Here is a 57,671-nt window from a genome sequence, read left to right as displayed (position 1 = left end):
ATTACCGATCGTCCTGCTTGATAAAAATCAAAAGATAGTAGAAAAAAATTTAAAGTTTGAACAAGAAATAGGCAACGATACATTTTTGAAGTCTTCCATCGTCAGCCAAATTACCAATAAAGTTTTAAATAATGGAACCCATTGGACGAAAATAGAAGATGAAGAACATAGCTATGAAGTACAGGCGTTTATCGTGAATAAACGTGAGCACATGGTAGGTTTCATCATTCATTCATCCTTGATTCATTCACAAAACAAGTCCATGACAATGATTGATCATGTGAATCATGTACCTTTTATTGGCGACAGTAATTTTGCTCGTCGTTTACGAGAAAACATTAACCAATATGTCCAAGCGGATGAACCAATTTGTATTGTTGGTGAACCAGGAACAGGCAAACGAACGATTAGTAAGCTCATTCATTTTCAACGATATGGTCATGATGCCCCAATGATTGTGGTAGAAGGTAAACAGGTAACCAATGCAGACATTGAAAAAATAGGTCGGAAACTCCATCGAATGGATAAAGGAAGTTTGGTACTAAGAAATATGGAGACACTATCTGTTGCGATGCAATCATCTATTCATGAATTAATCCAAATGAACGATCATATAAAAGTCATTGTATTAGGTAATCGCACCCTAGAGGAATTGGTGAATCAAGCTAATTTTTCGGAGGAATTGTATCAAAAAATTAGCCAATATCCACTGCACATCCCGCCATTGAGAGAAAGAAAAGAAGATATCAAGCCGTTTGTTGATTATTTTATAGCAGAGTTTCATACCAATGAAGGAAATGAAACATTAGGTATTAAACAAGAGGCGGTAGAGTATATGTTTGATTATAAGTGGGAGTATAATCTAAGCCAGTTAAAGCAGGTGGTAAGAGAACTGACACTACTCTCCGATCGCAACTATATTGAATTATCACAAGTGAAAGAACTTCTAAGTCAATATATGCAGGAAGATAACGACAAACAAGATAGAAAGGCCCTTTCATTACAAGGGACATTGAAAGAAATCGAACAGCAAATTATTCATTTAGTTTTGCAAGAAGAAGATCATAACCAATCAAAAGCAGCAAGTAGATTAGGGATTAATCGTTCGACGCTATGGCGTAAGCTTAAGTCCTAATTGAAGCGAAAGAAGCAAACAGGGAGCTGAATGTATTTCGGCTCTTTTTTGTTGCAAAATACAACTACATCCATGCTGAAAGATAATTTTTTCAAAAAATTTAATGAAAACCGTTGCATTTTATATCAATTCGTTTTATAATTCTATTTGTAAGCGGTTTACAACTATTTATGTGTTTTAAAATTAAACAACACAAATACATCAAGGGGGATATAATAATGCAGATTAAAGCGACTTTAGACAGAATTCCAGGAGGTATGATGGTAGTTCCATTATTACTTGCTGCAATATTGAACACTTTTGTTCCTGATTTATTACGAATTGGTAACTTTACGCAAGCACTATTTGTTGATGGTGCAGGTACGTTAATCGCACTATTCTTACTATGTACTGGTGCTCAAATTAATGTGAAAAGTGTAGGGGTCAGTCTTGGAAAAGGGGCGACATTATTAGCGACAAAATGGGTTGTTGGTGCTGCTGTCGGACTAATTGCCTATATGTTTGCAGGAGACAATGGATTATGGTTAGGTCTTGCGCCAATTGCGATTATCGCTGCAATGACGAACAGTAACGGTGGTTTGTATGTAGCATTGGTTGGACAATATGGAGACAAAACAGATAGAGCGGCGTATTCATTACTCGCATTAAACGATGGACCGTTCTTTACAATGGTAGCGCTAGCTATTTTTGGCACAATGGGATTTGTTGATGGTATGTTTTCATTCGTATCGTTTATTTCTGTACTATTGCCAATTATTGTTGGTATGGTATTAGGTAACTTAGATGAAGAAATGAGAAAGTTTTTCGATAAAGGAAGCTCGATGTTAATTCCGTTCTTCGCTTTTGCTCTAGGTATGGGGATCGATTTCGCAAGTATCATAGCAGGTGGATTATCAGGTATTATTCTTGGACTATTAACTGTATTTGTTACTGGTACTGCAGGATACTTTGTCTTTAAAGCAATGAAATGGAACCCGATTACAGGTGCAGCGGAAGGTTCTACAGCTGGTAACGCGGTGGCAACACCTGCAGCAATTGCGGCTGCTAGTGCGAGTTTTGCTGCTCATGCGGATCTTGCAACAGTACAAGTTGCAGCATCAACGGTTACAACAGCTATTTTATTACCAATCTATATCGCCTTCTTAGTGAAACGTTTAGAGAAAAAAGGTGTGCGATTACCAGAAGATTATACAATTCAAGATGCAAAGTAAAATTCGATAAAATGAGGGATCAACATGAAAAAACTAATTGGAATCATTGCAGATGATTTAACTGGTGCTAATGATAGTGGTGTTCAGCTTACTGAAAAAGGGATGAATACGTCGGTCTTGTTTGATATTCCTGAACACACGACGAATCTGGATAGTGGACTAGTGATTGATACCAATTCCCGAGCTTTATCGAATCAACAAGCAAAACTGATAACTAAAAAGGCCTCTTTATTTCTTAAAGAGGCTGGTTATCGTTATGTTTATAAAAAAATGGATTCGACGCTAAGAGGTCATATTGGTACAGAACTACAAGCGCTTTATGAGGTATTTTCACCAGAATTTGTTATCATTGCACCTGCATTTCCTGCCTATGGAAGAACAACGATAAATGGTGTTCACTATGTCAATGGTGTGAAACTATCAGATACAGAAGTCTCTAAAGATCCAAAACACCCAGTTACAGAATCCTATATTCCAAGATTGATAGAAAATGAAATAGGTGAATCGGTAGGATTGCTAACAAAAGAAGATCTGACAGAATCTTCCATTCGTGAAAAACTAGAAGCATACAAACAAGAAAATATTCACTATATTGTGTGTGATGCCGAATCGCAAGCTGATTTACAAGAAATGGCACAACACGTGGCAAGGATTTCTGATCGAATTGCTTGGGCTGGTTCAGCTGGCTTAGCAGAAGTTCTTCCGGGGGTCTTAGGGATGGAACAAAAAATCGAAGAACGTTCCTATACGAATTCGGCAAAGGTTATGACGGTTTGTGGAAGTCTTTCACAAGTAACCCAAAGTCAAGTGAAATTTGCAGCAGAACAACAAGATGTCACGGCTGTACAATTGGATCCAACACAAATGTTTACGGAAAATTGGGAAACAATAAAAGCACAATCTATTGAGGGGTGTGTTGATGGCCTTGAAGCAGGCAATGATATTGTTATCTATGTTCCATCAAACGACCAAGTTCGTAAACAAGTGAAACAGCTTGGAACTGATTTGCGTTTGTCCAGCTATGAAATTGGAGAGCGAATTTCTCGCTGTATCGGTGAAATTGTAGCAGGAGTAACCGAAAAAAATGACGTTGTTACTGGCTTAGTTCTAACCGGTGGAGATACGGCTAAGGATACTGCTCGCCAGTTAGGTGGAATTGGTTTCCGGTTGATTAAACAAATCGAGGCAGGTATTCCACTAGGAACGCTAATCGGTACAGTCAAAGAATTTAAAGTAGTTACGAAGGCTGGTGCTTTTGGCAAACAGGAGTCGATTTATCATGCCATGCAAGTATTGAAGGGGGAACAAAAAAATGACTAAGAAACCAATTATTGGAATCACAATGGGAGACGCTGCTGGAGTCGGTCCAGAAGTTATTGTGAAAAGTCTCCAAAATAAAGAGATATATGATCAGGTGCATCCGATTGTAATTGGGGATGCTAAAATGCTAGAACGAGCTGCAGAGATTTTCAATGCTGATATTACGGTGAAAACAGTCGATCGTCATGCAGCATTCACAGCGGAGTTTGGCGAAATTGTTTGTGTTGATTTAGATTTACTTCCAGCAGATCTTCCGTTTGGTCAAGTATCTGGTGAAGCTGGAAATGCAGCATTTCAATATTTGAAAACAGCAATTGAACTTGCAAATGACGCTAAAATTGATGCAATTTGTACCGCTCCATTAAATAAAGAAGCGTTGCACAAAGGGGGACATATTTACCCTGGTCATACAGAAATTTTAGCTGACTTAACGAATACTAAAGACTTCTCGATGATGCTGTCTTCTCCAAAGCTAAAAGTGATTCATGTTACGACACATATAGGACTTATTGATGCTATTAATCAGATTGAGCCTGAACGTGTCTATAAGGTGATTCGCTTAGCACATGATACACTTTCCAAATCAGGAATTAAGCAGCCGAAAATCGGCGTATGTGGTATTAATCCGCATGCAGGAGAAAACGGCTTGTTCGGCAATGGGGAAGAAGAAGAGAAAATCGATCCTGCAATTAAACGCGCAACCGAAGAAGGGATTAATGTAGAAGGTGCCCTTCCAGCTGATACACTTTTCTTCCGTGCGCAACGCGGTGATTTCGATATCGTTGTCGCTATGTATCATGACCAAGGGCATGGTCCAATCAAAGTACTTGGTCTCGAAGCAGGTGTAAACATTACCGTCGGACTACCAATCATCCGAACAAGTGTCGACCACGGCACAGCATTCGATATAGCAGGAAAAGGCATTGTCGATGACGGAAGCATGCTAGAAGCACTTCGCCAAGCAATCGAGCTCGCCCCAAAGAAGTAAGCGTGAAAAGGGGTCTGACCCCCTCCGTGGACATTTGTCCTTGGTGGGAGGACACATTAACCTTGGTTTTTTTATTCTTAAGGGGAGTACTGTCGCCACCCGAAATTTTGTCGATGGGTATGGAGTAGAGGGAATTTTCCCTCTACCTTTCTTTCCCTATATACCTTTTCACATCGTTTGGTTTACAGATGATATTTTCTTAGTACGTAAATTCTTTCTTATATTGTCAAATCCAATGTATAACAGTGCTATGACAATTAAACTTTTTAATATGGTAACATGTGTGAGTATGGCGAAGAATCCACCGAGTAGTCCTCCGGCAAAGGAAGAGATGGTTAGCCAAGGTGCGACTGTTAAGGATAATTTTTTTTGCTTATAATGCATCCAAGTGCCGAGCAAGGTGGTTGGTATAATGACTAATAAGGAAATTCCTTGTGCCATATGTTCCCCTACCCCTAACAAAAGAACGATGCCTGGTACTAGAATGGTTCCTCCCCCGGCTCCAAACAATCCACTAGATAGGCCTGCGAATAGACCTAAAATCACAGAAATCGTTATCGTATATAAATCAGTGTGACTATCCATTGGAGAGATTGGACTAATCGGTAAAGCAAACACAACGGCAAGTGCTAAAAGAAAGAAACCGAACATTAGGCTCAATAGATTTCCTTTTACATAGTTCATTAATTTCGAACCAAACATTACACCTGTTAAACAACCAATCATCACGTAAACACTAAGACCAATGTCTACTTGTCCAGAAGTAAAATAAAAGCCTAAAGCGGAAATTCCCGATGCAAAGGCAACTGGTAATGCTGTTGCATGCGCTTTATGTGGGGAAATTTTGATGACCCCCTTTAGGAAAGGGATGACGAGAAAAGAGCCGCCAATCCCGAGAAGACCTCCAAAAAATCCACCGAATAGACCAATCATACTGATGATACCTCTGTTGTTTTTGTTTGATTTTTTATGATTCTCTGTATCCTGCAATGTTTTCTCCTTTCATTTCTTCCCTTTGATTGGCATTATTCTGGAAGAAATTCAGTAGTAAAGGCTTCTTCGACATCGATATCTTCTGTTAATATCCCAATATCTTTTAATTGACCAGCTAGCTTTTTCCATTTTTGATTACTCATATATCCTACGCCATGTTCAGCGGCATCACTTCCAAACACCAAGTCCATCAACTGTTCGGAGCTATATTTCATTGCATCTAAATTTAAATCGGGATTTTCTTCTAGGATAACTTTATTGATCTCCTCATAGTTTGTTTTATAGTAGTCCCAGCCTTTTAAACTAGCTTCTACATAGTTTTGTACGATTTCAGGGTGTTCTTCAATATAGTCTTCTGTCGTAAACAGTACGTCAGCATACGTTTCATAACCTGAATCATTAACTAGGAGATATTCTGTTTCCACTCCTTGTTTTGATAAATTATACGGCGCGGTAGTAAGATAGGCCTGACTTACAGCTGTTTCGTCTTCGATGAATTGATTAAACTGTCCAGAAAAAGCCATTTCATTAACATCGCCAAGCTCGTAAGCGTCTTTTAGGTATTCCCAATACATGACACCGGGTGCTACAAAAACAGTTCGCCCGTTTAAGTCATTAAAATCCTCGATGTCTTGACCTTCATGATATAAAAGGACTTGTGGATTGACTTGGAATAGCGCTGCAATTGCGACAACAGGAAGACCTTCTTGACGAGCAGCTAACAGTTCATCGCCTGTAGCCATACCGAAGTCTGCCTCGCCGGAAGCTACGATTTGAATTTCAGAGATTTGTGGTCCGCCTGATTCAATCGTCATATCTAACCCTACATCTTCATAATACCCTTCTTCCAATGCTGCATATTGACCTCCGAAATCAGGCTGAGCAAACCAATTGGTTAATTGTTTTACAGAGATTAATTCATCTTCCTGATTCGGGCTTTCTGCATTCGCTTGATTTGGTTCGTCCTGTGAGCAACCAATGATTCCTACCGACAGTAATACCGCACAACCTATAGTTTTAAGAAAATTTCTCATTTTAAAAAATCCTCCCCCTTGTTTGAAGATAAACTAAAGTTAGCATCATTAAATCTACGGGTCAATATAATTCACACATCATGTGAATGTGTGTGGATGAATGACGAACATTGATGAATACGACCAGTTATTACCAACTATTTTTGTCAGAAAAATTAACAAGTTAGAAGGATGGAAATGAATCTTATTTTATAATGAAAAATAGAATAGCTTTTTGCGTGGGAGAGTGGAACGAGCATATGTCTAATCATAGATTTAATCTATTGACGTTGCAGGAGTTAATTGATGTCCTTCATGTTAGTCGCTCAACGATTGATCGATGGCGTAAGCATAAGGGTTTACCTTTTATTAAAATTGGTAAAGAAATTTTCTTTGATAAAGAGAAGGTGGAGGATTGGATTCACAGTCAAGAAACCGTCATCGATACAGAAAAGAACAAAAGCGCTTCCCATGAAACCAAAACGATTAAGATTGGGTATCAAAGTAAAACAGCACATATGTGGAGCCCATTAATTATAAAAAAGCTTGGATTACTGGAAGAAGAATTACAGGATATTAATCCTTCGAGAAAAAATGATGTGGAATGGTGCAACGCTACGAATGGATTGGAATTAGTAGAAGGCATGATTGCAGGAAACATCCATATTGCTTCTTTAGGAGACTATCCAATTATATTGAGTAATCAATTAAGTAAAATCTTTCCGAATTATCATCCTGTTTTATTAGGGTTTGACGGCAAAACTGCTCAAAGCAAAGGGATATCGATTGTGTTACCAAAAGGAGTTGGTTATCAAGAAATTGGAGATTTAACAGGAGGAACGATTTCTACGGTCATGAATTCTAGTGCTGGCTACCGATTAAATCGATTATTAGCCGGTAGAGAACATGCAGATGTTGAGATTGTCCATCAAGACATGAATTTGAGTTTTCAAAGCATCATGGAAAAAGGTGTTGGAGCTAGTGTTATGTGGGAACCTTATGTAAGTCTCTTGCAAACACAAGGTGCAAATTGTATTACCTTTGAAGATGCTGATGATTACTTGACGGGCTTAGTAACTCAAGATCATTGGGCGCAGATGAACGAGGATGTCGTCATCGCTTATATGAAGGCTCATCTTCGTGCCCATCATATTGCACAAAAATATCCTTTGAGAGTAGCTAAAATTGTAAGTAAGTGCACGGATATAGATTTTCAAATTGCAGTAAAAATTATCTCGAATGTAAGGTGGGACGCAGCAGTATATCGTAAAGACTTACAAACATTACAAAATCTATCGCAATACAACTCACGAGGGATTAATTTGAATGGAGAAAACACATTCAAAGATAGGTTTAGAGGTTACTATTTAGGGGAGGCTTCTAAACGGATGAATTTATCTAGATGTGTAGAAAATCCACTAGAGGGTAGCTGGGATACAGAGATTTTGTATTAATTTACAGGTAAGTGCTGATACTTTAAGATTCTTTCAGGCATAGCTGAAAGAATGTCAAACAATGAGTCAAAAAAATTAATTCCGAATTCATTTTAAACAAAAAGCAGAACCTTTTCTCTTTAAGTTAAAGAGGTGGTTCTGCTTTGATTTGTTATAAAAAGTAAATATTTTTTAGAAAAAGTACAACGAAGGAGCTATCTGTGTAAGGCTTGAAATCACCAATTTTTACTTTTTCCTTTTATTATCAAGAAATGCTTGGTAAAGTCTATGGTGTTCTGTGGATGATGGATGAATTTTTTGAATAGGCGCCTGGTCGATTGCTTCATTTACCCGTTGTGAAACTTCACGCATTAATGCTTTTCCATCCCAATCGGTTGGCCACCCGTGCCACAATCGTAATTGACCAGCAACAAACACTGCTTCGATTTGATCTTTATTTCCGTATCGCGTTAGTTCCCAAATAATGTCTCTTGATGGATGGAATTCAGGTACATCGATATCGACAATTAAGAAATCCGCTGCTTTTCCTTTAGCAATTTCCCCTGTAATGTCAGAAAGTGAGATTGCTTCTGCTCCACCTGTCGTAGCATGGTCGAGCCAAGGCCAGCCTCCACCAGTAGAAAAATCCCCCGAACCTAGACCAAATGCGATCCGTTGTGTGGCTTCAGCAGCATCGACTAATCGGAACCCATCACTCCTTGTGCTGTCTGTACCAATTCCAAAGCGGATGCCCATCTCATGCATGAGCATAGCTGGCGCAGTTGCATTGCCTTTCCATTGGGTCGCAACAGGATTATACGCAACCGCAGTATCTGTGTCTTTTAATAAGGATAATTCATGTGAAGTCAACAAAGTGGCGTGAGCAATTAGTGTATGGGAATGTAGTGCATCAATGGAATATAAGTGTTCCAGTGGCCTTAAGCCGCGCTCAACTAAAGAGCGTTCGACAGCAGCTAGGTGTTCATTGACATGGGTTTGAAAGACGACACCTGCTTCCTTACATAAAGATGCTACCGCATATAACATGTCGTCTGAAGCTACTTCTGGAATCGAGATTGCCAGTGATGGATGAATAAGACCATCATCAGGCCAACGGTATAGATGCTTTTCCGCTTGTTTGAGGATGTCAGAGGGTTTTTGCTCTCCGACTTTGTCATTGCAAATCAACCCGAGCACACAACGGATTCCAGCTTCGGAAACAGCTTGTACTAGAGGATCTAACTTTACTTCTGCTCGTGTTCCTGCATCTACCACTGTCGTAAATCCACCGCGAAGTGACTCAAGAGCGGCTAACTTCCCTGCAAGATAGACAAGTTCTTGATCCAGATGACGCTCTAGTGGTACCCAGATGCGTCGAAAGATTTCAGAAGGCTCTCCAAATGCTAGTGCCTTTCCAAACGACTGGGTGAGGTGGTGGTGGGCATCAATGAAACCAGGCATGATGATTTTTCCGGGAAGTTGTATTTGTTTTTTGTCTGGATAGCGGTTGATTAATTCTCTTTCCGGGCCCACATCGGTGAACCGTCCATCTGAGACCAATATCGCATAGTTCTTTATGGCATCTTGTCTAAGTATGACGTATTCGGGAATAAGTAAGAGATTCTGAGTTTGAAAGTCTTCAGGTTTAAGGGTGGAATTGACACTCATAATTTTACCACGCTTCTATTAAATTGATCCGTTATGTAGCTGTTGCTGCTAGATTTCATTACCATTCGCTCCTTTCAGTGACGACCTAAAATGTGCTTTATTTATATTCTAAAAATAGCAATGGGAATGAATATCGTCAATAAAACTAACCCAAATACCACCCAGTGACGAACATTGATGAAAATAACCATTTTATGGAAAGTTGGGTGGGTGTCATCGCTCGTGAAAAAGGGGATTTTTGGGGGGGTTGAAGAATCGGGTTGTGGTACTCTCGTTCTTGAGGGGCCTCTTTGCCTGGAAGATAGAATAGGGGCCCATTTCCTTATGATTTGAAAATCTATAGCAGAAATCATAACCGGTTATCCTCCCTTTGAGTACATTTCCAAACTTTTCAAACATATAAAGTAGGATAGTTTGATATTCTGTTGAATAGTATTAATTAGTAACGAAAATAAAACAGCACTCGGTATAAACCAATGGGAGGAGAGATGGAGCATGCCTTATTTATCGTTGACCACCTGGAGTTTAAATGAAAATCTTGGTCCATTAAGGTGGACGCGTTGGGATTCAGAGCAAGAAAAACAAATGGTCGTAGTAGATGAAAAAGCTGAAAAAATCTCGTTGTTAGATTTACCGAAGCTAGCATATGTAAAGGGATTTAAAGCATTAGAAGTTTGCCATTTTCATTTTCCAAGAACAGATGAAGGCTATTTAACTGCTTTAAAACAGGCATTTGATCGCTCGGGGACTTTGTTTTATAATCTCTTGATCGATTATGGTGATATCAGCAGCAGCGATGAAAAACGTCGCCAGTCTGATGTTGAATTTATCAAAGATTGGATTGATATTGCGTCTCGTGTCGGTGCAGAAAGAGTTCGAGTAATTGCTGGGGAAGCTTCTCCAACTGACAGGGGTGCATTGGTGCGCTCATTAGAAAGTTTAAAAGAATTGATACAATATGGAAAAAAGAAGAAAGTAAGGATTGTAACAGAAAACTTCCAGCCGTTAGCTTCTACAGCAGAGAATTGTTTATTTTTAAAAGAAAATGTTGGAAGGGATTTAGGTTTAGTCACTGATTTTGGTAACTATCAATTAGACAACAAATATAGTCAGTTAGAAATGACAATCCCAGTTTCCGAATCCATTCATGCCAAACCGAGATACAATGAAAATGGTGAGTTGAATGAAGTTGAATTTTGTCGATCTTTAGATCTATTAAAAAAGCATAACTACGAAGGGCCGATCACCCTAGTTGCTGGTGGAACAAAGGACCAATGGGAAGAGATAGAACAGGTGAAGAAAATAGTAAAGAGATATTTGTAATTTGGCGGGGGGCGGGGAAAGATCCTATCCCAATGTGAGTTTTTTTCTTAAGATTTAATTGTAGGAAGGTTGTCCTTCCTGATGGTCAGGAGTATAGGGGGCGACCTTACATCGTCAGCAGAATTTATAAAATTTTTCTGGAAAAATGATGGAATTCAAGTAATTGAATTTTCAGAAATCAAATGATACCATTAAGATGGAAGCGTTTTCTGTTAATCAGGGGGCTGTCCAATGAGGGGCAGCTCTTTCGTGGTGATTCCACTAGTGAGTATGGAAATATGGATTTTAGAACGGTTACAAAAATAAAAAGGATGGTGGCTATTATGAAGATAGATCTTACGGGGAAAAATGCACTAGTTACAGGGGCTGGCAGTGGGATTGGCAGTCAAATAGCTATTGACTTAGCTAAAGCAGGTGCAAATGTTGTTGTGCATTACTATAGTAATGAAAAAGGAGCTCAACATACAGTACATACCATTCGACAACAAAATGTAGAGGCAACTGCCATTAAAGCTGACGTATTAATAAAGGATGAGATAACCGATTTAGTAAATAAGACATCAGACTTTTTTAATGGTCAAATTGATATTTTAATCAATAACGCTGGTGGTCTGGTAAAACGGACACCCATCAAAGAAACAAGTGAAGATTTATGGCATAAGATTATCGATCTGAATTTAACAAGTGCCTTTTTGGTTACACAAGCAGTACTTCCAACAATGAAGCGTGACGGTAACATTATAAATATTACTTCATTGGCAGCCCAAAATGGAGGTGGACAGGGAGCGGTCCCCTATGCAACTTCTAAGGGCGGGCTAATGGCCTTTACAAAAGGACTGGCAAAAGAAGTTGCTCCTATTCGGGTCAATAATATTTCACCGGGACTAATAGGAGAGACTAGTTTCCACGATACGTTCACTCCAGATGCGGACCGTAAAAAAACGGTAGATGCTACACCTCTGAAACGCGAGGGAATCCCCGGCGATGTCAGCGGTGCTGCACTGTATTTAGCATCAGACTTAAGCAGCTTTGTTACCGGCGAAACCATTGAAATCAACGGAGGAACACTAATGAGGTAATAGGGGTCTGACCCCCTAAAAAGACATTTGTCCTTCGTGGGAGGACACACAGCGGGAATTTAAACAGAGGGACGAGGTATTTATAAACTGTACCCTATCCTTTAATTTCGACCTTGGGAATCAGATAAAAAACCAAATCAGGTTTTGTTGGCTCCAGATGAGAAAGTGCTTTCTTTTGAATATCGAGAAGGCTATGTTCATACCAGTGTTACCGTCCTTGATGGTCATGCAATGCTTGTCTTGCAGTTTTAATTTAAGTTAATGGGAATGATATAGGTCATTACTTCGTTAGTAGTGGAGAAATGACCTTTTTTCTTTTTGCCAGATACTAGTCAATTAAAAGATAAAGGAGAGTTGCTTTGTGTTACACACATTGGTTATTGGAGCAGGGACAATGGGAAGTACGCATGCCAATGCTTATTCAAAAATGAAGGATGTTCATTTAGCTGGAATTGTTGGTGTTAACTATTCCAAAGCGAGTCAATTGGCTGAAACTTTGGGAACAAAGGCTTTTCATACATATGAAGAGGCTGTAAAAGAGTTAGATGCGATTGATGCTGTTTCCATTTGTTTACCTACCCCACTTCATAAAGAATACGTGAAGAAGGTAGCGGACAACGGTTCACATGTCATCTGTGAAAAACCACTAGCAAGATCTTTGTCTGATGCAAGAGACATGATTTCCTATTGCAAAGAGAAAGGCGTGAAGTTATTTGCTGGCCACGTGGTTCGATTTTTTCCGGAATATGTGCAAGCCAAGCAGTTAATTGCTGAAAATAAAATAGGGAATCCGGCAGTTGTACGCACGACAAGAGGCGGAGGTTTCCCGAATGCCTCTAATGATTGGTATGCTAACTTTAATAATAGCGGTGGTTTAATTTTAGATATGGTTATTCATGATTTTGATTACTTGAGATGGTGTTTTGGTGAAGTGGATCGTGTCTATGCCAAAAGCAGTAGAGGAAGAGTGTATGTAAAAGTAGAGTATGCTCTCGTGACACTTCGATTCAAGAGTGGCGTTATTGCCCATGTGGAGGGAACGTGGGCACATCAGAATTTTACAACTAAATTCGAGTTTGCTGGAAGAGACGGCATTATCGAATATGATAGTTCAAAAGTCGCCCCAGTGGTAGCCAATACAAACGTCAGCACTTCAGATGGCGGGGTTGCTGTTCCGGAAAGTCCACTAAAAGATAATCCATATTACAAAGAGTTAGAGCATTTTATTCATTGTATTCAAACCGACGAAGAGCCAATTGTAACAGCAGAGGATGCGTATAAAGCGATGGAAATCTCGTTGGCTGCTTTAGAATCGATTGAAAAAGGAAAGCCAGTCGTTATGGATAGCAAAGGAAAGGAGTCAATTCGATGAAAGTAGGAATTATTAGTTTTGCACACGGCCATGCTTACGGATACGCGCAAGCATTAACCCAAATAGAAGGGGTGGAAATCGCTGGGATCGCGGATGATGAAAAAGACCGTGGGCAAAAAGTCGCTGAACAATTCAACACCACTCATTATGTTGATTATCACGAGTTACTAGAACAACCGGTTGAGGCGGTAGTGATTACCTCTGAAAACAGTAACCACTATCAGCATGTCGTTGCAGCAGCCAACAAAGGCAAGCACATTTTATGTGAAAAGCCAATAGCATCTAACCTTGAAGATGCGAAATCGATGATTGCTGTTTGTAAAGAACACAACGTGATTCTTCAAACTGCATTTCCAGTCCGTTTCAATACACCAATAGCCAATGCGAAAAAAGTAATCGAGAGTGGAGAGCTAGGAAATATCATTGCCATGAAAGGCACCAATCGCGGGACAAATCCAGGCGGCTGGTTTGTAGATAAAGCGAAATCAGGTGGCGGTGCAGTGATTGACCATACTGTACACGTCGTTGATATTATGCGCTGGTATACAGGTGCTGAAGTAAAGGAAGTGTATGCAGAAGTCGACAATATGATCTCTGATTATGATATTGATGATTGCGGATTGCTAACGATGGAGTTTGATAATAACATGTTCGCTACCCTAGATTGTAGCTGGTCCCGAAATAAGAATTACCCAACATGGGGTGATGTGACATTGGAAATTATCGGCTCTAATGGGACGTTAGCTGTTGATGCTTTTGCCCAAAAAACAAATGTATACAGTAACGATGGTACACAATGGAATTTCTGGGGTGACAACATGGACCAAGCTTTAGTGGAGGATTTTATTACGACCGTTCGTGAAAAAAAATCTCCTTCCATTACTGGGGAAGATGGTTTGAGAGCTTTGGAAGTTGCGATGGCAGCATACGAGTCATCGGAAAAGAAACAGCCAGTTGCTATTCTAAACTAATGGTCGGGGAGTACGGGAAGGAAGGTGTGAAAAAATGAAGATAGGGATTAGCTCTTACAGTCTATTTTCTGCCTTAAAAACGGGAGAAATGACAATTTTAGATGCGATTCAATGGGTTGCAGACAATGGTGGTGAGCATATTGAGATTGTACCGAATCTTGGATTTCAATTGGAGGATTCTGCTTTAGTGGACGCGATTCGGGAAAGGGCGAAGTTGGCAGGGATTGAAATCTCTAATTATGCAATCGCTTCCAGTTTTATAACAGAAGATGAAGAAGCCTATCAAGAAGAAATTGATCGAGTAAAGCAAGAAGTTGACATAGCTAACCGTCTAGGGGTATATCTCATGCGTCATGATGTTGCGATGAGGCCGATGGAGGAGACATCTATCAAGCAATTCGAAGCAGATTTACCGAAGCTTGTCTATGCCTGTCAGCAAGTTGCTGACTATGCAGCCCAGTATAGTATCACGACAAGTGTAGAAAACCATGGCTACCATGTCCAGGCGAGTGATCGAGTTCAGACGCTCATTCATCAAGCCAATCGTCCTAATTTTAAAACGACATTAGATACAGGGAATTTTTTATGTGTAGATGAACAACCAGTTGCCGCGGTCAAGAAAAATATCGGATTTGCATCCATGGTTCATATCAAAGATTTTTATTATCGACCTGCCGATACAGATCCTGGAGAGGGATGGCTGAACACGACATCTGGTGCTTACTTACGCGGGGCGATTACTGGGCATGGAGATATCAATATAAGAGAAGTATTAAAAGTAATCAAAGACGCGGGCTATGACGGCTACATTTCGATTGAATTTGAAGGGATGGAGGAATGTAAACAAGCGTCCAAAATAAGTATGGATAATGTCCGGCGATATTGGAATGAACTATAAGGAGAGATGATGATGACAATAAAAGTTGGAGTAATCGGTGCTGGTTCGATTTCGTGTAAAAGGGGTCTGACCCCCTAAAAAGACATTTGTCCTTCGTGGGAGGACAGATGGCGTGTGTTAGTTATTTTTCTGTGGAATAAATCGAATGTTTATAATAAAAATACCAAACCGACAGTTATGTCGATTTGGTATTTTTACAAGAATGAAATCATTTAAATTACTTAATTGCTTTAAAGTTTTCTACTTGACTTGTAATTGCTTTCTCGGTAGGTAGGCGTTCGATGCTTGATGCTCCGAAGAATCCTGCGACTCCATTTGTATTCTTTAATACATATTCAGCATCTTCTGGCTCAGAGATAGGTCCTCCATGACAGAGAACAATAATATCAGGGTTAACTGTCTTAGCGGCATCATGAATTTTTTGGACCCGGTCAGTTGCCTCTTCTAATGATAAAGCTGTACTTGCTCCAATGCTTCCTTTCGTTGTTAATCCCATGTGTGCAACGAGTACATCTGCACCTGCTTCAGCCATTTTTACCGCGTCTTCTTCGTTAAATACATAAGGAGTTGTTAATAAATCCATTTCGTGAGCCTTGCGAATCATTTCTACTTCTAAATCATATCCCATACCTGTCTCTTCAAGGTTTTGGCGGAATGTACCATCACAAAGACCAACAGTAGGAAAGTTTTGCACCCCTGCAAATCCTTGTCGTTTTAAATCATCTAAAAATACGTCCATCGAACGAAACGGATCGGTACCACAAACACCAGCTAGAACAGGAGTATTTTTTACAATTGGCAGTACTTCACTTCCCATTTCTACTACAATTTGGTTAGCGTCACCATATGGCATGAGTCCTGCTAAAGATCCTCTTCCTGCCATTCTGTATCTTCCAGAGTTATAGATGATGATTAAATCAATGCCGCCGGCTTCTGCGCATTTTGCAGAAATACCGGTACCAGCCCCACCGCCAATAATTGCTTTGTTCTCTTTTATTTGATTATTTAAATTATTTAGTATTTGTTTTCGACTTAGAGCCAATGGTTAAACCTCCTTTACATTGGTTGTTTTCATTAATTCGTGGATTGTCTCTGCCATCTTGTTTGCAATAACGGAATCATTAATGTCTTCCTCTAATTCTATGAATGGAATATCTGTACGAATTGTTTCTTTCATTCCTAATAACAATGCCTCTCTCTGTTCAGGGCCATCAAAATCATTCCCATCTTTATCTAGCATAGAAACGCCGCCTTTAGGAAATACAACGACAACAGGAGAAGTGGACTTACTTAACTTTTCACCTATTTGTCTTCCTAGTTCTTTGTTTTCTTGGACTGTCGTTCGCATTAAAGTAGTAGTTGGATTATGTTGATAGAATTGACGGTCAGTGAATTGATCAGGAACTGTTTCTGGCGGTCCAAAGTTAACCATATCTAATGCTCCTACGGAAACTACTTGAGGAACGCCGCATTCACCAGCTGCTAAAAGTCGATTTGGTCCTGCGCTAAAAACGCCGCCTACTAATTCATCAGCTAATTCTGTAGTCGTAGCATCCACAACACCTTTGATGAAACCAGCCCGAATTAGTTCTTCCATTGCCATTCCGCCTGATCCGGTTGCGTGAAAAACTAACACATCGTAACCTAAATCCTCCAATTTATTTCTGACTTGCGTACAGCATGGAGTGGTCACACCAAACATCGTCATTCCAATCATCGGCTTATCACTATTGACAACGCTTCCATTTTTGTTCGCTTGAACCATTCCTACCAGGGAGTAAGCAGCATTACTTAATATTTTACTAGACAACGTATTGATTCCAGCAATGTCAATCACCGAATACATCATCATAATGTCTTTAACGCCTACATATGGTCTGGTGTTTCCAGAAGCGACGGTAGAAACTAGAATCTTAGGGATTCCGACGTTGATTGCTTGCATGGCAGAGGAAGCAACTGTAGTACCAGCTGTTCCACCCATACCAAATGCTCCAGCAACCTCTTCCTGATCAATTAGTTGTTCCATTATCACTTTTGCGCCTTTTGTCATTACTGCAACCGCTTTCCCTCGATCGTTTGCTTTAACTAGTGTATTTAAGTCACTTCCACCAGCACGAGCGACAGCGTCAGATGATATCTCAGGTGTATATAGTGGTTCATCCAATACGCCAGTGTTCACAGTAATTGTATCAATATTTTGGTTCTCTAGAATGTTTTTTACAAATAGATATTCTTCTCCCTTTGTATCTAACGCACCAACTAATACAACTTTTCCTGCCATCCTTTTTCTCCTCTCTCAACGGTATTGATATTATTCACCAACTGTTTGTCTGTCTGGAGATGAGTACATAATTAACATGCGACAAGGTTCCCAACTTGTAACTTTAGCATCGTGCCAAACATTTCGAGGGATTCGTAACATCATACCAGGTTTTAAATGATGAACTTCATCACCAAGTGAATGATCACATTCTCCTGATAATACGAAAATAATTTCTTCACAATTAGGGTGCATATGTTTTGGATTAGATTTGCCAGCGTCGATATAAACCATTCCGAATGTCATTTCGCAGTCAGGATCAATTTGCTGGCCACACAGCCATTGGATTTTCCCCCAATCCATATCAAGGATGTGTTTTTCTTTGTTCAAATCTGTAATAGTAGCCATAATAGCCTCCTCTTAAAGTTTATTATTAGGAACATGTGTTTATTATAATTCAACTTAGTTGAATAAACAAGAGGTAATTTTCAGATTAATCAGAACTAAAAATCGCCATATACTTTACTTCATCTGAAATGGGGGTTAACGTATGTTCTTCTAACGATGTAAAGTATATAGAATCCCCTGGTCCTAGCGTGTATTCCATTTCTCCTACTTTGTATTTCATTACACCCTCTAATACAAAAACGAATTCTTCACCTTTATGTGATAACGCATGGTTATACACCTCGTTTTTCTTTGCGACGAAATAATAGGGTTGCATTATTTTATCCTGTCTTGCTGCTGCAAAAGCATAAAAAGAATAACCTTTATCTGTTTTGATTAGTTTGTCACTATTTTTATAGGTGGATGCTTGTGTGTAGATGGTGCCTATTTCCTTATTTTCTTCTAAAAGATCCGATACGGTTACTCCTAGAGCTTCCGCTATCTTCATAAGGGTAGCGATTGGTGGTGTAGTTACTCCGTTTTCAATCTTTGATAAGAGGCTTTTGCTGAATCCGCATGTAGCAGCGACCTCGTCGAGTGTTCTGTTTTGTTGTTTTCGTATATATCTTATTTGCCTTCCTAATTTAGGTCCTAAATCCATTGTGTTTAATTCCCTTCTACTATTTTCGTTTCATGTTTAATGTGAAGATACATTGTTATGGATAAAATACCATATTACTAAAAATTCTAAAACTTAAACACTATTATACTATGTATTTTTAAGGTTAGAAATACAAAAAAAGTTTATTTAAATTAAAAAAATGGGTTGTTTATTCAACTTAGTTGAATTATAATTGACTCATCAATTGAAAGGAAAGGGCAAAAATTAATTAATCGTTTTGTATCCGCTTACAACTAGTGATTCTTACATAATGCCTTTTCTTTTCTCAAAAATACAAAGGGGGAATAATATGAAGTTTGCATTTTCACGACCAACGGCTTCTGAAAAGGAACGTGACGAACTTTTCGGTCATTATCAATCGATTGGGTATGATGGTCTGCAATTAAAACACACCCAATATGCACCTTTTATTAGTGAATCAGAGAAGTTTAATGAGTTGTGGGAAAATCACCAAGGTGTTGCGTCGGGACTAATTTTTGGTGGTAAGTTAGATGATCAAAATCAACAGGACTTAAGAGACCTATTAAAATTTGCTCAGCGGGTTGGGACAGAACGAATTGTGTTTTGTCATGGCATACCGAGAAATCAAGTCACACATGAAGATATAAAAAACTATGCAAAAGTTTTATCCGAGTTAGGGCAAGAGGCTAACGAGCAATATGGTGTAGTTTTATCCCTTCATCACCATTATAACCAACCAGTCATGCATCGAGATGATTTCGATATATTCTTTGAAAATGTAGATGAATCAGTGAAGTTAACGATCGATACAGCACATTTATATAAATCAGGTATCACCGACATTGCAGAGGTAATAAGTAGTTTTAAAGACAGGGTTGATAATTTCCATATGAAAGATTTTGCAGGAGGAGATTGGAAAGTACTCGGCCATGGTGAAATCAATTTCCGTCCAATATTTCAGGCGATTAATGAAATTGGATATGATGGATGGATTTCAGCAGATGAAGAAAGTGGCGGAACCATAATAGGTGGTATGGAAGAATGCTTGAATCACATGAAAAAGGGATTAAATAAGCTGCCATTATAAAAATTAGGAAAAATATATATTTAGTTTTCTTAATTTTCTTAAAATAAAAATGTAAAAGGTGGGGTATTTTTGTCAACAGAAAAAGTTTATCGAGTTGGTATTGTTGGAGCTGGTAATGTCACAAGAATGCATTTGGATGGGTTGAAAAAACACAAGGGTGAGGTAGAGGTAGTTGCAATTTGTGATCCAAACTTAGAAGTTCTCAATGAAAGAGCGAATGCTTATGAAATTGACCATCGATTTACTAGTTTAAATGATTTCATTGCGGATGCGAACGTAGATGTTGCGGTTGTATGTACACCTTCAACGATTAGAAAAGAAGTTTTATTCCCTTTGATTGAAGCAGGTATTCCGATCTTTTGTGAAAAGCCTTTTTGTGAAACGCTTCAAGAGGCACAGGAGATTACAGATTATGCCAAAAAGCACGGGGTTCCGGTTAGCATCGATCAAAATTTTAGAACCCATTATTGCTTTGATTTTGTGAAAAACCTCATTTTAGACAACAAGATTGGTGCTGTTTCATCCGTTAGATTTCATGACTATTTTTTTCGTCAAGACCAAGGTTGGCGAACAGAGCGCGCAAGAAATTCTATGTCGGTAATGGGTATTCACTGGTTTGATGGCTTTAGATGGATTTTAGGAAGTGAAGCAAAGAGTTTAGTGTGTCAAACCTATTCTTCTCCAGCTGTAAATTGTGTTGGTGATACAGACTCTACTGTACAAATATTGTTCCAGAATGATGTAGCGGTCACTTATACTCAAAGCTTATCTTCTGCATACAAAACTAATGAGCTAGTAGTTGTCGGTGAAAACGGTACATTAGTTGGGGGTTATAACGATGTGTCACTCTATCAAAAAGATTCAAAAGACCCCGTGGAAACATGGGAATTCCCAACAGGAGGACAAAAGCTTAAACCGGAATCAGCTTTTGAAGGATTGAGACAATTGCTTGATTCATTAGAAACAAATGTAAGCGCTCCAAATAGTTCAGAAGATAACCTGAAAACTATCTCGTTGCTAGAAGCTGCTTATCTATCAGACAAAGAACAACGGATTGTTTACTTCAATGAAGATGGAACATTAAAAAGTAGTGAATACCTAGAAGTTAATTAATAGCCTGATCGTTGGAGTGTGTTTATGTGAAGCATAGCTATGCTTCCTCACTCATTGTAAAGAAATCCCGCTAAGAAAGTGAATGAGGAAGCAGTAGCTAATTATATTATACAAATTTTGGGAGTATTTAGAAAGGGAGAAGTTTTATTTGGGGATCCAGTCTAGCTTGATGCTTTAACTACTAATTACGAGGGGTGTATGTATGAAAAAATTAGTGTCATTGTTAATGCTTGTCATGTTCCTGTTATTAGCAGCTTGTTCAGATGGTGATTCAACAACTTCATCTTCAGACGATAGTGGTTCAAATGATAGTGGGGGAAGTACGAGTGAGTCAACGGATAGTGGCGGATCAGAGCCAACAAAGCTAACAGTTTGGTCTTTCGTACAGTCCTATTCCGATTACTATAAGTATTCAGCAGAGCAATGGAACAAAGAACATCCAGATAGACAAATAGAATTACAGGCAGAATTACTTCCTTTTAGTGATATGTGGAAGAAATTAACGTTATCTATACAATCTGGTAAAGGAGCTCCTGATATTGTTGATATTGAAATTAATAAGTTTCCCAATTATTTACAAGGCGATATTCCATTAGTCCCACTAAATGACATCATCAACCCAGAAGATTACATTGAAGCTAGATTAAACATCTATGCAAAAGATGGTAACTATTATGGAGCTCCTAATAACTTGGCTTCTACGGTAATGTTCTACAATATGGATATTATGAATGCTGCTGGAGTAGATCCAAAAGATATTGTTACTTGGGATGATTTTTTAGAAGCCGGTTTAAAAGTTAAAGAGACAACAGGAAAACCAATGTTTACAGTTCCAACTTCTGATTCTAAACTTTTCCAGGCGATTGCATTACAACGAGGCGCAGATTTTTTTGACAAAGATGGTAATATCACGATAGCGAATCAAACAAATATTGATGCACTTCAATTTTTACATGACGCGGTGTATAAGCATGAAATAGCTATCCCAGCGCCAGGAGGTAGCCCTACAGAAGAATCTTATTTTGGTTTTAATAACAACGATGGTGTCGCTGCCAATTTAATGCCTATTTGGTATATGGATAGATATATTAACTACATGCCTGATCAAAAAGATAAGGTTCTAATTGCTCCAATGCCAGTATGTTCGGATGCAGAATGCTATGATTCTGTAGGTCTTGGTGGAACTGGTTCAGCAATTATCAAACAAAGTGAGCATGTCGAACTAGCGAAAGAGTTTCTTCAATATACGAAAACGACGAAGGAAAGTATTTTAGGACTTTATACACACATGGGTAAAGTACCGCCAATGCACGTGTACGATAATGAGATATTTACAAAGCCAACAGAAACTACAGAATTCTTTCTAAATGAAAATGTGTTTGATGTAGTAGATCAAGTTACAAAAGAGGTAATAGCACCTAATGTTAATCAAGATTTTCCTAAAGCTGTAACGGCAATAACGGATGCGTTATTTAGTGTTATACAAAATAATAACATGACCCCTGAAGAGGCGCTAAAAAGAGCTGAAGAAGATGTAAGAAATCAATCATCAAATAATTAATAAAAGGAGAGAATAGGGTGGTTCTCTCTCCTATTCTCTTCATTAAACTTTGTAAAGGGGGTAACACTATGGAACCACAAGAAACATCAACAATTAAGGTCTCGGCAAAAAAAAGAAAATCTACTGAAAATCCAATCAAAAAACTTATATTTTCCCAGAAATTAGCACCATATTTCTTTTTAACACCTTTCTTTCTCGTTTTATTGATTTTCTTTTTATATCCAATTATTGAACTCTTCAGAATGAGTTTTCAACATATTTTAATTGGTCAGACAGAATGGGTCGGTTTTGCCAATTACAAGCAAATGATGAATCATCACTTTTTTACTGCTGTAAAGAATACGTTTATTTACACATTTTGGATCATAGCAATACTGATTCCTGTACCTATGGCATTAGCAACATTATTAAATTCAAAGTACCTGCCATTTAAGAACTTTTTTAGAAGTGCCTTATTCATGCCTGCTCTTGTTTCGGTAATTGTTGGAGGTATTTTTTTCAGTTTGATGTTTGGGGACACTGAAAAGGATTTTATTAACAGTTTATTAGTACAAATAGGTATGGAGCCTCAGCAATGGAAGTTAGGAGCAGCAACTGGAATGTTTCTCATGGTATCATTGAATTGTTGGCGGATGATGGGTATTAATGTTATTTACTTCTTGGCAGGCTTGCAAAGTATACCTAACTCTCTATATGAGGCTGCTGAGATTGATGGAGCGAATACGATACAAAAGTTTTTTAGGATAACGGTTCCAATGCTAAAACCGGTAACTTTGTTTGTACTTATTATCAGTATCTTCGGAGGGCTCAGAATGTTTGAGGAATCCTATGTTTTTTGGAAAAATGGTTCTCCAAATGATATCGGACTTACCATTGTTGGTTACGTGTATCAACAGTCCTTTGACTATAACGCTATGGGATTAGGGGCAGCGGTTAGTGTGATTTTACTTTTATTAGCACTAGTCATAGGATTGTTCCAACTCAAGCATTTCGGCGCTTTTAAGGAGGATTAAAAATGGGACAAAAATTAACGTCTATAATCAATAAAACATTATTAATTCTATTTTTTACTTTTGCAAGTTTTATTGTGCTTTTCCCTTTTTATGTTATGCTTATTTCTGGATTTAAGCCTGCAACAGAAATATTTAGTAATGGTTTAAATGTAAGTATGGCCCTAGACACATTAACGCTTGAAAATTATATACACTTATTTACTGACGGGAAAGAATATTTCCGTTGGTATTCAAATAGCATCCTTATTACAGTTATCACTACGATAGGTTCCGTTATTCTATCATCCTTTGCTGGGTATGCATTAGCTATTTATAGATTTAAAGGTAGAAATTTAATTTTTGGATTGGTCATATTCTTGCTGTTAGTTCCTGTTGACATTTTAATGCTTCCCCTATATAGGGTTATGATTTTTCTTGGTTTAGTAGATACGTATGCGGGGGTCATTTTGCCTTTTATCGTGACACCATTTGTCATATTCTTTTTTAGGCAGTATGCAATAGGATTACCAAAGGAAATTATCGAATCAGCTCGAATCGACGGTTGTACAGAATTTGGTTGTTATGTGAGAATAATGGCTCCTATGATGTTACCAGCTTTTGGTGCAATGAGTATTATTCAAGCAATGAATAGTTGGAATAACTTTTTATGGCCGCTAATTGTGCTTAGAAGTAACGAAAGCATGACATTACCAATTGGACTCGCATCATTAATTTCTCCGTATGGTAATAACTATGGAATGCTATTAACAGGCTCTACTTTGACTGTTGTTCCGATTCTTATTGTATTCCTTTTCTTCCAACGTTACTTTGTAGCTGGGATAACAATGGGAGGAGTAAAAGGTTAATTTCTTATAAACGACTGCTGCATTTTAATATGGTGTTCATCTTATCCCCTTAATTTAAAATAGATGAATAGGAGCCCGAATCACTTTGATTTGGGCATTTCTATTGCTCGGGGTTTTATTTTTATTAATATAAAAACACCAATCAACAAACAATAATATTTGAAAAAATCACGCATCCCCCCCCACATGTCCACCCCAGAAAGACAAAACACCCCATTTGTCCACAAGCGGGGTCAGACCCCTTTAAGGTAAATTCACTGTCAGAAATTCTTACGTAATAGTTGGATTGAACGGTTTTAAATATGAGAATTATAGATGTTAATTGAAACATGTATTTTCGTTCGAATATATTGTAGTTAGTAAAATTTTGGTAGTTAGTAGGGAGCGTATTCATTGATCTGGATCATACTTATATTTGTAGGTTTTTTGGGAGGGACAGTAGGGAGCCTTGCCGGATTAGGTGGGGGCATCATTATTGTTCCATCCCTTATTTTTTTAGGGGGCACTAGCCTATTACCTGAATTAGCCCCGCAAATAGTTGTTGGGATTTCTATTGTCCTGTTAACTGTTACGGGTCTCTCCTCCACGATAGCTTATATCAAGCAAAAGAAAGTAGATTATCGTAGTGGTTTTATTTTCTTTATTGGTAGTGGTCCTGGAGCGGTCTTGGGAGCCATCTTAAATAAAAATATTGAAATGGAACTATTTTCCATATTTTTTGGTGTTTTGATGATTGTTATTTCACTGACGATGTTTGTCACAAAATATTTGAAACCACTTGAACCCAAAAAGGGGGTTAAGCGGTCCTATCTAGATGAGGCAGGAAGAGAATATGTTTATCAATTTAATCCGATTTTGGCAGTTGTGATTTGTTTCTTTATTGGGATGCTGTCTGGGTTATTTGGGATTGGCGGTGGTTCCTTAATGGTGCCAGCCATGCTATTACTATTTCGCTTTCCAGTTCCTGTTGCTGTTGCAACGTCAATGTTTATGATTTTTCTTTCATCGATTACAGGGGCATTAAGTCATATTCAACTAGGAAATGTTGATTGGCTATATACATTGGCTCTTGTACCAGGTGCGTGGTTCGGAGGGAAATTTGGCTCGTATTTAAATAGTAAATTAAATGATAACGTAATTGTTTTGATTTTTAGGTTTTTCTTAATCATTGTTGGTATTCGACTAATTCTATCATCGATGTAAGAATTCGATATACAAGGCAAGAAAATTAATAAATCGAAAACACCGACACTAGGGGGTAAAAGGATGCATATTAATGAAGAACGTTTATGGAATCGTATTAATGAACTAGGCGAAATAGGGAGGAGTGAAAACGGAGGACTGAATAGATTTTCATTCACTGATGAAGAACGGCAAGCAAAGGAATTAATAAAGAAATATATGGCTGAAGCTGGTTTGTCTGTTAGGGAGGATGAAATAGGGAATGTCTTCGGTAAAATGGATGGCAAAAATCCTAATGGAAAGACTGTCTTAATCGGCTCGCATATTGACACGGTGTTAAACGGTGGGAAGTTTGATGGAGCAGTTGGGGTTCTTTCCGGAATAGAAGTACTGCAGACATTGAATGAAAAAGGAATAACTACGGAAAATCCACTTGAGGTAGTTGCCTTTACCGATGAAGAGGGTGCGCGTTTTTCTACAGGATTGCTAGGTAGTGAAGCATATATAGGAGATTTAACGTACAATGACCTGGCTGATAATACTGATAATAACGGGATTTCTATTGCAGAAGCAATGATCAATCAAGGATACGACCCTACTAATTTAGCTAGCGTCAAAGCAGATGCAAATTCGATAAAATGCTATCTAGAAGTACATATTGAACAAGGAAAGGTATTAGAATCTAAAAATGTACCAGTTGGTCTAGTTACAGGAATTGCTGGTTTACGATGGCTAAAAATTAAAATAAATGGGGAAGCAGGACATGCTGGAACAACGCCTATGGCTTTAAGAAAAGATCCTCTAGCTGCTGCAGTGGAAATCATTCACAGAGTAGAACAATTAGCAAAGGAACAAGAACAAACGGTTATGACAGTTGGGCAATTCATTGTAAATCCAGGAGGAATAAACGTTATTCCTAGTAATGTTGAATTTACAATCGATATTCGTGATCTTTCTGAAGCGCTACTTGATCAGTTAGTTACCCAAATTAATAATATGACCCATAATATTTGTGCAAAAAGAGAAGTTACGTTAGAAGTAGAGAATCTACATAGCGTATCTGGTGTGGACTGCTCTGCTGAGGTTTATCAATCTATTCAAACTACGATTGAAGATAAAGGGATAGAAGTGGTTAAGCTGCCAAGTGGTGCTATTCATGATGCAATGGTAATAGGGAAAATAACAGATATCGGGATGATATTTTTGCGTACAAAGGATGGGATTAGTCATACGTCTGAAGAATGGTGTGAGAAAGAAGATGTATCAATGGGAGCGCAGGTACTTTTGGGATCAGTGATAAAATTAGCAGCCAATTCGTTTGTACAGCATGGATAATGTTTGGGGTGCTTATACGATTACACACATCAGTTTAGGAAAAATATGCAGAACAATTGTTAAAAAATATAACAATGATTGCGGTTGTATAGGTTATTGTTAGGATTTTTGAAAAAGTTTTTCGAATTAAATATGGGCATATCGAACGAAATAAGCTTTTGTTTGTTAGGTTGTTTCACACTTTTCTTGATGGGAAATGTAAGGACAAGTATTATTTTTATTAACCACTTATTGTTATTCATTTTTTCCGCAAAATGGAAATTATCATTCGAGAGGAGCAAGTGCATGAACGAATTCGATACTTTTGTCACGGCGCGAGATTTAGCTAGGATGATTCAACATCGTGAAATTTCCGTTCGGGAAAGCATGGAGAGGTACCTAGAGCAAATCAATCAGATCAACCCTGAAGTGAACGCGATTGTGTCCTTAGATAGTGATCGAGCATTAAAGGAAGCTGATAAGGCTGATGCGAAAATTGCTTCTGGAAAACCACTAGGACCATTGCATGGATTACCGATTGCTATTAAGGACATGCATAACGTGGAAGGATTTCCGACGACAAATGGTTCACTAGCTTTACAAGATAACATGGCAACAGAAGATGACCTAATTGTACAACGACTAAAAAATGCCGGTGCAATTGTGATTGGAAAGACAAATGTTCCGGAATTTGGGGCTGGATCTCATACTTTTAACGAAGTATTTGGTGTAACGAAGAATCCTTATAACGTGAACCATACGGCGGGTGGAAGTAGCGGTGGTGCAGCGGTTGCTGTGGCATGTGGAATGCTTCCATTTGCAGATGGTAGTGATATGGGAGGCTCCTTGCGATTTCCAGCTGCTTTCAATAATGTGGTAGGAATGCGAACGTCTCCTGGGCGAGTTCCTACATACCCTAAAACTGCACCTTTTTCAACTTTAGCTGTTCAAGGCCCGATTGCAAAAAATGTGGAAGATGCAGCTTTCATGATGTCAGTGATAGCTGGGCCTGATGACAGATCACCAATCTCCCTTCAAGAACCAGGAAAAATATTTCTCCAAGACCTCGAAAAAGACCTTACAGGACTACGCATAGCATGGACAGCAGACTTCGGTGGAGCTATTCCAGTTGAAGCTGCGATACAAGCTAATATCGAAGAACAAGTTCAAATTTTCACTGACTTAGGATGTCATGTAGAAGAGGATTATCCAGATTTAACAGAAGCAAATGAAGTTTTCCATATTTTACGTGCTTGGGAAATGGAAATGTCATATAGCCACTTATTTGATCAATATAAAGATGTTATGAAACCTAGTTTTGTTTGGAACTTCCAAAAGGGCCGCGATCTTCGTGGTATGGATGTTGGTAAAGCGGAAAAGCTCCGAAATCAGCTCTATCATCGAATGCGCCGATTTTTTGACAAGTATGATGCATTTGTGTTGCCGGTTAGTCAATTGCCACCGTTTGATGTTCGCTTGGAATATCCGAAAGAGGTTAACGGTGTTGCAATGGAAACCTATATCGACTGGATGCGTTCCTGCTACTATATTTCCGTTCTTGGTAATCCAGCTATTTCGATGCCAAGCGGATTTACATCAGACGGGCTTCCGATTGGTTTGCAAATCGTTGGTGCGCATCGAGCCGATCTGAAAGTGCTGCAAATTGCTTACCAATATGAAAAGGCGACAGGTTATGGAAAAAGACGTCCAAACTTAAAGGGATGGAAGGATGTCAGTATCGCCGATTAAATGAGTGATCAAAAAAATTCATGATATATGAAAGGATGGGGCAATATGCAAGAACAGTTATTTGCTAGATTAAAAGAATTGTATCCAGAGTTAGTATCCTTTAGAAGAGATCTACATAGGAACCCAGAGCTTTCCCACACAGAAGTAGTTACCCCGAAAAAAATAGCAGACTTTCTTGAAAATCTAGGATTAGACGTAAAAACAGGTGTAGGTGGCCGTGGTGTCGTTGGTACATTGAAGGGGGCAAAACCAGGCAAAACGATTGCGCTGCGAGCAGATTTCGATGCCCTTCCTATTCAAGATGAAAAAGATGTGGAATATAAATCACGCGTACCTGGTGTGATGCATGCATGTGGCCATGATATACACACAGCTGGGCTTTTGGGAGTAGCAAAAGTTTTAAGCGAAATACAAGATGAATTAGAAGGGACTATCGTCTTTATTCATCAATTTGCCGAAGAGGTTATACCTGGTGGGGCTAAGTTTATGATTGAAGATGGATGTCTTGATGGGGTGGATGTCGTCTATGGGGCGCATGTGAATTCCACCGATCCACTAGGGTTAGTCGGGCTAAAAGAAGGTATTGCGATGGCCAATGGAGATACATTTGAAATTGATATTTCTGGGAAGGGCGGACATGCTGCGAATCCACATTTAGCGATTGATCCACTCGTTATTGCAAGTCAATTGATTTTAAACCTGCAACAAATTGTAAGTCGACAAGTTGATCCGGTGAAACCTGCCGTTGTCACCGTGGCTTCGTTGGATAGTGGGAAAAGTTTTAATGTTATACCAGATAAAGTAACCATTCGTGGCACGGTCCGAACGATGGATGACGAGGTGCGAGATTGGGTTGAAAAATCCATTATGCAAATGGCTACCTCTACATGTAGCGGTTTAGGAGCAACGGCAAATGTTCGTTATGTCCGTGGATATCCAGCTGTTGTGAATCATCCGGAAGAGACGAAACGCGTGGAAAAAGTTGCCACTGACCTATTTGGAGAGGAGAAGGTCCACCATATGGCTGCACAGATGGGGATGGAGGACTTTGCTTATTATTTAAAAGAAGTTCCGGGCACTTTTTTCTGGGTAGGTGGCGCGATGAAAAACGAAGCTGATATCTACCCGCATCACCACCCGAAATTTGATGCAGACGAAGAAGCGATGTTGTATATTGCAAAACTTTTTATTGCAACCATACTAAACAATCAATCTGAGAGTAGTGATGTATCTTACCTGGAAGAAAGCTCTGTAAAATAGGTTTTTAATCAATTATTTTAGGAGGGGTTTATGATGGAAGAAGTAATGGCGATTGCTAATAGCACAGCATTTTGGATTATTGCATGTATTGTTGTCGGGATAGTTTTATTTCAGGCAATTATATTTATGCGAATAGCATGGAAGTCTGCTCCAGATGTAGGGATGTCATCCAATGATGTGAAAACAGCCGTTCGAACAGGCTTTGTCAGCTCGTTAGGACCTTCGTTCGGTATTGCGATTATTCTTGTATCGTTAATCGCCTTGTTAGGATCCCCTATTACACTTATGAGAATTGGGATTATTGGTTCCGCAGCAACGGAAACAGGTGCTGCTGAGATAGGTGCAAGTGCTTTCGGTACAACATTGGGAGCGGATGACTTTTCGATGGAAGCTTTTACAACAATTGTATGGACGATGTGTTTAGGTGGAATGGGCTGGTTGCTATTCACGGCTCTTTTTACAAAAACACTAGGGAAATCACAACAAAAAATAGAAAAGAAAAATCCTAAAGTGATGGCTGCGGTGTCTTTATCTGCGATGTTAGGTGCTTTTGGATATCTAATCAGTGATCAAATGGTTACTAGTTTTGGTCATTTCTCTGCGGGTGGTATTGCCTTAATAGTAATGGTACTCATCATGATTTTTGCAGAAAAGGTCAATATTGCTTGGTTAAAAGAATGGGCATTAGGAATTTCGATGCTGATTGGGATGGTTACTGGGTATTTCTTGTCGTAATTTTTGGCTATAGATGCATTAACATGATTTTTAACGAGGAGGAGTAAAATGAGTGTTATTCCAGAAAAGGTAATCAATGAACGTGTAGAGCGCACCGTCCGACCGACAACTGTAAGTAGTGATTCCATAGGTGTTTTTCATCAAAAAGCTCACTTTTGGGGAAGAACAACACTATTCTTATTAATTGCTATGTGTTTTGTTCCGCCATTATATCTTTCCTTTGTATTAGATGCACACCCGGGTTGGTCTGCGATCATCACAGGATTGATTGGGTATGCGAGCTTCGTAGGAATTTTTTGGGTATTAGAACCAATTACTTACTACCCGACACTAGGAGTTGCAGGGACCTATTTAGCTTTTCTAACTGGGAATATTGCCAATATGTGCCTACCATGTTCTGCAGCCGCACAGAAAGCTGTTGATGCCGAAACTGGCTCACGAAAAGCAGAAATTGCAGGTGTTTTCGGCATCGCAGTTGCTTCGATAACGAATATCTTGGTTATTGTGACTATTATCCTGAGTGGAACCTATATTTTATCTCTCATCCCTCCTGCCGTAGAGAGTGCATTTAACTTTATTCTGCCAGCTATATTTGGTGCTGTTCTTGGTCAATTTGCTTATAAAAAACCTTTGTATGGCATCATTGCCATCATCGTTGGTATGGCAGTATTATTTTCACCTATCGTTGGCTTTATTAAAATAGCATTAACTGTCGGTATTGTCATTGCCATTGTTCTATTTATGGAGAAACAAAAAGAGAAAAAAGTTGTAGGTTAATGGAACAGAATTTGTTTGGGTTCTATTAGATTTTATATGAAGCTGCTACTTGTTATGGGATTTCCGATTTCCTTTTGAGTAGCAGCTTTTTTATTTTGCTTAGTGATTAAGTTAGTATTAGGTGAACCGAGTTATCCTCCATGATATAATGAATCAAAAAGAAAGAGAGCGGTTGAAATGCGAGAGGAAATACTAGCAGAGCTTAAACATATTGTTTGCGATGTATTAAATGAACAAAATGTAAGAGTTTACCTCTTCGGTTCTTGGGCACGAAAGGAAGAAAAAACCAGTTCGGATATAGATATTGCTGTTGAACCGATGACACAGCTTTCCTTGTATAAGTGGACGGAATTGATTGACAGAGTGGAAGAATCAACTATTCCATACAAAGTAGAATTTGTTAATTTGGACGATGCGAATAAAGAACTAACGCAAAATGTGAAAAGGGAGGGGATTTTATGGAAAGATTGCAGTTGCGAATAAATTCAGCTGAAAAGGCATTAGCTTCCTTCCATGAGCTTGTGATTTTGACAAATCCAAATCAAGTGGAACGTGATGCATCGATCCAACGGTTTGAATTTTCGTTTGAAGCATGTTGGAAAGCCGCCAAACAGTATTTATATGATATAGAAGGAATAGATGTTGCATCACCTAAAGGGGTAATAAGAAGTTTAAGAGAGAATAATATTCTGACTGAGGAAGAAGCAATTCAAGGAATCCAAATGGTAAATGATCGAAATTTGACTGTACATACATACAACGAAGAAGTTGCCATTAAAATCCACTCTAATTTAAAACAATATAAGGAATTGTTGGTCTCCATCATAGAACGCATGAAAACAAAGGTATAGTAACAGTGACTCCCCGGAATTTGTTTGGGAAATATATAAATATTTAAGGTTTGCAAACGACACATTATCAGTATCTCGACACATCCTATGTCCGTCCCCCCCTCATCCCAATTGTCCACCCACCGCGGACAAATGTCCACAACAGGGGTCAGACCCCCACATAGGGGGTCTGACCCCTATAAGACAATTGTTCTACTTTTTTTGACAACTTTTTACTTTTGTGGTATAAAATTGAGTATAGTATATAGTAAAATTGAACTACAAAATGATAAAGGCAAAGTTGCAGAAATGCAGTGACGCAAAGCTATAGGGACTAAGACCTAGATGGGTTATGTTAGCCAGCTACCGTTTTTAGGATAAAGCACATTCTTTAAAACGGGAATGTGTTTTTTTATGTTACTTAGGACATAGCTGACTACTACATAATTCTTGTATTCTCAGGATTCCCACACGTCAGATAACTAGTTTTATAGATGAAAAAAATCTAATGGAAACGTTATTACTATCCAATTTGTAGAGGTGATCTTATACATGAACGGGACTTTAATGGAACAAGCCAGCATGGCATTCACTGGATCATTATTTGATGATTTTTCTGATGGTGTGATTTTGATCGACGACAAGAATACGATGCTTTATGTTAATCCAACGACAACACAGTTACTTGGTTATCAAGCTAACGATCTTGTTGATAAGCCGATTGATGTCATTTTTCCAACCTTGGAACAAAATAAGCCAGAACATATTGGTGTTACCAAAAAACAAGCGAACCTTTTCTTACATACTGTATTTAAGGATTGTACGATAGATGAGGATCCATACACACTTATTATTCTCAAAAAAGCAGACGAATTAAAAATTCTTCATCGTTTTTTTGAGAAAATTGCCAACAAGACAGGAGAGGTGTTTTTAAATGCTGCTGTTGAGTTTTTAACCAATGTGTTTGAAGTCGATGCAGCTATTGTTGGAAAAACTGGAGGAGAAAACAGGTTCGAAACATTGGCTAGTTATCATCGGAAAGAAGATGCTATCTCTGAAGAAGTGTTGGCTTGTTTGGCCGATGAAGTTCTTGATGATTTAGAGAATGGGAAAAAATATGTGTACCGCGATCACCTTGACGAACTTTCTTCCTATTTCTATGAAGTGAATTGGAGAAGCTGTGTGGCTGTTCCTATTTATGATAAACGTAAGAAGGTTCAAGGGTTAATCACGATGATTGACCATCAGACAATGGTAAAAACAGACCTCGCGAAAGAAGTGATGAACTTTCTATCCTATCGTTTATCAGCAGAAATGGAACGGATTAAATATGAACGGACGATGAACGAGAGTAAAAAAAGATATCAGGAAATCATTGAATCGTCACCAGAATCTATTTATATCTATAGTAACGATGAGATTGTGTTTGCTAATGATAAAGGGATTCAATTTTTAGGTGGCGAAAGCATGATAGATATCGTAGGGTTAGATTTATTACAATTTGCCCACCCGGATTTTCGAGAATTTTTTAAAGTGTTATTAAAACAAAGTCTCGAATTAAATAAACAGTCCACCACGGTTGAAGGGCAGCTGGTTGGATTACACCATCATGTCCATGATGTGGAAGTAACCGTGATACCTTACCATTCGATGGATCAAGATGCATTACAAGTAGTAATCAAAGATGTGACAGAACGAAAGCAGGCGGAGAATTTTGACTCCCAATTGCGTATTCGAAAGCAAAAGACTGAGCTGTTACAACTGATTAAAAATCGAGATATTAACAATGGGAAATTAGATAAAGCTTATGAGGTGATTGCTGAATCAGCTGCTAATTCACTTGGGATAGAGCGAGTTAGTATTTGGATGTATGATAAATCTCGTTATGCCTTGCACTGTAAGGATATGTTTGAATGGAGCAAAAATAGTCATACATCCGGGGCAAATATTGACTTAGAGGATAATCCTCACTATATGGTTTCGATTGAGAAAGATTCATTAATTACCGTTCATGACGTATATAAAGAAATTGGAAATAAGAACATTTACAAGCCGTTTCTAGATCATTCTGTAAGCTCGTTTATGGATGCGCCAATTCGGGTCGACGGTAGAGTAGTGGGAATTGTCAATTTTGAGCACATTGGAATGCCTAGACAATGGACATATGACGAGCAAAGCTTTGCGACGTCGATTGCTGATCTTGTTGAACTAGCGATCGAAAAGTCAGAGCGAAAACGAGTCGAAAAGAAAGTAGAGCATTTAGCTTATTACGATCAATTAACAAAACTTCCGAATCGCATTTATTTATTCCAAAAGCTACAAGAGTTTTTGGAAGATGCCAAGCAGAATAAACATCAATTTGCTGTGCTGTATTTTGACTTGGATCAATTTAAAAATATAAATGACAGCTTAGGACATAGCTTTGGTGACCAACTATTAACAGAGGTAGCTCAGCGGATTAAAGGATGTATACGCCAAATCGATCTTTTTGCCCGGATGGGAGGGGATGAGTTTATTCTTATTCTCCCTAGAATTCGTAAAAAAGAAGATGTAGCTGTTGTTGCAGAAAGAATTATAAAAGCGTTTAAGGCTCCGATTAAAATTGACGAAAGCGAACTATATATAACGACTAGTATTGGGATTAGTGTCTTCCCTGATGATGGTAAGGATGAAGAAACCTTGATTAAGCATGCGGATATTGCGATGTATGAGGCGAAAGCCAAAAGTAGAAATGGGTATTGCAATTATTCATCCTCCATGAATGAAGATTCGGTGGAAAGATTGTTGATGGAAACAAACTTAAATAAGGCTCTGGAACGGAAGGAATTTGTCTTGCTGTACCAGCCAATTATTGAATTAAATAACAACAAAATTGTAGCTGCGGAAGCATTGATTCGGTGGCAGCATCCAGATTTAGGACTGATACCACCAGCAAGGTTTATCCCATTAGCGGAAGAAACTGGATTAATTAAACCAATCGGGTACTGGGTCATACGGACGGTTTGTGAACAGCTTAAGTTGTGGCAAAAACAGTATGGGATGCAGGATTTTCGAATTGCAGTGAATATTTCGGCTATTCAGTTTGAGGATGAAGATTTCATTGAAAAAGTCAAGCAAATTTTACAGGAAACAAACGTTCATCCTAGTCATCTTGAATTTGAAATAACCGAAAGTGTCATGCAAAATATTGAGAAATCAATGGCTATTTTAGGAGAATTAAGAACGTTAGGGATTCATGTGTCACTAGATGATTTTGGTACGGGCTATTCTTCTTTGAGTATTTTGAAACATTTGCCTATAAATAATATAAAAATAGATAAATCATTTATTGATGATGTTAAGTTTGCTGATGATGAGACGATCGTACAAAATATTATTGATATGAGTCAGAATATGAAATTTAAAGTCGTCGCAGAAGGTATCGAAAATGAGATACAGCTGAACTTTTTAAGAGAGAAGCAATGTGACTACGGCCAAGGATATTTTTTCAATATGCCTTTACCTGTTTTAGATTTTGAAAAAAAACTTGTGTAAAGGAAGTAAGGCTTACTGAAAACAGGCAAGAAATGAGTGGATATTTATTATAAAAATAGAAAATGAAAAGGTTAAAGAATTAGAGGAGCAGATTCAACATCTTTTTGCTGTTACGTTCGATGGGATGTTCATCCATCACTGCGGTGAAATTGTTGACGTAAATGAAGCTTTTATAGAAATGACGGGGTATGCTCGGGAAGAGGCGATCGGTATGTCTTTTTTAGACATGATTGCCCCGAAAGATAAAGAAATGGTTCTGCAACACATGCTGATGAAAGAGGACGATCCTTTTGATGCAATTGTTTACAAAAAAGATAAGAGCTCTATTGCCATTCAAGCTAAATGCTGTAATTATCCTTACCAAGGAAAAAGTTTACGAGTTGTTTCTTGTCAGGATGTAACCAAGCAAAAAATATATTCTCAAAACATAGAGTATCTGGCGTACCATGATGAACTAACCGGGCTGCCTAATCGAGCCCTTTTTCAAGAGTATCTTGCTTTAAAATTAAATGTTGCGAAGATGGAAAAAGAACGGTTTACTGTCATGTTTTTAGATTTAGATAATTTTAAACCGATCAATGACTCACTAGGCCACGATGTAGGGGATATTGTTTTACAACAAACAGCCAAACGGTTAAAAAGCTGTTTGCGGAGAGGGGATACCGTTTGTCGGCTTGGCGGTGATGAATTTACTATTTTGCTTTCAAATGGAAATTTAAATGAAGTGGAATTGATTGTGAAAAGAATATTAGCTGTATTTGAAGAGGCTTTTGAAATCGAGGGATATTCCTTGTACGTTTCGACAAGTATCGGAATCAGTTTATACCCGAACGACGGAGACAATGAATCGACGTTGCTGAAAAATGCAGATGTTGCCATGTATGAAGCGAAACGTCAGGGGAAAAACACGTATCTATTTTATAATGATCGGATGATCGAACAATCATTTGATCAGTTGATGATTGAAAGTGAGATACGATATGCCTTAGATCGAAATGAGTTATTATTATATTATCAACCGCAGTATGAGTTGACGACCAACCAGCTGATCGGGATTGAAACATTGTTACGGTGGGACCATCCAGAATTAGGTCTTGTTACGCCAGAACAGTTCCTTCCTATTATTGAACGAACGGGTCACATTTTTCCGATTGGCGAATGGGTATTAAAATCTGCCTGCGAGAACAATAAAAAGTGGCAGGATCAAGGATACCCCTGTGTTCCTATTTCGGTGAACTTATCTACTAAGCAAATAAAAGATAGTGATTTTGTAGAGACGATAAAAACTGTACTAAATGAAACAGGGATGGATTCTCAATATCTTATGATTGAATTGAATGACTTGTCCGAAGTAATTAATGAAACGGATGTTGTGAAGCAGTTGGAGCGATTACTGAAATTGGGCATACGTACAACGATGGACGATTTTGGGAAAAGTTATCGTACCTTTGATTATTTGAAAAAATTTCCGATCGAAACAATAAAGATAGATAAGTCGTTTACAAAAGATATTACAAGTAGCACGGAAAATGAAGCAATTACAACTGCCTTCATTCTAATGGCGAAGAAAATGAACTTAAACACCGTCGCAGAAGGCATCGAAACAAAAGAACAACTAGACTTTTTAAAGAAACTACAATGCGACGAAGGCCAAGGATACTACTTCAGCAAACCACTACCATGTGCCGAGTTTAAAGATAGAGTACTAAGCGGAAATGTACCGAAAGGGGTCTGACCCCTTTCGACAATTATCGACAAACCTTCTGTTGGTGACTGCGGGAATTTGATGCATAACTTCCAGGTTCTTAATTTCGCAGTAGTATGTGGTTTTTTCTGGTATAATAAAGAAAATGAACAAATGAAAGCGTTTTCTATGGTGTGTATACAATCCGTAAAAACTATGTGAAGCCGATAAGAAGGTGTGTGGCGAGAAACTCATAATCTTGTATTTAATCTAGGAGTGGAAGTAAAAGGAAGTATTAACTGCCACTCCTAAAAAACAAGGAGGAGATTTGTGATGAAGGCACATCACATTATGAAATCGCAAGTTATTAAAGTAAAGGAGGAACATAACGTTCGCTCTGTCATTGAGAAATTTATAGAACATGGTATTAGTGGTCTTCCAGTAGTCAATGACAGTAACGAAATCACTGGATATATAAGTGATGGAGATATCATGCGTTATATAGGTAGTCAGAAGCAATACCTGATGAACGCCTATTACATTGTGAATATAGCAAAAGGTGATGATCAGTTTGAAGATAGGACAAAAAGTATATTAAATCTTAACGTAATGGAACTAGCCAAGAAAACAATATATAAAGTAAATTGGGATGAAAGTGTCGAACATGTTGCATACATCTTAGGAAAAAAACAAATAAAAAAATTACCAGTAGAGCGTAACGGTAGATTAGTAGGAGTCATAAGCCGCGGCGATGTTATTAGAAATTCCTTTAAAAAGTTACTATAATACAGCAGAGGGGTCTGACCCCCTACCTGTAATCCAACTTTTCTAATCGGAATCTCTTCTATTATAATAGATACCATACGCTTGTCTTACATCTATTTTTCAAAAGGAGATTCTACCAGTGAATAAGCTATATATTGATGAAAATAATAAAATAGTGATTACTCCACAGTACCCGTCCTATCTGCTAGCAGATTTTATTACATACTTAACTTATCTAAAAACACACCAAATAAAATTAACAAGAACAAAAGGGTATTTTTCAAAAAAAGATTTACTCGCTATCTATTCGAAAATGAAAAGTGAAAAAAAAGAGGTTCCTTCAAATGCGACTCAAACCGGATATCCTATTGTTCATTTGTTCTACCATCTTTCCATTGTTCTTGACTTTATAAGGGTTCATTATTATAAATCTTCAGCAGTGGCCTTGGTTCAAGATGAGCAAATCGAAAAATTTGTGAAGCTCACAGCTACGGAACAATATGTCACTTTGTTAGAAGCTTTTTGGATCGAAGCGGATTGGCATGAGCTTCAAGGTGAAAAGAGGATGCACGCACCATATAATATAGATTTTTTATTTAAAGATTTAGAGGAAATCCCAGCCAATGAGGAACTTGATTTAAATGAAATGGAAGAAATTAATTCATTTGTTATAGACTATGGGCAGTTTTTTTATTATTTTAGTTATTTTGGATTTTGGGAGTTTGAAATTAACAAAGAAAAATCAAATCAACCAAATCGTCCAAAGCGAACATTCGCAAAATCAATTAGGTTAACACCGTTTTTTAAAAAAATTCAGGATGCCTTATTAGAAACATGGGAACCTCACCATGATGAAGCATTTGAAGAATCCCTTAATTTTTTTGCGAACCTTTTCGTTCCTGGATATGAGGTGGCAAGAGAATTGGATACAGATGAAGCCGAGAACACGGAGTCACTTGTAGATTTATTAAGTCCGCTCTTTCCAAAAGTAGAATTAACAACGATAATAAAGGCCTACTAGCAGGTGCCTGTGTCGCTACCTGGATTTTGTCGTATTTGTCAAAGGTTAGGGTTTTCTTCTTAGAAATTGAACATTTTAATTTTCTTTTGCAAAAATAGAACAAATGTTCTCTTTTGTGTTATAATAGAGATATTAAAATAAGGATGTGATAAAATAGTGATAAGTAATTTTGTGCTAGAAAAGCCATCAAACTATGGAATAACAGATTATGACGGTCTTTGGAAAAAGTTAATTCATGAGTTGTTTGAAGAGTTTATCGTATTTTTTCTGCCGGGTCTTGCCGGAGAAATTAATTTTTCTAGGAAGCCAGATTTTTTGCAACAGGAGCTTTTTCAAGAAATAGTAAAAGAAAAAAAGGGGGAATTAGTTGCGGATCAAATTGTGAAGGTATTTCTAACCAGTGGTGAAGAAAAGTGGATATTAATTCACATTGAAGTTCAAGGGGATTCAGAACCTGATTTTCCAAAGCGGATGTTCCGTTATTATTATCGAATCTATGACAAATTTAATCGAGACGTCGTTGCTATTGCGTTGTTAACAGATAATTCCCATAGTAATCCCCCTGACACGTATCACTATTCCTTTCATGGCACCTCATTAACGTATAAATATAATATGGTTCCATTCTATGACCACGAAGAAAAAGAACTAGTTCAATCGAATAATCCTTTTGCAATTGCGGTGTTGGCGGCAAAATACGCGAAAGAATCCAAAGGTGATGAGGAAAAAAGATACCGTTTCAAGCGTCAACTTTTTCGAATGATTTTGCAAAAGAACACTTATCCTCCAGTAGAACGCCGCATTTATATTGCTACACTCATTTACTTCATTGATTATTTGCTTCAAATACCGTTAGAATTAACCCAAAAGTTAAGAGACGAAATAATCAAAACGAAGGAGGGGAAAGAAATGGTATATATGGATCGGGAACACTTGCCACAGTCTTGGGCTGAATTGGAAAAAGTATTTAGGGAAGAAGGAAAAGAAGAAGGAGAAAAGAAAGGACTAGAAAAAGGACTTGAAGAAGGTAAAAAATCAGTGGCGATTGAGCTTTTAAAAGCGGGTATGACTGTAGAGGTTGTCGCGAATTACGCTAAATTACCATTAGAAAAAGTAAAGGAAATGGCGGATGAGTTGTCAGATTAACGGACAACACAAAGAAGTTAGATGGTTATGTCATTAAACAGGCTTCTTCGAATAAGAGGACCGCTTACTTCTGCTTCCAAGCGATAGTTTGTAAACGACAAAGCTACAGTCCACGTTCATATAGGAACATGGACTGTTTCGTTCGTCAAGGTCCCAGTATATCTGACACCATTTCATTTAGATTTAATTATTGTTGTTTTCGCCTGTAAAAGCTTCTGGGATCATCGTGAATCCTTCAATTACCGTGTCATCTTCCACTTCAATCATCAGGTATCGCTTGCCCTGAAGATTGACCTGTCTTACGTATCTTAAATCTTGTGGACTAACAGATATTTTTGCTAATTTCGTGTCAATTTTGATAGACTTCGAATTATACTTTGGTAGGATGCTGCTTGCTTTAAATTCATACTTCTCGTCATCCGTTACTCTTTGGAAAGCGGTTGTTACTTTTTCAGTATCGACTGTTTCAAATCCGCTCATTTTTAACACACGTTCTACGTCTTTAGAATCTAATTTTGGCGCTTCTTCCTCTTCATTTTCTTCGATCACACGATTGATTTCTTCGTACACATTGGCAAGTCTGGATGTGTTTAGTTGATTATCTGTCACGTCTCTTACAATTTCTTCAAAAACGGCTTTGTCATCTTTTGCGGTCATTATCTCCTCAGCATTTAATACTTCCTCAGTGAATTCGTGATCAGGCTCATATGCTCTCGGTGCAGAATATAGAATATGGTTTACATCAGCAGCATTATCCGTGAAACAAGGGAATAAAAATCCTCCAACTGGTGTATTAAGGTTGATAATTGGATTAACGACTATATTGTATCGGAATTCCTTCTCAACATAATCAAAAAGCAATTCCTTTTTAGGATCCTGTGTTTTATTTATACTACAAAGAATAAATGAATGGGAATAAACGGTATCTCGATCGCTTTCCTCCGCCTCTTCATTTCGTCGTTTCATTGGTTTGAAATATTCTCCTCGTATGAATGTTACGACAAGGTCCATCTCATATTGTTTGTCTTTCAGCATTTTTTCTACAATAAGTAACATTTTCTCTTTCCAATCTTCATCACTGCCTAACAAGCCTTGATGAAGAATAAGCTGACTGCTATTCTCCGCATCACGCTGAAACTTTAGTTCAAATAACTTTTCATCCAATTGGCCTGTCAGAACTTTTTTGAAATTATTCATAAATAATTCTTGTTGGTCTTGGTCTAACATTTCAAACGGTTGACTTTCATAGTGATAAATATCGCTTGATTCCTTCATGATATACACGTTAAAAATCTCACGTATTTTCATCAAATCATTATCTACTTTAAACTGTTTACGAATGTTTGCGATGTCTTTTTTGTTCATACATTGTCCCACTCCCAAGCTCTTCTCATCTACTATTATACGGTAAAAGTCTCATATGAAAAGGGGTCTGACCCCCTAAAAAGACATTTGTCCTTCTGGGGAGGACACTTTGGTGGTGTTGTAGTCGATATTCTTACTTCTGTATAATCTCGCCAAACCCATGTTTTTTCATCGATGCAATCATCTCTTTGGTGAAGCTAATATCATTGTTTGCTAAGTAGTTTGCTTTGGATTTAATCAGCATCTCAAGCGTTTGTGTTCGGCTGCTATCAATTCCTTCCCATAACTCTAAGGAAAGTAGCAGGTCGTTTAATGTCAGTCGGGGGTAATCCTCGCCTGAAAACGTATGGTCAGGGCTGATTTGGTACCATGTATCACCTTCGTCGGTTAACCACTTATCTCCAAGGGCATCAATTCCATTTTGAACATAAGTAGCTGCAGTAAGGTATTTCTTTTCACCAGTATCGTTATACGTCTGCAAAAGCAAGTTCATCCCACCCAATACATGGTTTAGGGAGCTATGCGTGACTCCTACATCATCTTGATTGAAGGTGAAATAGTCACTGATCAAAGAAGCATTGGGACCTACTTCGACTACCTGCCCAGTGTTTATTTGATTGACTAAAAGATCGGCATAATTGGTTAAGGCTTTCTGTATTTCGGGAATGTCCAGAATTTCTCCAGTTTCCTCTAAGAATAAAGCAACGCCCTCGTTATGGCGCGTATCAATATATGGAGGTTCGATACCATATGCGCGGTTTAGCCAACGGTTTGTGTATTCTGTTTCATAAAACTCATCATCACCTTTGAAAATAGCAAGGTTCGTAATCGAGTTTAGTAGTAAATTATAAAAATACCTTTCCTCGGTCTCTTTATATCGTTTAAGCGGTTCATCTTCTCGAACAATTAGTAAATTTCGAGCATATTGGAGCTCGGATTCTGGTTTTGGTTCAGCAGTTCTACCTACTTTTCTATATGGTCCATCAGCGGTGTACCAGTTATTGTTTTTATATTTTTTGTTGTTGTAAATCCGGATCCATTCCTTATAGGAGGCGTCTGACTCAAATAATGACTCATCCGAATACAACAGCCAATGGTCGACCATGTCATTCCCTTTGGATTCCATATCGATAACAAGATTCAGGTCATTTTTTTGTGCATCGATATCTATTCCTTGATCTTCGTTAATGAGCTCACGAAGTACACTTCTTCTGCCGTCCTGATAGTTTTTCGTTAATTCTTTGGAATGATATTGCTTTCCCACCATCACATTGGAATTAAATGCTTTATCTTTGTATGTTGTTAGTAAACCTAGTGGACCAGTTGTCAAATCTACATGAATCGAACTATTGGACCTTGGCCCAGTCATGTACTGGTCAAACGATTTAAGAGAATAATAGCCTGTATTCGCAATGGAAATAGAAACCTTAACATCTACGGCGTTGTCACTGTGGTTTTCTAACGTTGTAAAAATAAATTGATCCCCATTATCCAGCCTTCTTTTTGTTACTTTAAGGTAGGATTTAGGTTTTGTATCAATCTCGTATGTATAGCGGACATCCTCGATTCGATCATAGTAATTGATAATATCCGCATTGCCCCAATGTATTTCCTGTTTTGTTTCCACGTCAACATTTATCGGTAATGTCTTTTTATATGGTGGGAGTGATGTGCTATGCTGCTTGTCTTCTGTAGATTCACCTGTTGTGTTTGCCTGGGCTGTCTGCGTTAAAGAGCTTAAGTTAAAGCTAACTGTAAAAATTAAAACAGTTATCATCATGAAAATAGTATTTTGTTTTCTCAATGTTTTTCTCCTTTCGAACGGTAGTTGCGGGTGGTAAACGTTGTCCTTGATGCTTGTGAATTTTTTATTATCCCTCCCCGTAATCGGTCAAATACTAAGGCTTTTGGTCTAGAAAAAGTGAGCTGATTGGCCGAATAGTATGTTTTAAATCCACATAACCCCAACAAACGTACTACCCCCAAACTTAATTATTTCATAAATATGGAAACGAATCTAGCTAAAGGGGTCTGACCCCCTCTGTGGACATTTGTCCGTGTATGGAGGACAGGTGTCAAATGAAGACTAGCTTCAGCGGCAGTGCGGGTTCGTCTCTGATAGGTATATGCGTCTGCTCCATATCATAAATGGATTTAATTTACAGAATATTTATACTATTTTATCTATCAGTTAATAATCCCTGTGTACAATGACTAAGTGTAGAAAAATTTGGGAGGTTCGGTAATGATGAAGATTCATAGGGAATTATTAACTGGTGTAGCTGCTGCCGTGATTTTAACCATGACAGTGCCTTTCCCTGCTTTGGCTGAACAGCCACCGCTATTTCAATATGAAGGGGAAAACCTACAAGTAACACAGATTGGTCAGTATGATAGTGGACAAGGAGAAGGTGGAACAGAAATCATGGCTTATGATGCAGATCGTAAACTTGCATTTGTAACCAATGGCGCGGTTGGAGGCTTTGATATTTTATCTTTTGAAGCGTTGCAGTCTAATCAATTTACGGAAATAACATCTAGTGAAAGAATTTTTCTATCAGATTTTGGACTGGAGAATGTAGATGATATTACTAGTATTGCTTCCCATCCAACGAAGGACCTGATTGCCATTTCCGCTGTTAGTAATCCAAAGACAGACGCTGGTTATATCGTATTTGCCACCAAAGCGGGAGAGTATGTGACGCATGTTCAAGTTGGGTCTTTACCGGACATGGTGACTTTTACTCCAGACGGTTCGAAAGCAATTGTAGCAAATGAAGGTGAGCCAAGTGATGATTATTCCGTTGACCCTGAAGGTTCTATTTCGATTATTGATGTCTCAGGGGAACCAGCAGATTTCACAGCAAACACGTTAACCTTCGATGGTGTAGATTTAGATGAAAAAGTTCGGACCGATTCAGAGGGATCAACTCTACAACAGCTTGAGCCAGAATATGTCTCTGTGAATAACACGAAGGCTTTTATCTCCATGCAAGAAAATAATGCAATCGCGACGGTTGATCTATTTAATGAGGAAATTTTGCATGTAAAAGGCCTTGGAATGAAAGATCACTCTATACCTGGAAATGAACTGGATGCAAAAGACAATCAAGAAACAAACATTGAAAAGCAGCCACTCTTGGGTTTTTATATGCCTGATGCGATTGATACATTTACTGCAGGTGGCAAAACCTATATTTTAACACCGAACGAGGGGGATGCTCGTGATTATGATGGATACTCTGAAGAAGGAAGTATAGGAGATATTAAAGATCAAATCCAGCTTAATGCGGATCACTATCAAGGATATACGCAGGAAGAGTTGGATCAGAAAGTAGCAAATGGGTTGCTTGATGAATTAGAAAAAAACGATATTACATTGGAAAATGGAAAAAATGAAGAGGGCATTTATGAATCCTTACATTCTTATGGAGGTCGTAGCTTTTCCATTTTTGATGCGGAATCGATGGAGCTTGTGTATGACAGTGGAAGTGATTTTGAAAGTATTATAGCTGAAGCCATGCCAGAGCATTTCAACACGAATAATGATGAATTGGAATATGACGGTCGAAGTGATGGAAAAGGTCCTGAACCAGAGACAGTAGTCAGTGGGAAAGTTAATGGAACAAACTATGCCTTTGTTGCTTTAGAACGCTTTAGCGGAATTATGATTTACGATTTGACTAACCCGTTGAGCCCTGAATTTGTAACGCTTATATCCAGCCGTGATTTTAGTGAAGATGTAAAAGGAGACGTATCACCAGAAGGATTACAGTTTATATCAGCAAGTGAGAGCCCAACTGGTCGTGCGTTACTAGCAGCGACACATGAAATATCCGGGACAGTAGCTGTATATGAGTTCGGTGGAAAATTTGCTGGATTTAGTGATGTGAAACCAGGTGATGATCATTACGAAGCGATTAAAACTTTGACGGAGCAAAACATCGTCAAAGGACTTGAAGATGGATCCTTTGGTCAATGGGATAGTGTAGAACGACAACATGTTGCAGCGATGCTGTTTAACGCTTTGGAACTTGAAGCGCCATCTGATGTTGAAGGTGTGCTAGAAAAATATAATGATGTTAATAGCGAATCGATGTATGCAAAAGAAATTGCTGCTGTAACAGAAGCGGGAGTGTTCCGAGGTGATGGCAATGCGTTCAATCCGAATGTGTCAATTACACGAGAACAAGTGGCTACGATTCTAGTACTTGCCTTCGATTTAGATGGGCAAGCTGCAGAAGACGTATCGATTTATTTGGAAAATGTTAGTCCGTCCCATAAAGAAAATGTTCAGATTCTAGCTAACCTTGGACTTACAAATCAAGTAACAGACTTCCGTCCAAAAGAAGAGATTTCACGTGGTGCACTCGCTACCTTAATCTACCAAGCACGTTAACGTGAAAAAGGGGTCTGACCCCCTCTGTGGACATTTGTCCGTGTGTGGAGGACAGTGGGGGTCTTGTCCGTTATTGACGCACTTTCTTTTAAACTTTACAATCTTATTAATGACTTTCTAGGAGTGAATACTTTGGATTATAGAAAAAAGATTGTGAGTTTAATAGCGATATTTATTTTTATATTTATGGGGATAGTGCCGACCCAAGCCAGTACACCAATTGATGATGTACGTTCCCTTGTCGACCAATATTATGTGGATTCTGTCAGCGAAGATGTTATCAATGAATCTACAATTGAGGAAATTCTTACTCATCTTGATCAATATTCGGACTACTATTCGAAGGAAGAATTCCAAGCGTTTATAAATACGCTTAACAATACATATGTTGGTATTGGTGTTGGTATAGAAAACACCGACGAAAAGATAATGATTACACAGGTGTTCCCTGGTAGTTCAGCAGAAGCAGCTGGTGTTCAATCAAACGATCAGATTATTTCTGTCGATGGAAAAGCAGTCTCCGGAATGACATTAGAACAAGTAATTGAAAGAGTCACAGGACAAGAGGGAACAAAGGTTGAAATAACTTTTTACCGACCATCAACAGATACGTATATGAAGAAAACGTTAGAAAGAAAAAATGTAACCTTACCAACAATTTTGGCAAAGAAATTAGCCGGAAATGTTGGATATATGAGAATGAATAAATTTAATGATTACACAATCGACCACATGCTAGAGGAGCTCAATAATTACAGCGCTGTGGATCATTGGATACTCGATGTTCGTAATAATAGTGGTGGATATCTGCATGTGGCGCAACAAGTGGTAGGAATGTTTCCGAATGCCAATATAACCCTGATTGAAGAAACAAAAGATAACCTAGAACAGCTGCCATCTATTCGGCAGGAATTTCAATTTGAAGATCAGGTTGACTTGCTGGTAAATGAATATAGTGCCAGCGCAGCAGAGATATTGGCTGGTGCCCTCCAGGATACCAATAATGCTTTCGTATATGGAAGTACAACATATGGAAAAGGGGTTATGCAAAATATTTTCCAGCTTTCGAGTGGGGGTTATTTAAAGCTTACAACAGCAAGATTTTATACCCCGAATCATCGTGTGATTGATCAAGTCGGGATTTCTCCAGATGTCAAAACGGAAACACCGTTAGCAGATGCACATTTGGCATGGTTTCATACGAACTATTCTTCTTACAAACAGTTAAATGCTGTGGAAAATGTACCAACGAATAAAGTATTTACGGTTGAATTTTCAACAGCAATAAACGTTGATTCCTTTCGTGATAGAAAAATAGAATTCATTCATTTAGGAGGGGAACAAGTTCCGGTAACTTTTTCTAAAACAGAAAATAAGAAGATTGAGGTAACCCCTAAAGAACCCTTGATAAAAGGAGAACAATATCTATTACTCATTCACCCAGGATGGGAAAGCACAAATGGAAAAACCAATGCCAAAGGAACCATCGTTAAAGTCACCGTTGGAAAATAACGGTAAAAGGGGTCTGACCCCGCCCGTGGACATTTGTCCTTGCTGGGAGGACAGTTTCGGGGGGGAGCATTGTCATCTACTCAAGCAAAGAGAAATAACCGTCTACCCAGGCCGTGGGTATGACGGTTATTTCTTTAGTTAATACTTGGTCAGCCGCTCTTTATGCGGTCTGCTGTATGTTACCGGGTGGTTACTGCCACTTGGTATTTTTATACTGCAATATTATCATTTTGTCCTTCCATTTGCGGTGTTGCTTTTGAAAATGCTTTCGTGATATATAACAAATAACAAAAACCAAGGGCTACCCAAACTGATCCTAGAATAAGAGCATTTTTATCTAAATTTACAAAAAGGGCCATATCTAGACAAGCTCCGATTAATGGCAAGATTAAGTACAAGAGCACATCTTTGCCTTGTCGTTTCTTTTCCTTAATATAATAGTGAAAAATAACGGATAAATTAACAAAAATAAAAGTGATGAACGCGCCAAAATTTATAAAGGAAGTTGACGTCGTGATATCTAAAAATATCGCAAGGAATCCAATGATCCCGATAATCATAATATTGATAACAGGAGTTCTTGATTTTGGGTGGATAAACCCAAATAATTTTTTAGGGAGGACTGAGTCTCTGCCCATTGCATAAATTAAACGTGCAGCACTTGTTTGTGCAGACAATCCAGAAGTGAACTGTGCAATAATCAATCCTGCTAGGAAAATAGCACTAAATAAATTCCCGCCAATTTGTTGAGCAATTTCTAGAGCTGCTGAATCTGCATTAATGAATGCTTCATAGTTTGGTTGAACTAATTGAATAATAAACGAAGACCCGACAAAGATGGCGCCGCCTATAAGTGTAATAAGAAAAATGGCTCTCGGGAGTGTTTTTTCCGGCTCTACGGTCTCTTCTGAAAGTGTAGAAACAGCATCAAACCCTAAAAACGAATAACAGGCTATTGCAGCACCAGCAATGACTAATGAAAAAGGAACGTCTGCTTGATAAAAGGGTGCAAATGATAACAGTGTTCCAGTTCCCATTCCATGTAAGACATTAACAATGGATAAGACGATAAAGATTCCTATTACTAATATTTGAAATAGCATTAAAATATAATTAACATTTTTGGTTGAATTGATCCCTATTAAATTAATCGCAGTGGTAATGGCAATGAAAATAAGAATCCACGTCCAAATAGGAACGGCAGGAAACGCTGAATTTAAATATACTGCTCCGATCAACCAAATAACCATTGGTAAAAATAAATAATCTAAAAGAATCGTCCAGCCAATCATAAAACCGATGCGTGATCCGATTGCTTTCCTTGTATAAGTATAAGCGGACCCAGAAGCAGGAAAAGCTTTAACCATTCTGCCGTAGCTGTATGCGGTGAATAACATGGCTGATAGCCCAACGATGTAGGCGGTCGGAACCAGGCCGTTTGTTGTTTCTGCAAGAACACCAAAGGTTCCAAAGACAATCATTGGCGTCATGTACGCTAGTCCAAATAACACAACTGCTGATAAAGTTAATGTACGATTTAATGAAATATTTTGAGTTGACATTACATATCCCCCTCTGTTTTTTTCCTTTCTTTTCGTGCGTTTTCTAAAAGTCGGTAACGATCGAAGCAGGCAGGCCAAGTCGTCGAAGTCATCTAAAAACCGGACTTGCATAGGATGTGCTGACTTCTACGTTTTGTACAGGACGTGCACGTTCTTAGTAGAAGCTCCCCTGATACTGCTTGCTGCATGAGAACCGGAAGAACGGCCAACGAAGCGATGCGTCGATTATCATTTGTTGACTTTTTCAACATCCTCTTTTAACTGTTTATAAATCGTGCGATTGATGTTGTTTATATATTGCAACTTAGGGTCTCGTTTATTGGATAACGAAATTTCACACGTTAGCAGGCATTCCGTTTCATTCAAATGAACGTATTCTTCACCTTCATGATCGACAACCATGCTTTGTCCAAAAAACTCCAATTCTTCTTCTTGACCAATTCGATTGCAGATGGCGATTGGTATTTCATTCTCCATCGCTCTACTTTTGAGATATATTTCCTGGTATTTTTCGTATGGCTTCATGTTTGCAGTAGGGATAAAAATGATATCTGCTCCCTTAAGACGCAATAGCCTAGCAACCTCTGGAAATTCGAGGTCATAACATATCATGATACCGACTTTTCCCCATTTTGTATCAAATACTGGGTAGTCATTTCCTGGTGTAAAATAGTTGGATTCGGTATCAAATAAATGTGTTTTCCTATATTTTCCTAGTATCTCTCCATTACTATCTATGTAGATAGCAGTTATATAGTAGTTTTTCCCGTCTTTTTCTGGAAATGAAATAATCGTATCTATTCCAATGTCTCTACAGTATTCTTTAACTCTTCTAAGGCTGGGACCATTTGTATCTTCGGCGTATTCGGTTACAGAATCTTTTAGTAAGTATCCCGTTAATGACATCTCCGGAAAAACAATAAGATTTGTATATTGTTTTTTTGCCACCTCCATTTGTGATTTGATTGTTTCTAGATTCATTTCTTTGTCTTTAAGCTTAGGACTGAATTGCGCTAATGATATGTTCATGTTTTTTCACCTTTCTCATTAAATAATGCGCATAGTAGGTTCACTTCACAATGTTGTTATGGTCTGATTATTCAACGGAAACGTTTGTTTCTCGAAAAGCAAAGTAGCGCATTTAATTTGTAACTGCTTCTTTATATATTGAGTATTATGACAATTTATTGGTTTGACTAAAAGTACCAGTTCGGCCTATTCCCTGGTACCAGATGTTGCAAGAGGCGTTTCCATGGGGGCTCTAAGCCGTGTAAAGGTTTTAAAATCTCTCTTAAAATGTGAGTGAACTTAACATATAATGGTATTTTTACCTAGTATAACCTATTGCTTTATGATTCGACGTAGCCTTTCCGCAGCATCAGGTATATCCTCCTTTTGAATGGCTGCAAATCCAATAATGAGGCTAATGCCATTTTTATCATATTGATATTTGCTTATTAGTGTAAAACGCTCGATTGAGTAAATTTCTAATTTTTCTTGCTTTGCTCTTTCGTTAATATCCTCATACCTTTTATTTGTTTTAAAGTGAGCAAAAAAGTGTAGGCCAGCAGGTATATCTAGAATATCAACCTCGTCCTCGAAAGCCTCTTTTAGTTGATGAATTAAAAGCTTTCTTTTCATTTCATAATGATGATTCATTCTTTTGATATGTCTCTCATATTCGCCACTTTCAATAAAATAATGAAGTGTAAATAAACTGAGTGAATTACTTCCATGGATATAGTTGGAATAATTTTGACGATACGCTCTTAATAGTTTTGGTGGGAGAACCATATAACTTATTCTTAAACTAGGTAATAGTGTTTTTGAGAATGTTCCAGTATAAATAATCCGTTGACTTCGATCCAGACTTTGTAAAGACGGGATATTGTCTGTTCCATATTTAAATTCACTGTCATAATCATCTTCCACAATGTATCGATCATTAGAAAGAGCAGCCCAGTTCAAGAGCTCTATACGTCTTGAAATTGGCATGATGATTCCAGTGGGAAACTGATGGGATGGTGTAATAAATAAAATATTTGGATTAACTGATTCTATTTTTTTTATATCTATCCCTTTTTCATCTAGATTAATAGGTGATACATGAAACTCCATATCTTTCAGTAAAGAGTGGATTCGAGAATATCCTGGATTTTCAATGCCGACTTTAATAGATTCTTGTTGTAGTGACATTAATTGGCGTATTAAAGGTTGGGTCCCTCCGCCAATAATAATTTGCTCTGGATCACAAGTCGTACCACGAGTTAAAGCTATCATACGTGAAATAGTTTTCCTGACAATATACGGTCCTTGTGGATGGGTGATTTCGGAAAGCTCTTGTTTATGGTTTTTAATTGCTTCATTTTGACACTTCACCCACTTTTTAAAGGGAAACATAGAAATATCAACCGTCATATGGGACAGAGACAACCAACCTTCTTTGCTATGATAATTTTCCTTTAAATCATCTGGTAAAGGAGGAGTTGCTAATTCATGTCGGTCCGTAAACTGGTTAATATTTTCAACAAAATAACCTTTTCTCTGAATCGTATAGATATATCCTTCTGCTAAAAGTTGTCCATAAGCGTTTGAAACCGAATTAATACTGACTTGTAATTGGTCTGCCAATGCTCTTTTTGAAGGTAATTTTTCATTGACTGCAATTTTCCCTTGCAAGATAGATGTTTTAATTTCTGCGTAAATCTGTTGGTATATATACTTTGCTTGACCTGTTTTATCTAATTGTAAAAAAATCATTGGATACTCCTTCCATCTGGTCCCTAATAAAAATCAAAACTGGCACTTTTCATTGTACCAATTCATTCACATAATAGTCTATATATTATAAGTGGAGGGTTCAGCGATGTCGAAAACAGAAAACTTACAAGCTAAACGAAAAAAATATGTACCTCGAGGTGTTAGTAATAGTAACTTAAATGTTGCACAACATGCTTCCGGTGCTACGATTACAGATATGGATCAAAAGGAATGGATTGACTTTGCGGGTGCAATTGGTACATTGAATGTAGGCCATAGTCATCCTAAAATAACGGAGGCGGTAAATAAACAGATTAGTAGCTTTCTTCATCCTGGCTTTAACGTAATGATGTATGAAGGTTATATTAATCTAGCGGAAAAATTATGCGAAATTACTCCTGGTACCTTCGATAAGCAAGCGATTCTCTTTAATTCAGGAGCAGAAGCTGTTGAGAATGCTGTCAAAGTGTCCCGACGGTTTACAAAGAGACCAGCAGTTGTAACCTTTACGCGTGGATTCCATGGTAGAACAAATTTAACGATGGGAATGACCAGTAAAGTAAAACCGTATAAATTTGGATTTGGACCGTTTGCGCCTGAAGTATATCAAGCCCCTTATCCGTATCTTTATCGTAAATCGGATAACCAATCAGAAGAAGAATATATCGATCAAATGATTGAAGAATTCAAGGAATTTTTTATAGCTACAGTAGCGCCAGAAATGGTTGCCTGTGTGGTAATGGAACCTATCCAAGGGGAGGGTGGCTTTGTTATTCCTCCAAAGCGGTTTGTTCAGTTTGTAGACTCATTCTGTAAGGAACATGGGATTGTTTTTGTAGCGGATGAAATTCAAACAGGGTTTGGTCGTACAGGAAAATTTTTCGCGATGGAACATTTCGGGGTAGTTCCTGATTTAATAACTGTCTCCAAATCATTGGCTGCTGGTTTACCATTAAGCGGAGTTGTCGGCAGAAAAGAAATCTTAAATGCTGCTGATCCAGGGGAATTGGGCGGTACGTTCGCAGGTAACCCGGTCGCGTGTGCAGCTGCCTTAACGGTAATTGATGTTATAAAGGAAGAACAGTTACTTGAAAAAGCAGAAATCCTTGGCCAAAAAATAGAGACGAAGCTTCATAAATTCGCAGAACAATATGCGTTTATTGGTGAAGTTCGTCGTATGGGAGCGATGGTTGCGGTAGAAATCGTTAGCAATCGAATAGACAAAGCACCAGATAAAAAGATAACGGGTGAGATAACGAAATACGCAAACGAAAATGGCCTTTTATTACTCTCGGCTGGCTTAAATGGAAATGTTATTCGTTTTTTAGCACCCCTAGTCATCACTGATGAAGAACTATCTAAAGGGCTAGCTATTCTAGAACAAGCTTTTGAACAACAACAAAGGATGGTGATAGGACATGTCAACTCCTATTAAAGTTCACAACCCTGCTACAGGTGAATTGCTAAAAGAAGTAAAGGTTCATTCAAATGAAGAAATTAAACAAGCACTAGAAAAAGGACATCTTGCATTTAAAAAATGGTCCAAAGTAAATGCTCATACACGGTCAAAGCTTTTGAAAGATTGGTCACGAATCATTCAGAAGCACAAAGAAGAAATAGCAAAAGTTATGACCTTGGAAAATGGGAAGCCATTAAAAGAATCAATCGGAGAAGTTGACTATGCTACGAGTTACATCGATTGGTATGCAGAAGAAGCGACACGAATTTATGGTCGTACAATTCCTGCTTCCTCTGAATCAAAACGTATTATTGTTAGTCGTCAGCCGATTGGATTGGTTGCAGCAATTACTCCGTGGAACTTTCCAGCAGCGATGATGACAAGAAAGGCGGCTCCTGCTTTAGCAGCAGGATGCACCTTTATTATTAAGCCTGCAGAAGAGACACCACTAACAACGATGCGTTTGATTAAATTAGCACATGAGGTGGGAATTCCACAGGATGCTATTCAATATGTAAATGGCAATGGACCAGAAGTCGGTTCATTATTTACGGATAGTGAGCATGTTCGAAAAATCACATTTACAGGTTCGACTCCTGTAGGAAAAACGCTTATCCGGAATAGTGCAGATTCTATCAAACACGTTACGATGGAATTAGGCGGGCATGCACCTTTAATTGTCGCAGAAGATGCTGATTTGGATGTTGCTGTTACGCAAACGATTCTTTCTAAATTTAGAAATGCCGGACAAACATGCGTATGTGCAAACCGTGTGCTAGTGAATGAGAATATCATGGATGCTTTTACCGAAAAATTAACGAAAGCAGTCAAGGCATTAACAGTCGGTAATGGTTTGGACAGCGCTACTGATATCGGTCCAATCATTAATGAAAAAGGATATCGTAAAATTGTTGGACAGGTAAAGGATGCGATAGATAAAGGAGCTGAAGTTCTTGCAGGAAATGAATACGATGCGAATGAAGAACAAGGTTACTATTTTGTCCATCCCACTATTTTAAAGAATGTAGATGAGCGTATGACCATCATGGAAGAGGAAACATTTGGCCCGGTTCTTCCTATTGTTAGTTTTAAGGAAATCACTGAGGCAGTCGATATTGCAAACAATACACCATATGGACTTGCTGCATACTTCTTTACGAATGACTATAAAGTAGGAACATACCTTTACGAGCATTTAAATTTCGGAATAATAGGGTGGAATGACGGGGCTCCTTCTGGGGCGCATGTTCCATTCGGCGGAATGAAAGAAAGCGGAATCGGCCGTGAAGGCGGCAGCGAAGGAATAGACCCATACCTAGAAACAAAATACCTATCAATAGGAAACTATGACCAATAAATGCAAAGGGGTCTGCCCCCGCCCGTGGACATTTGTCCTCGCTGGGAGGACAGTTTCCGGGGGGAGCATTGTCATCTTCTTAAACCAAAAAAATAACCGTCTCCCCAGGCCGTGGGTGTGACGGTTATTTTTTTCGTTAATACTTGCCCAGTCGCTCTTTATGCGGTCTGCAGTTATGTTAACGAGTGGTTACTGCCACTCTGTTTTCTTCCTTTCCCATTGAAAATATACATAATTCCCATTATTTGACAATAGGGGTCTGACCCCTCCCATATAAAAACCCCTACAAATATTAAGGGGTAAGGTTTATAATAGTAGAGTTGGTAAATTACTGTTGGGTAGGAGAAATGTATGAATTTTTACAAGCAGATGATTTTACTTCTTGGAGGACTTATTATTGTTAGCTATGGCATTGCCGTTGCTATACAAGTTCAACACTTGGGAATTCATCCATGGGACGTATTATATATTGCATTGACCGAAAAATTTGGTCTTACGATTGGAACTTGGAATGTATTAATTGGATTATTTTTGCTTTTATTTACATTGGGATTAAATCGATCGTACATAAAAATAGGTACATTTTTGAATGTGCTGTTAGTTGGACCTATTGTAGATTTCTTTTTATTTCTGGATATATTCCCTTATTCCCCAAATGGAATTGTAGATATATTATTAATTATACTTGCGGTTATTTTCATGGGTTTTGCAGCTGGGATGTATACAGCTGCTAATTTCGGAGCTGGGCCAAGAGATGGATTTATTCTTGCTATTTCAGAAAGGTCCCGGATGTCTATTCGAAAGACACGTATTATTTTGGAGAGCACCGTGCTCGGGATAGGGCTTATTCTCGGCGGTCCCGTTTTTATTTTTACTTTTATCTTTACATTTATTATGAGTCCTGTCTTTCAATGGGCCTACCTCCTTTGCAACAAATGGGTGAAAGAGCAAAATACTGCTGTGAATCCTAGAAAAATGGTCGGTCAGAAGGTATCTTGATATCCCGGATAGGAGACATCATAGAAAAGGTGGAATGAACAAAATCATGCATTCTAATCCAAACATTGATCATGATATTTTTTGATAGATTTGGAGCAAACCGAGTTAATCCCTTACTCATTTTCTTCTATCAGGCGCAATCCTTCAAGAGGGGCTGGCCTATTTTTCTAGTGAATTTGTGGGATGTGAAAAATGTAAAGCAGATTTTACTTTAAATACCAAAAACTAAATGCTACTATTACTTTGTCTTTATCTTATTAGAAAAGTTATACTGTAATAAAGTAACATTCCGTATAAAATTTTATCTATATATTCTCCTATAGAAATAACTGATAAAGGGTGTAAAAATTGAACATAAACAATAAAGATTTGAAGTCAAACAAGAAAATTATTGTCCTAGGCGGGGATGGATTCTGTGGTTGGCCTACAAGTCTTCATCTGTCCAATTTAGGCCATGAAGTTGTCATTATCGATAATCTATCACGACGTAATATTGATAATGAATTAGAAGCAGAATCGTTAACTCCTATTCAGCCAATGGGTACTAGATTAAGAGCTTGGGAGGAAATTACAGAAAAAAAGATTGGATTTTATAATATTGATATAGCGGAAAATTATGATGATGTACTACAAGTTATTCAGGATGTTCAACCTGATGTTATTGTACACTTTGCTGAGCAGCGTTCTGCTCCATATTCTATGAAAACTCCAAAACATAAGCGCTATACCGTAAATAACAATATAAACGCGACTCATAATGTATTATGTGCCATTGTGGAGTCTGGTCTAGATATTCATCTTGTCCATTTAGGAACAATGGGCGTGTATGGTTATGGAACTGCTGGAATGAAGATTCCCGAGGGCTATCTTGATGTAGAAGTTCAGACGGAGGCAGGCGATTGGGTCGGGCAACAAATCCTGTATCCTACTAATCCTGGGTCTGTTTATCACATGACAAAGTCACAAGATCAACTGCTTTTCCAGTACTATAACAAGAATGATAATGTCAGAATTACTGATCTTCATCAAGGAATTGTTTGGGGAACGAATACAAGAGAAACAAAGCTTGACGAAAGACTTATTAATCGCTTCGATTACGATGGTGATTATGGGACTGTATTGAATCGCTTCTTAATGCAAGCAGCAGTGGGGCATCCAATTACTGTTCATGGAACCGGCGGACAAACTCGAGCGTTTATTCATATTCAAGATACCGTACGTTGTGTTCAGTTAGCGATTGAGAATCCGCCAACTCGTGAGGAAAAGGTGATGATTTTTAATCAAATGACCGAAACGCACCGTGTGAATAACCTGGCTAAGCGTGTCAGTGAACTTGCAGATGCCGAGATTGCATACGTGTCCAATCCGCGTAAAGAGGCTGCTGAAAACGACCTGCATGTTAAAAATGATCTCTTCTTATCCAAAGGTTTAGAACCAATCACCTTAGATGAAGGACTACTACAAGAAGTTACTAATATAGCAAAAAAATATGTAGATCGCGTAGATTATTCAAAAATACCAGCCAAAAGCACATGGACAAAAGAACAAAAACCAGGCACCATAGACCAAACAACAAAGAACATAGCTACTGGCAAAGGGGTGTAGGGGTCTGACCCCCTCTGTGGACATTTGTCCGCGTGTGGTGGACACTTTGGTTGTGGTTGGAGAATGATAATTTTGTCTAGAAGGTGGTTTCGTATTGGTGGAGAATTTTAATTTACTAGATTTATTTTGGGTTTCACTAGAAGCTGGAAAGGAAATCTTAGACGTTTATGCGCAAGACTTTGGTGTAGAGTTGAAAGAAGATGATTCCCCATTAACACAAGCAGATAAACGAGCACATGAATCGATTATGAAAGGTTTAAATGCAATCAATCCTAGCATTCCTGTTTTGAGCGAAGAGGGAAGAGATATTCCGTACAGTGAACGTCAGGGATGGGACCGTTTT

47 protein-coding genes and 1 riboswitch (2 of these 48 running past the window's edge) are annotated in these 57,671 nt (G+C 38.2%); of the genes, 35 read left to right on the top strand and 12 right to left on the bottom strand.

Going from position 1 to position 57,671, the window contains the following annotated elements:
• The 4 genes from JOC48_RS03060 to pdxA all read left to right on the top strand — a co-directional run.
• Window positions 1–1,135, top strand: the 3' portion of a protein-coding gene (locus JOC48_RS03060; protein ID WP_204497574.1) for a PrpR N-terminal domain-containing protein. The gene continues 608 nt to the left of window position 1, outside the view; the window shows 1,135 of its 1,743 coding nt (coding positions 609–1,743); its start codon lies off the left edge, out of view; its stop codon occupies window positions 1,133–1,135.
• A 218-nt stretch (window positions 1,136–1,353) separates the two neighbouring features.
• Entirely contained in the window at window positions 1,354–2,346 is a 993-nt protein-coding gene (locus JOC48_RS03055) for a 2-keto-3-deoxygluconate permease (protein WP_204497573.1), read from the top strand.
• A gap of 24 nt (window positions 2,347–2,370) precedes the next feature.
• Window positions 2,371–3,666 (top strand): four-carbon acid sugar kinase family protein, encoded by a 1,296-nt coding sequence (locus JOC48_RS03050; RefSeq protein WP_204497572.1) that lies wholly within the window; start codon window positions 2,371–2,373, stop codon window positions 3,664–3,666.
• The gene (pdxA, locus tag JOC48_RS03045; protein WP_204497571.1) at window positions 3,659–4,654 is read left to right on the top strand and encodes a 4-hydroxythreonine-4-phosphate dehydrogenase PdxA; all 996 of its coding nucleotides are present in this window, start codon (window positions 3,659–3,661) and stop codon (window positions 4,652–4,654) included. The genes JOC48_RS03050 and pdxA overlap by 8 nt, the downstream gene beginning before the upstream one ends.
• Before the next feature lie 168 nt (window positions 4,655–4,822).
• Here pdxA and JOC48_RS03040 read toward each other — a convergent pair whose 3' ends face one another.
• Together JOC48_RS03040 and JOC48_RS03035 are read right to left on the bottom strand one after the other, a co-directional pair.
• Entirely contained in the window at window positions 4,823–5,644 is an 822-nt protein-coding gene (locus JOC48_RS03040) for a sulfite exporter TauE/SafE family protein (protein WP_204497570.1), read from the bottom strand.
• Between the two features lie 35 nt (window positions 5,645–5,679).
• On the bottom strand, window positions 5,680–6,681 hold the full coding sequence (locus JOC48_RS03035; RefSeq protein ID WP_204497569.1) for an ABC transporter substrate-binding protein: 1,002 nt from the start codon (window positions 6,679–6,681) through the stop codon (window positions 5,680–5,682).
• Between the two features lie 239 nt (window positions 6,682–6,920).
• Here JOC48_RS03035 and JOC48_RS03030 point away from each other — a divergent pair, with 239 nt between their 5' ends.
• Entirely contained in the window at window positions 6,921–8,114 is a 1,194-nt protein-coding gene (locus JOC48_RS03030) for a helix-turn-helix domain-containing protein (protein ID WP_204497568.1), read from the top strand.
• Window positions 8,115–8,339: 225 nt separating this feature from the next.
• Here JOC48_RS03030 and JOC48_RS03025 read toward each other — a convergent pair whose 3' ends face one another.
• Entirely contained in the window at window positions 8,340–9,653 is a 1,314-nt protein-coding gene (locus JOC48_RS03025; protein WP_204497567.1) for an amidohydrolase family protein, read from the bottom strand.
• Between the two features lie 603 nt (window positions 9,654–10,256).
• Here JOC48_RS03025 and JOC48_RS03020 point away from each other — a divergent pair.
• The 5 genes from JOC48_RS03020 to JOC48_RS03000 all read left to right on the top strand — a co-directional run bounded on the left by JOC48_RS03020 (window position 10,257) and on the right by JOC48_RS03000 (window position 15,404).
• Entirely contained in the window at window positions 10,257–11,084 is an 828-nt protein-coding gene (locus JOC48_RS03020) for a sugar phosphate isomerase/epimerase family protein (RefSeq protein WP_204497566.1), read from the top strand.
• A 182-nt stretch (window positions 11,085–11,266) separates the two neighbouring features.
• Window positions 11,267–12,163 carry an SDR family NAD(P)-dependent oxidoreductase gene (locus JOC48_RS03015; RefSeq protein ID WP_338024221.1) on the top strand — a complete coding sequence of 299 codons (897 nt, stop codon included), beginning with the start codon at window positions 11,267–11,269 and terminating at the stop codon, window positions 12,161–12,163.
• A 361-nt stretch (window positions 12,164–12,524) separates the two neighbouring features.
• Complete coding sequence (locus tag JOC48_RS03010; protein ID WP_204497565.1) at window positions 12,525–13,535, top strand: Gfo/Idh/MocA family oxidoreductase; 1,011 nt, start codon at window positions 12,525–12,527, stop codon at window positions 13,533–13,535.
• Entirely contained in the window at window positions 13,532–14,506 is a 975-nt protein-coding gene (locus JOC48_RS03005) for a Gfo/Idh/MocA family protein (RefSeq protein WP_204497564.1), read from the top strand. Before JOC48_RS03010 ends, JOC48_RS03005 begins: the two co-directional genes overlap by 4 nt.
• A 34-nt stretch (window positions 14,507–14,540) precedes the next feature.
• Window positions 14,541–15,404 carry a sugar phosphate isomerase/epimerase family protein gene (locus tag JOC48_RS03000; RefSeq protein WP_204497563.1) on the top strand — a complete coding sequence of 288 codons (864 nt, stop codon included), beginning with the start codon at window positions 14,541–14,543 and terminating at the stop codon, window positions 15,402–15,404.
• Window positions 15,405–15,621: 217 nt separating this feature from the next.
• Here JOC48_RS03000 and JOC48_RS02995 read toward each other — a convergent pair whose 3' ends face one another.
• From JOC48_RS02995 to JOC48_RS02980, 4 genes are all read right to left on the bottom strand, one after another.
• A complete protein-coding gene (locus tag JOC48_RS02995) occupies window positions 15,622–16,446 on the bottom strand; it encodes a phosphoenolpyruvate hydrolase family protein (RefSeq protein WP_204497562.1) in 825 nt (274 codons plus the stop codon).
• Between the two features lie 3 nt (window positions 16,447–16,449).
• Complete coding sequence (locus JOC48_RS02990) at window positions 16,450–17,685, bottom strand: Tm-1-like ATP-binding domain-containing protein (protein WP_204497561.1); 1,236 nt, start codon at window positions 17,683–17,685, stop codon at window positions 16,450–16,452.
• A 30-nt stretch (window positions 17,686–17,715) separates the two neighbouring features.
• Window positions 17,716–18,072 carry a cupin domain-containing protein gene (locus tag JOC48_RS02985; protein ID WP_204497560.1) on the bottom strand — a complete coding sequence of 119 codons (357 nt, stop codon included), beginning with the start codon at window positions 18,070–18,072 and terminating at the stop codon, window positions 17,716–17,718.
• Window positions 18,073–18,157: 85 nt separating this feature from the next.
• Window positions 18,158–18,712, bottom strand: a complete 555-nt coding sequence (locus JOC48_RS02980) for a helix-turn-helix domain-containing protein (RefSeq protein ID WP_204497559.1) — start codon at window positions 18,710–18,712, stop codon at window positions 18,158–18,160.
• Between the two features lie 310 nt (window positions 18,713–19,022).
• Between JOC48_RS02980 and JOC48_RS02975 the strand changes: the two genes are divergently transcribed.
• From JOC48_RS02975 to JOC48_RS02890, 18 genes are all read left to right on the top strand, one after another.
• Window positions 19,023–19,781 carry a sugar phosphate isomerase/epimerase family protein gene (locus JOC48_RS02975; protein WP_204497558.1) on the top strand — a complete coding sequence of 253 codons (759 nt, stop codon included), beginning with the start codon at window positions 19,023–19,025 and terminating at the stop codon, window positions 19,779–19,781.
• A gap of 69 nt (window positions 19,782–19,850) precedes the next feature.
• Window positions 19,851–20,894: a Gfo/Idh/MocA family protein gene (locus JOC48_RS02970; RefSeq protein WP_239584152.1), complete on the top strand. Its 1,044-nt coding sequence runs from the start codon at window positions 19,851–19,853 to the stop codon at window positions 20,892–20,894.
• 202 nt (window positions 20,895–21,096) lie between these two features.
• Window positions 21,097–22,455 carry an ABC transporter substrate-binding protein gene (locus tag JOC48_RS02965; protein ID WP_204497557.1) on the top strand — a complete coding sequence of 453 codons (1,359 nt, stop codon included), beginning with the start codon at window positions 21,097–21,099 and terminating at the stop codon, window positions 22,453–22,455.
• 68 nt (window positions 22,456–22,523) lie between these two features.
• Window positions 22,524–23,468: a carbohydrate ABC transporter permease gene (locus tag JOC48_RS02960; protein ID WP_204497556.1), complete on the top strand. Its 945-nt coding sequence runs from the start codon at window positions 22,524–22,526 to the stop codon at window positions 23,466–23,468.
• Between the two features lie 2 nt (window positions 23,469–23,470).
• Window positions 23,471–24,313 carry a carbohydrate ABC transporter permease gene (locus JOC48_RS02955; RefSeq protein ID WP_204497555.1) on the top strand — a complete coding sequence of 281 codons (843 nt, stop codon included), beginning with the start codon at window positions 23,471–23,473 and terminating at the stop codon, window positions 24,311–24,313.
• Window positions 24,314–24,706: 393 nt separating this feature from the next.
• The gene (locus JOC48_RS02950; protein ID WP_204497554.1) at window positions 24,707–25,516 is read left to right on the top strand and encodes a sulfite exporter TauE/SafE family protein; all 810 of its coding nucleotides are present in this window, start codon (window positions 24,707–24,709) and stop codon (window positions 25,514–25,516) included.
• Window positions 25,517–25,579: 63 nt separating this feature from the next.
• The gene (locus JOC48_RS02945; protein WP_204497553.1) at window positions 25,580–26,830 is read left to right on the top strand and encodes a Zn-dependent hydrolase; all 1,251 of its coding nucleotides are present in this window, start codon (window positions 25,580–25,582) and stop codon (window positions 26,828–26,830) included.
• Window positions 26,831–27,115: 285 nt separating this feature from the next.
• Entirely contained in the window at window positions 27,116–28,558 is a 1,443-nt protein-coding gene (locus tag JOC48_RS02940; protein WP_204497552.1) for an amidase, read from the top strand.
• A gap of 45 nt (window positions 28,559–28,603) precedes the next feature.
• Window positions 28,604–29,818, top strand: a complete 1,215-nt coding sequence (locus JOC48_RS02935; protein ID WP_204497551.1) for a M20 metallopeptidase family protein — start codon at window positions 28,604–28,606, stop codon at window positions 29,816–29,818.
• Between the two features lie 33 nt (window positions 29,819–29,851).
• Complete coding sequence (locus JOC48_RS02930) at window positions 29,852–30,553, top strand: DUF5058 family protein (RefSeq protein WP_204497550.1); 702 nt, start codon at window positions 29,852–29,854, stop codon at window positions 30,551–30,553.
• A gap of 48 nt (window positions 30,554–30,601) precedes the next feature.
• Window positions 30,602–31,330, top strand: coding sequence for a small-conductance mechanosensitive channel (locus tag JOC48_RS02925; RefSeq protein WP_239584151.1), 729 nt, complete (start codon window positions 30,602–30,604; stop codon window positions 31,328–31,330).
• Between the two features lie 177 nt (window positions 31,331–31,507).
• Window positions 31,508–31,813, top strand: a complete 306-nt coding sequence (locus tag JOC48_RS02920) for a nucleotidyltransferase family protein (RefSeq protein ID WP_204497549.1) — start codon at window positions 31,508–31,510, stop codon at window positions 31,811–31,813.
• Complete coding sequence (locus tag JOC48_RS02915; RefSeq protein ID WP_204497548.1) at window positions 31,789–32,181, top strand: HI0074 family nucleotidyltransferase substrate-binding subunit; 393 nt, start codon at window positions 31,789–31,791, stop codon at window positions 32,179–32,181. Before JOC48_RS02920 ends, JOC48_RS02915 begins: the two co-directional genes overlap by 25 nt.
• Window positions 32,182–32,444: 263 nt before the next feature.
• Window positions 32,445–32,531: riboswitch (cyclic di-GMP riboswitch) on the top strand.
• 181 nt (window positions 32,532–32,712) lie between these two features.
• Window positions 32,713–35,694 carry an EAL domain-containing protein gene (locus tag JOC48_RS02910; protein WP_204497547.1) on the top strand — a complete coding sequence of 994 codons (2,982 nt, stop codon included), beginning with the start codon at window positions 32,713–32,715 and terminating at the stop codon, window positions 35,692–35,694.
• Between the two features lie 40 nt (window positions 35,695–35,734).
• On the top strand, window positions 35,735–37,429 hold the full coding sequence (locus JOC48_RS02905) for an EAL domain-containing protein (RefSeq protein ID WP_338024224.1): 1,695 nt from the start codon (window positions 35,735–35,737) through the stop codon (window positions 37,427–37,429).
• A 282-nt stretch (window positions 37,430–37,711) separates the two neighbouring features.
• Window positions 37,712–38,164, top strand: coding sequence for a CBS domain-containing protein (locus JOC48_RS02900; protein ID WP_204497545.1), 453 nt, complete (start codon window positions 37,712–37,714; stop codon window positions 38,162–38,164).
• A gap of 118 nt (window positions 38,165–38,282) precedes the next feature.
• Window positions 38,283–39,164, top strand: coding sequence for a hypothetical protein (locus tag JOC48_RS02895; protein WP_204497544.1), 882 nt, complete (start codon window positions 38,283–38,285; stop codon window positions 39,162–39,164).
• Between the two features lie 156 nt (window positions 39,165–39,320).
• Window positions 39,321–40,310 carry an Rpn family recombination-promoting nuclease/putative transposase gene (locus JOC48_RS02890; RefSeq protein WP_204497543.1) on the top strand — a complete coding sequence of 330 codons (990 nt, stop codon included), beginning with the start codon at window positions 39,321–39,323 and terminating at the stop codon, window positions 40,308–40,310.
• 183 nt (window positions 40,311–40,493) lie between these two features.
• Here JOC48_RS02890 and JOC48_RS02885 read toward each other — a convergent pair whose 3' ends face one another.
• A complete protein-coding gene (locus JOC48_RS02885; RefSeq protein ID WP_204497542.1) occupies window positions 40,494–41,675 on the bottom strand; it encodes a DUF4317 domain-containing protein in 1,182 nt (393 codons plus the stop codon).
• Between the two features lie 133 nt (window positions 41,676–41,808).
• Window positions 41,809–43,479, bottom strand: a complete 1,671-nt coding sequence (locus JOC48_RS02880) for a hypothetical protein (protein WP_204497541.1) — start codon at window positions 43,477–43,479, stop codon at window positions 41,809–41,811.
• A gap of 441 nt (window positions 43,480–43,920) precedes the next feature.
• Between JOC48_RS02880 and JOC48_RS02875 the strand changes: the two genes are divergently transcribed.
• Window positions 43,921–46,074, top strand: coding sequence for a choice-of-anchor I family protein (locus JOC48_RS02875; RefSeq protein WP_204497540.1), 2,154 nt, complete (start codon window positions 43,921–43,923; stop codon window positions 46,072–46,074).
• A gap of 132 nt (window positions 46,075–46,206) precedes the next feature.
• Window positions 46,207–47,586, top strand: a complete 1,380-nt coding sequence (locus JOC48_RS02870; RefSeq protein ID WP_204497539.1) for a S41 family peptidase — start codon at window positions 46,207–46,209, stop codon at window positions 47,584–47,586.
• A gap of 209 nt (window positions 47,587–47,795) precedes the next feature.
• Here JOC48_RS02870 and JOC48_RS02865 read toward each other — a convergent pair whose 3' ends face one another.
• The 3 genes from JOC48_RS02865 to gabR form a co-directional block, all read right to left on the bottom strand.
• Window positions 47,796–49,148, bottom strand: a complete 1,353-nt coding sequence (locus tag JOC48_RS02865) for an APC family permease (protein ID WP_204497538.1) — start codon at window positions 49,146–49,148, stop codon at window positions 47,796–47,798.
• Window positions 49,149–49,376: 228 nt separating this feature from the next.
• Window positions 49,377–50,177 (bottom strand): carbon-nitrogen hydrolase family protein, encoded by an 801-nt coding sequence (locus JOC48_RS02860; protein WP_204497537.1) that lies wholly within the window; start codon window positions 50,175–50,177, stop codon window positions 49,377–49,379.
• 312 nt (window positions 50,178–50,489) lie between these two features.
• Complete coding sequence (gabR, locus tag JOC48_RS02855) at window positions 50,490–51,908, bottom strand: MocR-like transcriptional regulator GabR (protein ID WP_204497536.1); 1,419 nt, start codon at window positions 51,906–51,908, stop codon at window positions 50,490–50,492.
• A 106-nt stretch (window positions 51,909–52,014) separates the two neighbouring features.
• On the opposite strand from gabR, the gene gabT reads away from it, so the two are divergent.
• The 5 genes from gabT to cysQ form a co-directional block, all read left to right on the top strand.
• Window positions 52,015–53,343 carry a 4-aminobutyrate--2-oxoglutarate transaminase gene (gabT, locus tag JOC48_RS02850; protein WP_204497535.1) on the top strand — a complete coding sequence of 443 codons (1,329 nt, stop codon included), beginning with the start codon at window positions 52,015–52,017 and terminating at the stop codon, window positions 53,341–53,343.
• A complete protein-coding gene (locus JOC48_RS02845; protein WP_204497534.1) occupies window positions 53,327–54,724 on the top strand; it encodes an NAD-dependent succinate-semialdehyde dehydrogenase in 1,398 nt (465 codons plus the stop codon). Before gabT ends, JOC48_RS02845 begins: the two co-directional genes overlap by 17 nt.
• Window positions 54,725–55,075: 351 nt before the next feature.
• Window positions 55,076–55,723, top strand: coding sequence for a YczE/YyaS/YitT family protein (locus tag JOC48_RS02840; protein WP_204497533.1), 648 nt, complete (start codon window positions 55,076–55,078; stop codon window positions 55,721–55,723).
• A gap of 348 nt (window positions 55,724–56,071) precedes the next feature.
• Window positions 56,072–57,328, top strand: coding sequence for an NAD-dependent epimerase/dehydratase family protein (locus JOC48_RS02835; protein WP_204497532.1), 1,257 nt, complete (start codon window positions 56,072–56,074; stop codon window positions 57,326–57,328).
• Window positions 57,329–57,425: 97 nt separating this feature from the next.
• Window positions 57,426–57,671, top strand: partial view of a 3'(2'),5'-bisphosphate nucleotidase CysQ gene (gene cysQ, locus JOC48_RS02830; RefSeq protein WP_338024220.1) — the beginning only. 561 nt of this gene lie beyond the right edge of the window; 246 of the gene's 807 nt are visible here — the first part of the coding sequence; it begins with the start codon at window positions 57,426–57,428; its stop codon lies off the right edge, out of view.

Origin of the sequence: Aquibacillus albus (genome assembly GCF_016908325.1) — a bacterium.
GTDB lineage: Bacteria > Bacillota > Bacilli > Bacillales > Amphibacillaceae > Aquibacillus_A > Aquibacillus_A albus.
Note: the sequence above shows the minus strand (reverse complement) of the source record. Positions and strands in the feature narration are given on the sequence as shown.

Excerpts from the sequence above, each read along its gene's own strand:
- JOC48_RS02925 (WP_239584151.1), top strand. The coding sequence starts at position 30,602 with ATGAGTGTTATTCCAGAAAAGGTAATCAATGAACGTGTAGAGCGCACC.
- JOC48_RS02845 (WP_204497534.1), top strand. The coding sequence starts at position 53,327 with ATGTCAACTCCTATTAAAGTTCACAACCCTGCTACAGGTGAATTGCTA.
- pdxA (WP_204497571.1), top strand. The coding sequence starts at position 3,659 with ATGACTAAGAAACCAATTATTGGAATCACAATGGGAGACGCTGCTGGA.
- JOC48_RS02920 (WP_204497549.1), top strand. The coding sequence starts at position 31,508 with ATGCGAGAGGAAATACTAGCAGAGCTTAAACATATTGTTTGCGATGTA.
- gabR (WP_204497536.1), bottom strand. The coding sequence starts at position 51,908 with ATGATTTTTTTACAATTAGATAAAACAGGTCAAGCAAAGTATATATAC.
- JOC48_RS02840 (WP_204497533.1), top strand. The coding sequence starts at position 55,076 with ATGAATTTTTACAAGCAGATGATTTTACTTCTTGGAGGACTTATTATT.
- JOC48_RS02945 (WP_204497553.1), top strand. The coding sequence starts at position 25,580 with ATGCATATTAATGAAGAACGTTTATGGAATCGTATTAATGAACTAGGC.
- JOC48_RS02940 (WP_204497552.1), top strand. The coding sequence starts at position 27,116 with ATGAACGAATTCGATACTTTTGTCACGGCGCGAGATTTAGCTAGGATG.
- JOC48_RS03035 (WP_204497569.1), bottom strand. The coding sequence starts at position 6,681 with ATGAGAAATTTTCTTAAAACTATAGGTTGTGCGGTATTACTGTCGGTA.
- JOC48_RS02965 (WP_204497557.1), top strand. The coding sequence starts at position 21,097 with ATGAAAAAATTAGTGTCATTGTTAATGCTTGTCATGTTCCTGTTATTA.
- JOC48_RS02875 (WP_204497540.1), top strand. The coding sequence starts at position 43,921 with ATGATGAAGATTCATAGGGAATTATTAACTGGTGTAGCTGCTGCCGTG.
- JOC48_RS02960 (WP_204497556.1), top strand. The coding sequence starts at position 22,524 with ATGGAACCACAAGAAACATCAACAATTAAGGTCTCGGCAAAAAAAAGA.
- JOC48_RS03030 (WP_204497568.1), top strand. The coding sequence starts at position 6,921 with ATGTCTAATCATAGATTTAATCTATTGACGTTGCAGGAGTTAATTGAT.
- JOC48_RS03005 (WP_204497564.1), top strand. The coding sequence starts at position 13,532 with ATGAAAGTAGGAATTATTAGTTTTGCACACGGCCATGCTTACGGATAC.
- JOC48_RS03015 (WP_338024221.1), top strand. The coding sequence starts at position 11,267 with ATGATACCATTAAGATGGAAGCGTTTTCTGTTAATCAGGGGGCTGTCC.
- JOC48_RS03020 (WP_204497566.1), top strand. The coding sequence starts at position 10,257 with ATGCCTTATTTATCGTTGACCACCTGGAGTTTAAATGAAAATCTTGGT.
- JOC48_RS02955 (WP_204497555.1), top strand. The coding sequence starts at position 23,471 with ATGGGACAAAAATTAACGTCTATAATCAATAAAACATTATTAATTCTA.
- JOC48_RS02885 (WP_204497542.1), bottom strand. The coding sequence starts at position 41,675 with ATGAACAAAAAAGACATCGCAAACATTCGTAAACAGTTTAAAGTAGAT.
- JOC48_RS02865 (WP_204497538.1), bottom strand. The coding sequence starts at position 49,148 with ATGTCAACTCAAAATATTTCATTAAATCGTACATTAACTTTATCAGCA.
- JOC48_RS02860 (WP_204497537.1), bottom strand. The coding sequence starts at position 50,177 with ATGAACATATCATTAGCGCAATTCAGTCCTAAGCTTAAAGACAAAGAA.
- JOC48_RS03000 (WP_204497563.1), top strand. The coding sequence starts at position 14,541 with ATGAAGATAGGGATTAGCTCTTACAGTCTATTTTCTGCCTTAAAAACG.
- JOC48_RS02910 (WP_204497547.1), top strand. The coding sequence starts at position 32,713 with ATGAACGGGACTTTAATGGAACAAGCCAGCATGGCATTCACTGGATCA.
- JOC48_RS02930 (WP_204497550.1), top strand. The coding sequence starts at position 29,852 with ATGGAAGAAGTAATGGCGATTGCTAATAGCACAGCATTTTGGATTATT.
- JOC48_RS02980 (WP_204497559.1), bottom strand. The coding sequence starts at position 18,712 with ATGGATTTAGGACCTAAATTAGGAAGGCAAATAAGATATATACGAAAA.
- JOC48_RS02990 (WP_204497561.1), bottom strand. The coding sequence starts at position 17,685 with ATGGCAGGAAAAGTTGTATTAGTTGGTGCGTTAGATACAAAGGGAGAA.
- JOC48_RS03050 (WP_204497572.1), top strand. The coding sequence starts at position 2,371 with ATGAAAAAACTAATTGGAATCATTGCAGATGATTTAACTGGTGCTAAT.
- JOC48_RS02985 (WP_204497560.1), bottom strand. The coding sequence starts at position 18,072 with ATGGCTACTATTACAGATTTGAACAAAGAAAAACACATCCTTGATATG.
- gabT (WP_204497535.1), top strand. The coding sequence starts at position 52,015 with ATGTCGAAAACAGAAAACTTACAAGCTAAACGAAAAAAATATGTACCT.
- JOC48_RS02900 (WP_204497545.1), top strand. The coding sequence starts at position 37,712 with ATGAAGGCACATCACATTATGAAATCGCAAGTTATTAAAGTAAAGGAG.
- JOC48_RS03055 (WP_204497573.1), top strand. The coding sequence starts at position 1,354 with ATGCAGATTAAAGCGACTTTAGACAGAATTCCAGGAGGTATGATGGTA.
- JOC48_RS02935 (WP_204497551.1), top strand. The coding sequence starts at position 28,604 with ATGCAAGAACAGTTATTTGCTAGATTAAAAGAATTGTATCCAGAGTTA.
- JOC48_RS02915 (WP_204497548.1), top strand. The coding sequence starts at position 31,789 with ATGGAAAGATTGCAGTTGCGAATAAATTCAGCTGAAAAGGCATTAGCT.
- JOC48_RS02975 (WP_204497558.1), top strand. The coding sequence starts at position 19,023 with ATGAAGTTTGCATTTTCACGACCAACGGCTTCTGAAAAGGAACGTGAC.